General features: G+C 35.9%; 40 protein-coding genes, 4 tRNA genes and 1 pseudogene (2 of these 45 cut by a window edge). 16 read left to right on the top strand and 29 right to left on the bottom strand.

Annotated elements, in window-relative coordinates; translation table 11 throughout:
* The 10 genes and pseudogenes from ACHRV3_RS13795 to ACHRV3_RS13840 form a co-directional block, all read right to left on the bottom strand.
* A pseudogene (locus ACHRV3_RS13795) lies at positions 1–534 on the bottom strand (IS1182 family transposase); it reaches 869 nt to the left of the window's first position.
* A gap of 168 nt (positions 535–702) precedes the next feature.
* Positions 703–2,100 carry a RagB/SusD family nutrient uptake outer membrane protein gene (locus ACHRV3_RS13800; protein WP_395435205.1) on the bottom strand — a complete coding sequence of 466 codons (1,398 nt, stop codon included), beginning with the start codon at positions 2,098–2,100 and terminating at the stop codon, positions 703–705.
* A gap of 10 nt (positions 2,101–2,110) precedes the next feature.
* Positions 2,111–5,107 (bottom strand): SusC/RagA family TonB-linked outer membrane protein, encoded by a 2,997-nt coding sequence (locus ACHRV3_RS13805; RefSeq protein ID WP_395435204.1) that lies wholly within the window; start codon positions 5,105–5,107, stop codon positions 2,111–2,113.
* A gap of 320 nt (positions 5,108–5,427) precedes the next feature.
* On the bottom strand, positions 5,428–7,077 hold the full coding sequence (locus ACHRV3_RS13810; RefSeq protein WP_395435203.1) for an arylsulfatase: 1,650 nt from the start codon (positions 7,075–7,077) through the stop codon (positions 5,428–5,430).
* Between the two features lie 30 nt (positions 7,078–7,107).
* On the bottom strand, positions 7,108–8,370 hold the full coding sequence (locus ACHRV3_RS13815) for a YeiH family protein (protein WP_395435202.1): 1,263 nt from the start codon (positions 8,368–8,370) through the stop codon (positions 7,108–7,110).
* A 103-nt stretch (positions 8,371–8,473) separates the two neighbouring features.
* A complete protein-coding gene (locus ACHRV3_RS13820; RefSeq protein ID WP_395435201.1) occupies positions 8,474–9,196 on the bottom strand; it encodes a thioredoxin domain-containing protein in 723 nt (240 codons plus the stop codon).
* Positions 9,197–9,205: 9 nt separating this feature from the next.
* Positions 9,206–10,306: a sterol desaturase family protein gene (locus ACHRV3_RS13825; protein WP_395435200.1), complete on the bottom strand. Its 1,101-nt coding sequence runs from the start codon at positions 10,304–10,306 to the stop codon at positions 9,206–9,208.
* 205 nt (positions 10,307–10,511) lie between these two features.
* On the bottom strand, positions 10,512–12,434 hold the full coding sequence (locus ACHRV3_RS13830; protein ID WP_395435199.1) for an arylsulfatase: 1,923 nt from the start codon (positions 12,432–12,434) through the stop codon (positions 10,512–10,514).
* 22 nt (positions 12,435–12,456) lie between these two features.
* Entirely contained in the window at positions 12,457–13,929 is a 1,473-nt protein-coding gene (locus ACHRV3_RS13835; protein WP_395435198.1) for a RagB/SusD family nutrient uptake outer membrane protein, read from the bottom strand.
* 16 nt (positions 13,930–13,945) lie between these two features.
* Positions 13,946–17,068: a SusC/RagA family TonB-linked outer membrane protein gene (locus tag ACHRV3_RS13840; protein ID WP_395435197.1), complete on the bottom strand. Its 3,123-nt coding sequence runs from the start codon at positions 17,066–17,068 to the stop codon at positions 13,946–13,948.
* Between the two features lie 941 nt (positions 17,069–18,009).
* Here ACHRV3_RS13840 and ACHRV3_RS13845 point away from each other — a divergent pair.
* Genes ACHRV3_RS13845 through cobA form a run of 3 tightly spaced genes read left to right on the top strand, consistent with a single transcriptional unit; the run spans position 18,010 to position 19,928 of the window.
* Positions 18,010–18,513 (top strand): hypothetical protein, encoded by a 504-nt coding sequence (locus tag ACHRV3_RS13845; protein WP_395435196.1) that lies wholly within the window; start codon positions 18,010–18,012, stop codon positions 18,511–18,513.
* A 45-nt stretch (positions 18,514–18,558) separates the two neighbouring features.
* Positions 18,559–19,131 carry a molybdenum cofactor guanylyltransferase gene (locus ACHRV3_RS13850; RefSeq protein ID WP_395435195.1) on the top strand — a complete coding sequence of 191 codons (573 nt, stop codon included), beginning with the start codon at positions 18,559–18,561 and terminating at the stop codon, positions 19,129–19,131.
* A 5-nt stretch (positions 19,132–19,136) separates the two neighbouring features.
* Complete coding sequence (gene cobA / locus ACHRV3_RS13855; RefSeq protein ID WP_047773506.1) at positions 19,137–19,928, top strand: uroporphyrinogen-III C-methyltransferase; 792 nt, start codon at positions 19,137–19,139, stop codon at positions 19,926–19,928.
* A 439-nt stretch (positions 19,929–20,367) separates the two neighbouring features.
* On the opposite strand, the gene ACHRV3_RS13860 is transcribed toward cobA, so the two are convergent.
* Positions 20,368–20,724 (bottom strand): hypothetical protein, encoded by a 357-nt coding sequence (locus ACHRV3_RS13860; protein WP_395435194.1) that lies wholly within the window; start codon positions 20,722–20,724, stop codon positions 20,368–20,370.
* On the opposite strand from ACHRV3_RS13860, the gene ACHRV3_RS13865 reads away from it, so the two are divergent.
* On the top strand, positions 20,705–21,088 hold the full coding sequence (locus tag ACHRV3_RS13865; RefSeq protein WP_395435193.1) for a hypothetical protein: 384 nt from the start codon (positions 20,705–20,707) through the stop codon (positions 21,086–21,088). The two genes, ACHRV3_RS13860 and ACHRV3_RS13865, sit on opposite strands and share 20 nt — an antisense overlap.
* Before the next feature lie 822 nt (positions 21,089–21,910).
* Here ACHRV3_RS13865 and ACHRV3_RS13870 read toward each other — a convergent pair.
* Positions 21,911–22,495: a DUF4202 domain-containing protein gene (locus ACHRV3_RS13870; RefSeq protein ID WP_047773502.1), complete on the bottom strand. Its 585-nt coding sequence runs from the start codon at positions 22,493–22,495 to the stop codon at positions 21,911–21,913.
* Between the two features lie 429 nt (positions 22,496–22,924).
* Between ACHRV3_RS13870 and ACHRV3_RS13875 the strand changes: the two genes are divergently transcribed.
* A complete protein-coding gene (locus tag ACHRV3_RS13875; protein WP_395435192.1) occupies positions 22,925–25,705 on the top strand; it encodes a chondroitinase family polysaccharide lyase in 2,781 nt (926 codons plus the stop codon).
* 380 nt (positions 25,706–26,085) lie between these two features.
* Here the strand turns inward: ACHRV3_RS13875 and ACHRV3_RS13880 are convergent, their stop codons facing one another.
* The 7 genes from ACHRV3_RS13880 to ACHRV3_RS13910 all read right to left on the bottom strand — a co-directional run bounded on the left by ACHRV3_RS13880 (position 26,086) and on the right by ACHRV3_RS13910 (position 32,843).
* Positions 26,086–27,366 carry a TolC family protein gene (locus ACHRV3_RS13880; protein ID WP_395435191.1) on the bottom strand — a complete coding sequence of 427 codons (1,281 nt, stop codon included), beginning with the start codon at positions 27,364–27,366 and terminating at the stop codon, positions 26,086–26,088.
* A 75-nt stretch (positions 27,367–27,441) separates the two neighbouring features.
* Positions 27,442–28,581, bottom strand: a complete 1,140-nt coding sequence (locus ACHRV3_RS13885) for an ABC transporter permease (protein WP_395435190.1) — start codon at positions 28,579–28,581, stop codon at positions 27,442–27,444.
* Between the two features lie 108 nt (positions 28,582–28,689).
* The gene (locus tag ACHRV3_RS13890) at positions 28,690–29,625 is read right to left on the bottom strand and encodes an HlyD family secretion protein (protein ID WP_395435189.1); all 936 of its coding nucleotides are present in this window, start codon (positions 29,623–29,625) and stop codon (positions 28,690–28,692) included.
* A gap of 14 nt (positions 29,626–29,639) precedes the next feature.
* A complete protein-coding gene (locus ACHRV3_RS13895) occupies positions 29,640–30,362 on the bottom strand; it encodes an ABC transporter ATP-binding protein (protein ID WP_395435188.1) in 723 nt (240 codons plus the stop codon).
* Between the two features lie 102 nt (positions 30,363–30,464).
* Positions 30,465–30,878 carry a DUF2141 domain-containing protein gene (locus ACHRV3_RS13900; protein ID WP_047773769.1) on the bottom strand — a complete coding sequence of 138 codons (414 nt, stop codon included), beginning with the start codon at positions 30,876–30,878 and terminating at the stop codon, positions 30,465–30,467.
* A 46-nt stretch (positions 30,879–30,924) separates the two neighbouring features.
* Positions 30,925–31,842, bottom strand: a complete 918-nt coding sequence (locus ACHRV3_RS13905) for a DUF6268 family outer membrane beta-barrel protein (RefSeq protein ID WP_395435187.1) — start codon at positions 31,840–31,842, stop codon at positions 30,925–30,927.
* A 107-nt stretch (positions 31,843–31,949) separates the two neighbouring features.
* The gene (locus ACHRV3_RS13910; protein WP_395435186.1) at positions 31,950–32,843 is read right to left on the bottom strand and encodes a helix-turn-helix domain-containing protein; all 894 of its coding nucleotides are present in this window, start codon (positions 32,841–32,843) and stop codon (positions 31,950–31,952) included.
* A gap of 371 nt (positions 32,844–33,214) precedes the next feature.
* Here ACHRV3_RS13910 and ACHRV3_RS13915 point away from each other — a divergent pair, with 371 nt between their 5' ends.
* Entirely contained in the window at positions 33,215–33,979 is a 765-nt protein-coding gene (locus ACHRV3_RS13915) for an META domain-containing protein (RefSeq protein ID WP_395435185.1), read from the top strand.
* Between the two features lie 718 nt (positions 33,980–34,697).
* On the opposite strand, the gene ACHRV3_RS13920 is transcribed toward ACHRV3_RS13915, so the two are convergent.
* Positions 34,698–35,978: a DUF2130 domain-containing protein gene (locus ACHRV3_RS13920; protein ID WP_230002537.1), complete on the bottom strand. Its 1,281-nt coding sequence runs from the start codon at positions 35,976–35,978 to the stop codon at positions 34,698–34,700.
* A 470-nt stretch (positions 35,979–36,448) separates the two neighbouring features.
* On the opposite strand from ACHRV3_RS13920, the gene ACHRV3_RS13925 reads away from it, so the two are divergent.
* A complete protein-coding gene (locus tag ACHRV3_RS13925) occupies positions 36,449–37,159 on the top strand; it encodes a class I SAM-dependent methyltransferase (RefSeq protein ID WP_240478058.1) in 711 nt (236 codons plus the stop codon).
* A 273-nt stretch (positions 37,160–37,432) separates the two neighbouring features.
* Positions 37,433–41,110, top strand: a complete 3,678-nt coding sequence (locus ACHRV3_RS13930) for a PKD domain-containing protein (RefSeq protein ID WP_395435184.1) — start codon at positions 37,433–37,435, stop codon at positions 41,108–41,110.
* 151 nt (positions 41,111–41,261) lie between these two features.
* Here the strand turns inward: ACHRV3_RS13930 and ACHRV3_RS13935 are convergent, their stop codons facing one another.
* The 3 genes from ACHRV3_RS13935 to ACHRV3_RS13945 all read right to left on the bottom strand — a co-directional run bounded on the left by ACHRV3_RS13935 (position 41,262) and on the right by ACHRV3_RS13945 (position 43,242).
* The gene (locus ACHRV3_RS13935) at positions 41,262–41,540 is read right to left on the bottom strand and encodes a putative quinol monooxygenase (protein ID WP_395435183.1); all 279 of its coding nucleotides are present in this window, start codon (positions 41,538–41,540) and stop codon (positions 41,262–41,264) included.
* 2 nt (positions 41,541–41,542) lie between these two features.
* Entirely contained in the window at positions 41,543–42,148 is a 606-nt protein-coding gene (locus ACHRV3_RS13940) for an NAD(P)H-dependent oxidoreductase (protein ID WP_395435182.1), read from the bottom strand.
* Positions 42,149–42,255: 107 nt separating this feature from the next.
* A complete protein-coding gene (locus tag ACHRV3_RS13945) occupies positions 42,256–43,242 on the bottom strand; it encodes an aldo/keto reductase (protein WP_395435181.1) in 987 nt (328 codons plus the stop codon).
* 121 nt (positions 43,243–43,363) lie between these two features.
* On the opposite strand from ACHRV3_RS13945, the gene ACHRV3_RS13950 reads away from it, so the two are divergent.
* Entirely contained in the window at positions 43,364–44,209 is an 846-nt protein-coding gene (locus tag ACHRV3_RS13950; protein ID WP_047773479.1) for an AraC family transcriptional regulator, read from the top strand.
* 375 nt (positions 44,210–44,584) lie between these two features.
* On the opposite strand, the gene ACHRV3_RS13955 is transcribed toward ACHRV3_RS13950, so the two are convergent.
* The 4 genes from ACHRV3_RS13955 to ACHRV3_RS13970 all read right to left on the bottom strand — a co-directional run bounded on the left by ACHRV3_RS13955 (position 44,585) and on the right by ACHRV3_RS13970 (position 48,036).
* Entirely contained in the window at positions 44,585–45,055 is a 471-nt protein-coding gene (locus ACHRV3_RS13955) for an RES family NAD+ phosphorylase (protein WP_047773477.1), read from the bottom strand.
* Positions 45,055–45,555, bottom strand: coding sequence for an antitoxin Xre/MbcA/ParS toxin-binding domain-containing protein (locus tag ACHRV3_RS13960; protein WP_047773476.1), 501 nt, complete (start codon positions 45,553–45,555; stop codon positions 45,055–45,057). Before ACHRV3_RS13960 ends, ACHRV3_RS13955 begins: the two co-directional genes overlap by 1 nt.
* Before the next feature lie 468 nt (positions 45,556–46,023).
* Positions 46,024–46,788 carry a C40 family peptidase gene (locus ACHRV3_RS13965; protein ID WP_047773475.1) on the bottom strand — a complete coding sequence of 255 codons (765 nt, stop codon included), beginning with the start codon at positions 46,786–46,788 and terminating at the stop codon, positions 46,024–46,026.
* A 69-nt stretch (positions 46,789–46,857) separates the two neighbouring features.
* Positions 46,858–48,036 carry an acetyl-CoA C-acyltransferase gene (locus ACHRV3_RS13970; protein WP_395435180.1) on the bottom strand — a complete coding sequence of 393 codons (1,179 nt, stop codon included), beginning with the start codon at positions 48,034–48,036 and terminating at the stop codon, positions 46,858–46,860.
* A 241-nt stretch (positions 48,037–48,277) separates the two neighbouring features.
* Between ACHRV3_RS13970 and ACHRV3_RS13975 the strand changes: the two genes are divergently transcribed.
* The 4 genes from ACHRV3_RS13975 to ACHRV3_RS13990 all read left to right on the top strand — a co-directional run bounded on the left by ACHRV3_RS13975 (position 48,278) and on the right by ACHRV3_RS13990 (position 48,707).
* Positions 48,278–48,361, top strand: a tRNA-Ser gene (locus tag ACHRV3_RS13975).
* Between the two features lie 14 nt (positions 48,362–48,375).
* Positions 48,376–48,450 (top strand) — tRNA-Pro (locus ACHRV3_RS13980).
* A 15-nt stretch (positions 48,451–48,465) separates the two neighbouring features.
* Positions 48,466–48,539 (top strand) — tRNA-Arg (locus ACHRV3_RS13985).
* 94 nt (positions 48,540–48,633) lie between these two features.
* Positions 48,634–48,707 (top strand) — tRNA-Arg (locus tag ACHRV3_RS13990).
* A 191-nt stretch (positions 48,708–48,898) separates the two neighbouring features.
* Here the strand turns inward: ACHRV3_RS13990 and ACHRV3_RS13995 are convergent.
* Together ACHRV3_RS13995 and ACHRV3_RS14000 are read right to left on the bottom strand one after the other, a co-directional pair.
* Positions 48,899–49,063, bottom strand: a complete 165-nt coding sequence (locus ACHRV3_RS13995; RefSeq protein ID WP_395435179.1) for a PTS sugar transporter subunit IIBC — start codon at positions 49,061–49,063, stop codon at positions 48,899–48,901.
* A complete protein-coding gene (locus tag ACHRV3_RS14000; protein ID WP_395435178.1) occupies positions 49,050–50,540 on the bottom strand; it encodes a recombinase family protein in 1,491 nt (496 codons plus the stop codon). The genes ACHRV3_RS13995 and ACHRV3_RS14000 overlap by 14 nt, the downstream gene beginning before the upstream one ends.
* Positions 50,541–50,815: 275 nt before the next feature.
* Between ACHRV3_RS14000 and ACHRV3_RS14005 the strand changes: the two genes are divergently transcribed.
* The 3 genes in view from ACHRV3_RS14005 to ACHRV3_RS14015 are tightly spaced (at most 19 nt apart) and all read left to right on the top strand, a layout consistent with a single transcriptional unit that may run on beyond the window.
* The gene (locus tag ACHRV3_RS14005) at positions 50,816–52,051 is read left to right on the top strand and encodes an exonuclease SbcCD subunit D (protein WP_395435177.1); all 1,236 of its coding nucleotides are present in this window, start codon (positions 50,816–50,818) and stop codon (positions 52,049–52,051) included.
* Position 52,052: 1 nt separating this feature from the next.
* A complete protein-coding gene (locus ACHRV3_RS14010; RefSeq protein WP_395435176.1) occupies positions 52,053–55,787 on the top strand; it encodes an AAA family ATPase in 3,735 nt (1,244 codons plus the stop codon).
* Between the two features lie 19 nt (positions 55,788–55,806).
* Positions 55,807–57,671, top strand: the 5' portion of a protein-coding gene (locus ACHRV3_RS14015) for an ATP-dependent nuclease (protein WP_395435175.1). Its footprint extends 154 nt past the window's final position; the window shows 1,865 of its 2,019 coding nt (coding positions 1–1,865); the start codon lies at positions 55,807–55,809; the stop codon falls past the right edge of the window.

The raw sequence follows: 57,671 nt of genomic DNA on the forward strand, positions 1-57,671 counted from the left end.
CGGGTATATCCTCTTTGAATTGTCATCAAATAAATAGACTGTTTTTCGTAGTAGTTTAGAGCGCGCTCTCAATACATCAATTGACAAAAATGGACTGGATCTCGATAAATTATGTTTCGCATCAACTATAATAGACTTGGATATGATGATTCCTTTTTCAACGGCTATAGATACTGTTTTGCCAATGAGTAGATTTAATAAGTCAGTATCCTTCAGACGAAGTTTACGAAATTTAGTTAATGAACTGGAATTAATGACGCTCTCTTCAGTTGTCATTTCTAAGAAATATTTAAAAGACAAATCAAAATGCGAACGTTCTACTACATCAACATCAGAGATACTATAGATTATCTTTAGAAGTAAATACTTAAACATGTGCACTGGGCTTTCTGCTGTGCGGCCGTTATTTATACAGTATTTATTTAGCAACTCATCATAAATGAATGAAAAGTCTATTAGTTCGTTTATTTTTCTTAGCAGATTATCCTTTGGAACGATTAAATCATATAATGAAGAATAGGGACTAAGCTGAATTTGTTACTATTGAATTAACATCTAAAAATACCTTATGATTACACTGAAAAGATAAAAAAAAGGAGTAGAAAACTTTTAGCTTCTACTCCTTTTAATTAACATTTTTTAGAAATACTTTTTCAGTGCCCTCGGTTAAACGAATGGTTTTTATAGTTAAAAGTAATTTAGTTACTGACCATAACCTGGATTCTGAGTAATAAGCTTATTTGCATCCATTTCTGCTATTGGAATAGGGAATACTAGCTCGTTTGCATTATAAGTTAATAATCTCGGTTCTCCTTTACTGTTTTGGCTGGCAATTGATTGTTTTGTTCTTTTAATATCGTGAATTAAAAATCCTTCCATTGCCAATTCTAGTTGGCGTTCGAGTAGAATATCATCTAAAGTTACTGTTGTTAAATTTTCTGCATTGGCTCTTGTTCGGATAATGTTGATATCGTCAAGAGGTGTATTTCCGATTGCTGTTCCCGCCTGAAAATTGGCTTCGGCTCTTATTAAATACATTTCAGCCAGACGAATGATGCCAACATCGGCAAATTGGTCGGTGTACTTTGAAGTTAGTATTCTTCCGTTTGCCGGATTTTCGTAATTAAAGTGTGCTCTATCATCATTAGGATCTGTGAATTTATCTAAATATGGGTCTCTAATAGAAAAATCACCACCGCGCCCTCCTTTATCTTCAGAGGCATAAAAGGTAACAACATCATTTACGCCAGTTTGTTTGGTGATTTGTATAGCAAATATGTCTTCAGTTTTATCGGTGTCATGATTAAAGGCGTCTGCATATTTAACAGATAGGCCATGACCACTATTCTCAATAACATCATGTGCGGCATCTCTAGCTGCCGAATAATTACCTTGCTGTAAGTACACTCGGGCCAATAGTGCTTTTGCGGAATACTTGTCGGCATAAAAATCGTTTTCTTCGGGAAGATTAGTATAGGCGAGATTTAAACCATCAATGATAACTTTATAGACTTCATCAACAGTGCTTCTTTCCTTAGAGAGGTCAACATTGAAATCATAAATAGCTTTTGATCGTATAACCACCCCTAATTGTGTATTGGCTTTGCCACTTTCGTAGGGTTTTGCAAAGAAACGAACCAGGTCAAAATACGCCAAAGATCTTAAAAAATTAGCTTCACCAATCATAGTGGCTCTTCTGTCGGGATCTTTTACTTTGTCGATGTTTTCGATAACCGTATTGGAAGCATTTATGATTTGATAATATCGGGCATAGGTTCCCTGAATAATTACATTATTGGCTAACATTAATTTGTTATACATCTGACTTAATTCCCCAAAAGTTCCTCTCCATCTGAAGTCCGTGGTAGCTGTGATACCAGTTACACCAAGTAAGTCACCATAAAGTAAAACTCTTCCACCATAAGCATTTCCGTTTGCGGCTAGTGCATAGGTTCCAGTCAGCACATTTGTTACTCCGGCCTCAGTGCTTAGGGTAAGAGTAGCATCTTCCCTTTGTTTAGGCTCGATTTCAAGATCATTTTCACAACTTGCAAAAAACAATGTGAAAGCTATAAGTATAATTAATTTATTTGATTTCATTTTGTAAGTTTTAAAAATTAATATTTACTCCTAAAGCCATAGTTCTTGCAGGAGGTGCTGAATAAAAGTCTTCTCCGATTCCCCCATCATCTCTTCTTGCTTCGGGATCAAATCCTTTGTAGTTCGTAAAAGTTAGCAAATTTACAGCTGTAAAATACAATCTCAGACTGCTCATTCCGGTATCCTTGATGGCTTGTTTAGGAAGCGTATACCCTAATGTAAGATTTCTTAAACGTACAAAATCTGATTTGTCTAAATAACGGGTTGATTCCTGTGTACCATTTTGTTTTTGAAATCTAGCCTGAGGTACATCCGTAATATCTCCGGGGTTTTGCCAACGATTTAACTGATCTGCTGTCTGATTATCATAATAATCGGCAGCTGTAGATTGATAAATACCCGCAGTGTTATAAATACTGGCTCCCCATTCTCCTTGAAAAGTAAAGGTAAAATCAAAACCTTTATAGATAATCGTATTGGTCATACCTGACATTAAAGTAGGGAAAGGATTCCCGACAATAACTCTCCTTGCTTGAGAATAGTCGCTTGTTAGATCTTTATTGAGCGTACCATCAGGATTTAGAGTGTTTTTGAAAAAAAGAGCATCTCCATTTTCTGAATTAACACCTGCATATTCCACTAGGAAAAAAGAAGAAATATATTCTCCAACTCTGTTAATAGTATAGGAGCCAACAGCAATAACATCGGCATTGTTATTAGGTAATGATCTTATTTTTGACTGGTTAGTTGTTAAATTAAAACTGGTATTCCATTTAAATTTTTCGTTATCAAAGTTTTTGGTATTCAGTGTAAATTCAAAACCATTACTTCTGATCTGCCCAATATTTTTGTTAACAGAAGCTGCTCCCGAACTTATCGGAAGTGGCGCTTCAAATAATAAACCATCAGTATCTTTTTGATAGTAGTCTACCTCAAGTGTAATCCTGTCCAGGAAACCTGCTTCAAAGCCAAAATCAATTTGGGTAGATTTTTCCCAGGTGAGATTATCATTACCCGCCTGATCAAAAGTTAAACCTGATTTTAAGTTATAAGGATTTGGTCGGTACAATTGGCGTGAAGCAAAATTGCCTATTTCAGCATTTCCTAATTTCCCCCAGCTTCCTTTTACTTTTAAGTAGGTTAAAACGGAATTGTCTTTCAGGAAACTTTCGTTAGAAATAATCCAACCCGCTGAAAGAGCCGGGAAATAACCAAATCGGTTGTTTTTTCCAAATCGGGAAGAACCGTCACGACGAATACTAGCTTTAAAAAGGTATTTATTATTAAATGCATAATTTAATCTTCCGAATTGAGAAACAAAAACATAATCCGTTTCACTACCATGGCCTTCATTTACTTCGGCACCTCCATCGATGGTATTAAAATCATCATTTGGGAAATAAATACTGTTTACATCCTGATATCTTCTGTGGTAATTATTATACTCCATACCGATAACAGCATTAAAACTGTGTTTTTCCGCGAAAGTTTTATCAAAAGTAAAGTAGTTACTCGAAATGTAATTTTCGGTGTTTACAGAAGAGGCAAAAACGGCTCCATCAGTAGCCATGAAAGGTGCATTTTTTCCTTGCCAGTAATCTTCCGTTTGAGATAAAAGATCATAAGAGAAATCAGAATTAAATTTTAAAGACGGTAAAAATTTATATTCTGCAAAAACTTTTCCGGTTAGTCTTCTCACAATGGTTTTCCAAAACGTATTGTCTTTGGCTAAAAGATAATTTGAATACTCTGTATTTGGATTGGCACTACCGTCTTCGAGTCGAGCAGGAGAGATAGGAGACTGTGCTACTGATTGTAATGGACTTGAAAAGGAATTATCGTCCTGAACTCTGTTGATTAACGATCTGGAGAAGCTTAAGTTCATACCCACGGTAAAATTGTCGAAAACTTTATGGGATAGATTTACTCTTGATGTTAATCTTTCTAAATCATTACTGTCAATAATCCCCACCGTATTATTGTAAGCCCCTGAAATGAAATATCTTGTTTTCTGATCGCCTCCCGAAAGTGAAAAATCTGCATCAGTAGTATAGCCGGTCTGAAAAGCAATATCCTGCCAATCTGTGTTTATTTGTCCGTTTCTCCAGTCTGTACCCTGAGATAAAAATTCTAATTCTTCTTCTACAGATTCCAGATCTTGCGCATTTCGTCCTGCCTCCTGTAGTAATTCTACATATTGTTTAGAATTCAGCCATTTTCTTTTATGTGTGGGTTCACTAACCCCTTGCGAAAGGTTGATGCTGAAAGTTCCTTTTCCTTCTTTCCCCTTTTTGGTGGTAATAATTACAACTCCATTGGCGCCACGAGCTCCATAGATAGCCGCAGACGAAGCATCTTTTAAAACATCTATAGACTCGATTTCATTGGTGCTCAAAGTAAGCAACGGGTTCGTTGGTGCACCATTGCTGGACTCATCATCGGTAATTAACGGAATACCGTCTAATACATACAAAGGTTGTGTTCCGGCACTGATACTGGCAGCTCCACGAACTCTGATGTTAATTCCTCCGTCGATTTTACCGTTTGTTTGCGTGATCTGTACACCGGCTAATTTACCTACCAATGCATTTTGTACGTTGGCGACAGGTACCTGCTGGATATCTTTTGCGGTAACTCTGGCAATATTATCTGTTAAATTCTTCTTAGATTGGGTTCCGTATCCTACAACTACAACTGCTTCAAGTTCATTTGAGGCATCCTGAAGGGTTATTTTCATTGATTTTGATGCTTCAATTTCTAACGTTTTCATTCCTACATAAGAAATGATAAGAGTTTGTCCTTCTTTTGCATTGATTGTAAATTCTCCATCAAAACCAGTTTGGGTAACCACTTTGGTTCCTTTTAAAACTACGTTTGCTCCGGGAATCGGTAATCCTGCTTTGTCAAAAATGTGTCCATTTATCTTAACTTCTTGAGCGAGTGTTGCTTGAATGAATAATGCAAATAACAGTGTCGCTAACCTTTTAAAACTTAAATCAATTCTCATGTGGTATTTTATTAAGATTAGTTATCTCAAATATCTTAAATATATGTTAATTAATAGCAATGTTTTATCAATAAAAATAACAAATAATCTAATTATTGTTTGATTTGTAACATTTGAATTGAAATAGTTGTTTTTTGATAAAATAAAGTAGTTTTATCAATTGATAATTGAATTATTTTCTTTTTAACTAAAAGATTAGTTTTTGTTTTGTGTTTAATCGAAAAATGTAAAATATTATAGGTTGTAGTTGAAATTTAAAAGGCGATTGTTTAACACAACCGCCTTTTGTTTATAATTGTTTAAAATATCAAAAAAAACAATTATTTTTTTAGTGCTGCACCACCGGGCATCAGCTCTGTTTTTAGTTTGAATTTGCTGTATTCGACAACTCCTGTCCGGTCAGCCCATTCAAAATAAGCTGCCGAAAGTTGGTTTACAATTCCCGCATTTTGTTGGGCAACATTAGTAGTCTCACCTCTGTCGGTTTCTATGTTGTAAAGTTCCCATTCGTAAGACGGATAGGTAGAAACCAGTTTCCATTTGCCGTCTCTTACGGCTCTGTTTCCTGCTCTTTCCCAGAACAATGGTGTGCCTCTATCGACCTGCGAAACATTATTAAATAAAACAGGTAACAAACTACTCCCAACCAAAGGATTTGTCGTCACACCATTATATGCTTTGGGATATTCAATTCCGGCCAGTTCGTAAAAAGTAGGAGCGAGGTCAATAATGTGTCCTGTTCCTTTATCGATTCTTCCGGCTTTTATTTTTGAAGGATACCAGGCAATAAAAGGAGAACTAAATCCACCTTCGTGCATGTTGTTTTTATATTGTTGTAATGGAGTATTAGACAAATAGGCCCAGTTTTGTTCCTGATAATCAAAAGAACCTGAAGTTCCAATTGGTCCATCGTTTCGGACTAAACCTCGTCCTAAAGGATTGTAAGTGTTGAAACCGCCTTGGGCTCCATTATCAGAAATGAAAATAATCAAAGTGTTTTTGTCTTTTTTCAACGCTTTAATCTTCTCCAGAACTTTGCCCACATTCTTATCCATATTGTCTACCATTGCGGCATATACTTCCATTTTGGCTTTCCAGAATTGTTTTTCGTCGTAAGTTAGTTTGTTCCATTCCGGAACTTCGGGATCTCTTGGTGCTACGGTCTGATCTGCGGGTAAAATACCGTTTTCTTTTAGTTTTTGAATTCTTCGGTCTCTTAACACATCCCAGCCTTCATCAAATTTGCCTCTGTATTTGGCAATATCAACGGGTTTTGCCTGCAAGGGCCAATGTGGAGCCGTAAACGCCAGATACAAAAAGAAAGGTTTGTTTTCTTTGTTTTGTTCGTCCAAGAAAGTAACCGCATTATTCCCAATCTCATCCGTAAAATAATAAGAATCATCTTTTGGATGTAATTCTTCGTTATTTCGAAGCAATTTCACCGGATAAGGTTTTTTTCCGAAAGGCAGCGGCTTGGTGTCAAAGTAGCTGGCAGCACCTTTTAAGATACCGTAAAATTTATCAAATCCTCTCTGGTTAGGCCATTGTGCCTGATCTTCAGAACCGACATGCCATTTTCCGGATAAGAGGGTACTGTAACCTCCGGAACGAAAAACCTCTCCAAGCGTGAGAGACTCTTTGTTTAAATACCCTTGATAGGCGGGCAATCCTAAATTCACATCAAAAAAACCTACACCGGCTTTGTGCTGGTATTGTCCTGTTAATAACGAAGCTCTGGTTGGCGCACAAATCGAGTTGTTGTAAAACTCACGCAGTCTTGTTCCTTCTTTTGCCAGTTTATCAAGATTTGGCGTTTTTATTTCCGAACCATAATTTCCCAGGTCAGAATACCCCATATCATCGACCATGATCAGGATTATATTGGGTTTTGAAGCTGCTGTTTTACTTTGCGCCTGAACTAAAACTACCGATAGAAACAATAGTGGTAGTAGGGTTGCTATTTTTTTCATGCTGTTTTTGTTTAAAATTGGAATCTAAATTTACTTATTGAAAAGCAAAAATGCAATTAGGAGTGTAATGATAATATTGAATAATTGTGCAATTAGAAAAGCGTACAGCGGTTTTTTACTGGTATTGCTTAATAAATCTTTGAAATTGGTCTCCAAACCGATGCTGGTAAAAGCCAAAGCAAACCAAATCCCTTGTAGATTTTTCAAACTGTCTTTTACCTCGTTTCGAATTTCCGGAGCAATCAGGAAGGAAAAAAGGAGGGAGGCACCAATAAAACCAATTACGAATTTTGGGAAACGTTGCCAAATTACGCCTAAAGTTGGTTTAGAAATTTCGGTATCAGATTGTGTATTGTCGTTATACGTCCAATAAACTGAAATGGCAAAAGCGGCTAATCCTAACAATACATTTTGCGAAAACTTTACAATCGTACTGATTTTTAAAGCAGTTTCGCCAACCAGTGTGCCGGAAGCGGCAACAGCCCCCGAAGTATCAATGCTTCCGCCTAACCAAGCTCCGGTTACTTCTTCCGGAAAGTCGAAATATTTGGCAATAATCGGCATAAAAATCATCATTGGTACGGCCGTTACCAGTACAATCGAGATGACATAGGACAGTTTTTTGGCATCTCCTTTTATTGCACCCGAAGTCGCAATGGCAGCAGAAACGCCACAAATAGAAACCGCACTCGAAATCATCAGGGCAAGTTCGTCATCTATTTTTAGTTTTTTGCAAAGCCAAAAAGCAAAGTACCAAACCGACAATACCACCAGTAATGCCTGAAATAATCCTAATGATCCCGCTTTAAGAATATCGGAAAAAATAACACTGGTGCCCAATAAAACCAAACCTATTTTCACAAAGACTTCTGTCGAAAGTGCGGCACGAAACCAGTCGGGAAGTTTGAAGAAATTACCAATGGACAAACCGAGAATCAGACTAAAAATAACGGCTTCTAAATTGAATCCTTTCAAAACAGAATTTCCGGCAATAATTAAAGCAATGACGGTCAGTAAATAGACTAAAGGAAAAACAATTAAGAAGTTTTTGACCGATTTCCCAACGAGAAAAACACCTATGGTTCCTATAGAAATGAAATATAAAAACTGCAATAGAAGAATTTGAAGATTGCCGGAATCAAAAACATCGTTTTGTAAATCGGTCAGATTCGACCATTTGAAAACGGGTACTGAAGGAAGAAAAATAAATAGGGAGATCCCAATTATTAAAAATCCTAAAATGACGACGGTCCAGTCTTCGTGAATTGTGAATTGTTTTGTTTTAACTGACATGTAAAGATTTTATTTGAAAATTGAAAACCAATAATAGGAGATGAGGTCGCTATAATGGTTTTCATTGAATACGGTTTAAACGGCTGTTCTAATTGAAATTGGGTTAGTTTAAATTGTTTGCCAAAGCCAAATCAACTTCCTTTTTCAAATCAGCAGAGCCTTCTTTTTTAAAGGTTATTTTCCCGTTTTTATATAAGATCAGAGTAGGGAAAACTTGTATTGTTTTTAAATCAGCAATTACCTTCGGGCTGTCTTCGAGTTCAATTTCTACAATTTTTAAATTTTCGCCATATTGGGCTTTCAGAGTTTCCAGAACCGGTTTGACTTTTTTGCAGGCACCGCAATATTTGGATCCGATATCAACTAAAACGAAATTATTCTCTGTAATGATTTGTTTATATTCGGCTAGAGATAATTTGCTTTTTGAATTGCTGTAAAAAGGTTTTCCAGCACCAATCCAACTGGCAATTCCACCTTCTAAACTATAGGCTTCCTTAAAGCCATTTTTTAGTAATTCGTCTGCAAGAGCCACACTTCTTCCGGCTCCGATGGAATAAATGAATACCGGTTTTGATGGATCTAAATGGGCCACATATTTGGCGTAATTTTCGGATTGAAGGTTTAAGTTGACGGCACCTTCGATATGATTTAAAGCAAATTCTTCCGGGCCTCTCGCATCTATTAGCTGTGGATTCTTTTGGCTTTTAATTTTAGAATAAAAAACGTCTAACGGAACGATTGTCTGACTCCGATTCTGAGAAAAACCAGCAATTGTAAGTAAAAATACAATTGCTGTTATACGGTGTTTTATTGTTTTATTTTTCATGGTCTTTTTTTAAGATTCAACATGCTCATAATAAGCAGGGCCCGCCGGTGCTGGGACATTAGAAGGAATATTAACATTGCTGTTGTGGCTCACTCTTTGTGTTAACGGAGCTGCGAAAACGCCATCGGACAAAGCACTTCCTTCTTTTTTAGATTTGAAAATAGGCCAAAGAAACTGGGCGTACCATTCTTCTTGTTTGTACGATTTCATTCCGTAAGACTTCGGAAATTTGCGAGTGATCAAACCTGTTCCGAAGATGATGTCCCAAAGAAAAAACATATTGCCAAAGTTGCCTTTAAAATGACCAACACCGTCTCCGCTTGTATCCGCATGATGTGCGTGATGTGTGGCGGGAGTCGAGATAAAACGTTCTAAAACCCAGGCAATCGGATGCAATATTCTGTATTTGTAAAAAGGTTTATCCCAGGCAATACTGGAATGTGCGCCCAATGTGATAAAACTTTTTATAACTGTAACAAACAAAGCCGGTAATCCTAAACCTAAAAACGTTAAGGTCGCGGTCAAATAAATTTGTGAAAAGAAAACGGTATAAATAAAATTCTGTCTTGATGCCATCGCCATTCCCATGTAGGGAGCCGAATGGTGTGTTCTGTGAAAACGCCATAAAAAAGGTACCTGATGATGCAAACGATGGTACCAGTATTGTGTTAAATCATCGGCTACGGCAATCAGGAAAAAGCCACCCCAAAACGGAACCCAGGAAAGCGTGTTTGCCAAATTGGGAATTAGAAAAGGCAAAGCGGTTAAACTGAAAAAGGCAATTACAGGAGGTAAAAGCAATTTTGGAGCTAAAAAACAAATGATGTCTACTTTGCGTTCTTGTCCTGTCCATTGATCGTCATACAGACCCGCAGCGAATTCGATAACGCCCAGAATGAGCATGAAAACGATTAGACCCCAACTGCGGATGTTGGCAAAGACCGGCTTTGCAAATTCTAAAAAGGAAGGCAGCGTAAGGTGTGATTCTGCTATGATACCATTGTTTAGTTTGAAATATAAATAAATGGCCACTACGGGCAAGCTGTATATAAAAAGACTGATTCCAAAGTCTCTTGCTAAGTTTTTTTGTGGATTGTGAATGACTCCCATGATTTTTTATTTTAAAAGTTGATTTACTAATGCTAAACCTCCAGCCAAAATGACCAGTGGTACTAAAAATACAATTGCCCCAACGACAATCTTTTTTCCAATAATTTCATAGTCTACTCTTTTCATACTGATTTAATTTTAAATGATTCAAATAGAATCAGGTCTTTTAGGTTTGTCAAAAAGACCTGAATTTTAGTTTAATGAATTAATGTGATCCTCCTGCGGGCTGGGTGGCTTTCTTAATAAGTTCTTGAATGTTTTTGTCTTTATCCGGTCCTGAATTGTGGATTCTTCTGCTGAAAACATCCTGCCAGTCAATTAGCGGATAAACATTGTTTTCTTTTGCCTGCTCATCAAACAGTTTTTTAAGTTCGGCCAATTTTTCAGGGTATTTTTTAGCAAGGTTGACACGCTCATTAAAATCTTCGTTTAAGTTGTACAATTCCCAAACATCGGTATCAAAATTGCTTTTTACAGGAGGTTCATTTTTGCCTAAGCTATTTTTTAAGGCAAAAGAATCCGGAAGATGAGCAGCGGCAGCTTTCCAACCGTCTTTGTAAATGGCTCTGTTTCCAAAAATATAGTAGTACTGTACTTTGTGTAAGGATTCTGCTTTCGGATCATTTAAAGAAGCATATAAAGAAGAACCTTGTATTTTATCCTGCTTGATTTCTTTGATATATTCCGGAGCTTTAACTCCAATAATATCTAATGTAGTCGGAAGTATATCAGTAACATGGCTGTATTGGTTTCTGATTCCACCTTTGTCTTTAATTCCTTTTGGATAGAAGATAATCAATGGATTACGGGTTCCTCCTTCGGATTGTGCATCTTGTTTCCAGTTTTTAAAAGGCACGTTTGTTGCCTGAGCCCAGCCTAATGGATAGTTGGTATTGAGCCCTTTTGCCGTACCAATTTCCCCGATATGATCTAAGTTGGCCTGAAGATTTTTTTCGTCAGAAACACCCTGAGCAAAAAGATTTTGATTGATGGTTCCTTGTAAAGTCCCTTCTTTACTGGCTCCGTTATCTCCAATGGAAACAATAATTAAGGTGTTGTCTAATTGATTGGTTTCTTTCAGGTGATTTACAACTCTTCCTATTTCGTGATCGGTGTACGTAAGATATCCGGCATAAACTTCCATGAATCGGGCGTATACTTTCTTTTCGTTCGGACTTAGTTTTTTCCAATCTGTAATAAGCGGATTGCGTTCCGGAAGTACAGCATTGGCAGGGACTACTCCTAATTTCTTCTGATTGGCTAATACTTTTTCGCGATAAGCATCCCAGCCTTCATCAAATTTACCTTTGTATTGATCGGTCCAAGATTCTGCAACCTGATGAGGTGCGTGAACGGCTCCGGGCGCATAGTACAAGAAAAATGGTTTTCCCGGAGCTGCTTTTTGTTGTTTGGTAATATAGCTGATGGCTTTATCTGTGATCTGATCCGTTAAATGTCTTCCGTCCGGAGTTACGTGTGCCTGATCTTCTACCAAATCCGGTTTATACTGATCGGTTTGGGAACCTAAGAAACCAAAAAAGTGATCAAATCCTTTACCGGTTGGCCATCTGTCAAACGGACCGGCATCTGTAGCCTCTTCGTCAGGAGTAACACCATATTTACCAACGGCAAAAGTGTTGTAGCCGTTAGCCTGTAAAATCTCGGCAATTGTTCCTTTGTCAGCAGGAATTCTTCCGTCCCAACCAGGGAAACCGGCAGACAAAACGGTGTGTGAAAATCCGCTAACATGTACTCTTCCTGAATTTCTTCCGGTTAATAAAGCAGCACGTGTCGGAGCACAAATTGCGGTGGTGTGAAAATTGGTGTATCGCAGACCATTGTTGGCCAGATTATCAAAAGTTGGTGTTTGTATTAGACCTCCAAAAGCACTTGCAGCTCCAAATCCAACGTCATCAAGTAAGATCCATACCACGTTTGGTGCTCCTTTTGGCGCCGTTACAGGCTCAGGCCAGTATTCTTTGGAGTCGACTAAAGTTTTTCCGATAGTTCCTTTAAATTCGGTGTCAGGATTTAATTGTGCAAATCCGAATTGTGCGGCTAGTAAAGCCGTAATCAAAAGTCCTTTTTGCGGACTTTTGATTGTACTGTTGTTTTTAACTTTTTTCATTGGTGTTGTTTATTTGGGTTAATTAATATCCTGTGTTTTGTGGTAATCCAACCGGGTCGATACTTCTTTCGCTTTGCGGAATTGGGTATAAATTGTTTCTCTCAGAAACCGAGTTTTTGGCAGTAACTTTTTTTACTTCGGTAACCAGAGTTCCCCAGCGTACTAAATCGTACCATCTTTGGCCTTCCTGAACGAATTCTTTTTTGCGTTCTTCCTGAAGAGCTGCTCTGAAAGTAGCTTGTGTTAATCCGGAATAATCGATCGTAGCATCAGGAGTGAATATTGGTTTTCCGTAAGCTCTTCTTTTTACCTGATTTAAATATTCGTAGGCTTCTGTTGTGGGGCCACTTTTTTCGTTAATTGCTTCTGCATAAGACAATAGGATATCAGCATAACGAATCAATGGAAAATTAATAGCCACATTACCGGGAGAAGCCAGATTGGTAAGGTCCAGGTACTTTTTGAAAATCGGTTTTGGAAAAGTATATAACGATCCTGTCGCCGGATTGAACAATTGTTTGGCATAACTCACATCTCTTCGGGTATCCTGAGGAGCATAGATGTCATAAAATAAGGCTACATCTGAAATAATATCTGCAGGTTCTGTTGCGGTAAATCCGGTAAAAGAAGTTCCTTGAAAGGTACTGCCGCTAGAACCGTTTCCTGCCTGATTAGGTTCAAATTGAACAGAGAAAATATGTTCTTTTCCATTTTTTTTGGCTTTGTTGAATACGTCTGCAAAATTTTCAAAAAGAGCATATCCGTATCCCCCGTTAATTACTTCCTGAGATTTTAAAATGGTTTTATCCCAGTCTTTTCGGGTAATGTATACTTTTACCAACAATGATTTTGCAGCTCCCGATGTAGCACGACCGGCATCATTTGCGGGATAAACTGCAGGCAAACTTTCCGCTGCTGTTAAATCAGAGATGATTTGAGCGTAAACTTCCTCTACTGTTGCTCTTTTTGATTTTAAACTTTCAACATTAATAGAAGTGGGTTCATGTAAAACAATTGGAACGCCTCCCCAAAGACGAACCGCTTGAAAATACAATAAGGCTCTTATGAATTTGGCTTCATTAATCAATCGGCTTTTGATTACTTCCGAGCCAGAAACTTTTGGAATATTGTCAATCGCTACGTTGGCTCTGTTGATTCCGGCATAAATCTGACGCCAAGCTACCTGAACACGATCTGTAGTAGCATCATGTGTCAAACTGCTCAGTGCTCTTACTTGCGGATTCGTTGCAGAAACTCCCGCAGCGGCATAATCAGAAGCCATGTCGGTAAGGAAATATAGATTTCTGCCAAATAAACTTTGTTCACCGGGATCATTATTTAAAGAAGCATAAACGGCTGTTACGCTTGCCACTGCATCATCTTGTGTTACAAAGTATTTATCTTCCGTAACAAATGAGATTGGTGTTAGCTCGAGATCGGTGCACGATACCAGCAGACTTGCACCTAATAGAATTGTGTATAGTATTTTTTTCATCGTTTTATTTTTTTACTTAGAAAGTTACGTTCAGACCGGAAATGAATGTTTTGGAATTTGGATAGGCGCCAAAGTCAATACCGGGATATAAATTGTTTTGCTCGTAGGAGCTTACTTCAGGGTCATAGCCTTTGTATTTGGTCCAGGTTATCAGGTTTTCTGCGGAAACATAAAATTTTACACTGTTGGCTCTTAATTTTTTAGCAACGCTTTTAGGTAAGGTGTAACCTAAAGTGATTAGTTTTAGTCGTAAAAAAGAAGCATCTTCAACATAACGTTCTGAAACTATTGCCAGAGGAGAACTCGATGCTCTTGGGATCTCATTACTCGGATTTGCTGGTGTCCAACGATCATTTAGGACTGTTGACGCATTCGTTCCAAGTGTAGAGATTTCCAGTTGTTGGTTCAGGGCATTAAAAACTTTTCCGCCATAAGAACCCTGAAAATTAACTTGCAAATCAAAATCCTTATACGATAGGGTGTTACTGATACTTCCCACAAATTTGGGTTGTGAGCTTCCAAGATCTCCTTTGTCCGCGGCTGAGATTATTCCGTCTCCGTTGGTATCTACATATTTTCGGTCTCCAACTTTGGTATTGGCCAGACTGTTTATTTTAGGTTGGGTATTGATTTCGTCCTGAGTCTGAAAAATACCGTTGGTTCTGTATCCCCAGAAAGTCCCCAGAGGTTTTCCGACTTTCACAATTACGGGTTGTTGCTGTAATAAAGAGCCATTTGGAACGATAGGGAAAAATTGAGTAACTCCGTTTCCTATTGCAACGACTTTGTTTTTATTGGCTGAAAACACAAAATTGGAGTTCCAGGAAAAGTTTTCGGTTTTTAAGTTCTCGGTGATCAAACCAATCTCGATACCTTTATTTTCAACCCCTCCAATGTTTTGAAGTACAGTTGCATATCCAGAAGTAAGCGGCACGGGTACATTGATCAGTAAATCATTGGTTTTTTTGTAATAAACATCAAAAACAAAATTTATTTTTCGGTCTAATAAGGACAGGTCTAAACCAATGTTATACTGATTTGTTTTTTCCCATTTCAAATCGGGATTGGCCAATCGGGTAGGGGCAAGTCCGGTGTTGATGGTGCCTCCAAAAGAATAATTTACTGACCCCATAGAAGCCAGAGAAAGATAATTTCCAATTTCCTGATTTCCTGTTGTTCCGGCGCTAAGTCTAAGTTTTGCTTCCGTAACTCCTTTTAAGTTTTTAGCGAAATCTTCTTCTGTAATATTCCACGAGAATCCTGCTGACGGGAAATACCCCCAAAGTGATTCCGAACCAAATCTGGATGATCCGTCGGCACGGGCGGACAAAGTAAAATTATAACGGTCTTTATAAGAATAATTGACTCTTGTTAACCATGATTTCAAAACACTTTCAAAAGCATCGCTATACGGTTTTGTCGGAACACCATCTTGCAGGGCATTATAGAGATTATGATCATTCACGAAAGTGTTGGCACCTGCTGTTACCACTTCACCTTTGGTATATTGCAGTGTGTATCCGGCCAAAGCTGAAAATTTGTGGTTCTCTCCAAAACGGGTATTGTAATTCAGTGTGTTTTCATTTAATACAGAACTTACCAGTCGGTTACCAACTGAAGCCAATCCTTTGGTAGAAGCTCCGGTTGTGGTGTAAGAAGGAGCGTAATAATTTTGTTTGGTATTGATCACATCACCACTTACCGAAACTTTAGCAATTAATTCTTTGGTAATTTTATATTCCCCAAACAAGCTGCTCAGAATTCTATTGATTTTGGTTTCATTAACCGTATTTTTCAAATCATTGATCGGATTGGAAATATATCCGTTTGTTGAGGTCGCGTAGGGGTTTTTGGTGACATTGTAACTTCCGTCAGGATTTTTGATCGGAACTACGGGAGCAATTAACAATGCACTAACCAGTGGACTTGGTTCTCGTCCTGAATTGGAGGAGCCGATTCCATTTGAGGATGAATTCGTGTAATTGATGTTCACTCCAAACTTAAAAACTTGAGAATAGTTTCTTTCGTAATTGGCTCTTAAGGAAATTCTTTTAAAATCTGTCCCGATTACAACACCTTGCTGATCAAAAAAACTTGCTGAAATAGCATATCTCGAACGGTCATCACCCCCTGAAAAAGTCAATTGATGGTTTTGAATTGGAGCTGCGGTTCTAAAAGCAGCAGATTGCCAGTCGTAATTTCCGGAAGTTTTAAAATCTTCAATTTGTGCGGCTGTAAAAGAAGGCGCCTGTCCGATACTGGCCTGAACATCATTACGCAAACTGGCCCATTGGGAAGCGTTCATCAGATTTAGTTTTTTAGATACGGATTGTACCCCAAAATAACCTTGATAAGAGATTCTGTCTACTCCTTTTGTACCCTTTTTTGTTGTAATAAGTATTACTCCATTAGCTCCTCTTGAACCGTAAATGGCGGTTGCAGAAGCGTCTTTTAGGACTTCAATAGATTCGATATCACCAGGATTAATCGTCGATAATACGTTAACTCCTGCTCCGGCCAGAGCGACTCCGGCTGTACCGTTACTATTGTCATTGTAAACCAGGATGCCATCGATGACGTATAGTGGTTCGTTACCGGCAGTGATAGAATTTCCACCCCTGATGCGTACGCTGGAAGAAGCACCCGGACGTCCGGAGCTTTGTGTTACCACTACACCCGGAACAGCTCCTCGCAATAAATTGTCTGCTGATGAGGTAACCTGAGCAAGATTGGCTTTTGGAATTGAGGCTACAGCACCTGTAATGTCTTTTCTTTTTTGAGAACCATATCCGACAACTACTAATTCGTCTAATTCCTGGCGCTCTTCTTTAAGGTTTATAATTACCGGATTTCCTTCGACAACTATTTCTGTTTTTTTATATCCGATGTAACTTACGATTAAAGTATATGGAAATTTTTGGCCGGTTTGAAAAAAGAATTTTCCTTCTGTATCTGTTATAACTCCGTGTGTTGTTCCCTTAATGGTTACAGAAGCTCCGATAATAGGTTGATTAGTAATGTCATCTACGACAGTTCCGTCTAACTTTGATTGTATGAGTGGTGTGGTGTTTTGGGCATTAATTCCTGCCGATAAAAGCAAGATAGAAAGCAATGAGTATATCTTTAATATTTTTTTCATTTCTTTGTATTGGTTTTAAGTAATTAACAAGGAGCCTTGAAAGTTGATTTTTCAACTTTCTGTTTGTTTCCTTTATTTCACGATAATGTTGTTCTTAAGCCTCGCCATTTCTGTTGCCGCAGAAATGGCTTTTTTTTTTAGTTACAGCAACAGCCTTGCATTTTTTTCATTTTAGTTTTTTTAGTTATTAATTTTTTTGGATTGTAGGTATCGTTTCAATAATCAGTTTAGTGCAAAGCAATGCAGCAAACAGATTTTTGTAATTTCAGTAAATATTTTTGTGATGATTTTTTTAAAGATTCGTTTTTTAAATCAGATTGATTTTTGTGATTAAAGAATAATCAGCGCGAACGAATTAATGGCGAAGTTTAGCAACAAAAGCACATATAACAAAAAATGTTAGATGTATATTTTTTAAGTAAAATGGAATACGAAATGCTTTCAGTTGTTTTCAAAATATAGTGCTTTTGGTTTTAAATATGATTTTAAACTCTACTAATTCTATAGACAAAGTTAATTTTAATATAATAATATCCAAAAAAAAGTTTAATTATTTTTTTTGAATGTTAAAATGAGGGTGGTTTTTTAGTTTGTTGAAGGTATTTAAAGTGTTGGTTTTTATAGGAGTGGAGTTTGTTTTTTCATTTTTTTAATGCGTGATATTATTTTTTAATGACAGCTTAAAATGTAGTATTTTGTACTTTGTTTTTCATTTTTTAATTCTTTAAATGATCTTAAAAAAAGACGAAAAACGGGAGGCAGGACGGAAGTATAGCTTAAAAAAATAACTTTACTTCCAAACTACATTCAATTTAAATGGTGATTTTGAATAAATTAGACTAATTTTATAGACATTAAAATACGACTGATTTTTTTACACGATCTATTGCAAAGGCATCTCTGTTTTTTAGCTGTATTTAGCATAGTATATATTTATAATAATGATAAAAGTTAATAAAGCTTTAACCGATGGGAACACAACCAGTTCAAAATCACCCCTGCAAAAAATTTCTGTAGCTAAGGCATTTGATTGTGTTTTGGGAGAAGCCCTATATGCACCGATTGCAATACCATCATTTAGATTGTCAACAGCAGAAGGCTATGCTTTTATTCGCAGTGAGAAACACCAATACGATCTGATTTGCGATGTGCCGATTGCGGATCGTCTTAGTTTAAATGTAAAAAATAATGAAGCCGTATTTGTTACGTTAGGCACTTTTATACCAAACAACGCAGATACAATTGTTACGGAAGAGTATGTTATGGCCAATGATAAATCGATTTTGATTACCATAATGCCGGAACAATTTGCTGGTGTTTCTTCTAAGTTGCAACCGATCGCTAAAGGGGATCTTGTTTTTGAATCGGATATTTTGATTACACAGGAGGTAATTGGTTTTTTGATTTCGTTAGGAATTACGGAGATCAATGTTCATCAAAAGTAAAAAATAAGTGTTTTTGAGTAACGTCTAACCTATAAATTCTTTGTTATGAAAGCGTTAACGGTATTTATTCTTTGTGGAGGAAAAAGCTCTGACCTGCAATCTGATAGGGGATTGGTTTTATTTCAGGGAAAACCTTTTATTGAGCATATCATTCAGGCGGTTTTACCTCTTACACAAAAAATAAAATTGGTTACTACTACGAGCGAATACGATTATTTAGCCTATAAAAAAATACCGGACATTATTACCGACAAAGGACCATTAGGAGGTATTTACACCGCATTGATGCATTCTAAAACCGAATTTAACCTGATCCTGAGTTGTGACATTCCATTGATTTCTACTGAATTATTATCGGAGTTAATTTCAAAACATACCGATGAAGCTGGAGTTACTGTTTTTGCATCTGCCAGTAAAATTCATTCGCTAATCGGAATTTATTCTAAAAAAATGCTGCCAATTATAAAAGAAGCAATCGATTCAGACCAATTGAAAGTGACGGATTTATTAGCAAAAATTCCGCATCAGGTGATTACGATTGAAGAAAGTGAAAACTTTCATCTCAGCAATAGTAGTTCGGCTGACGAATTAAACGACTTTAATATCAACATAAGTTAACTGAAATGCAAAAAGTAAAAACGCCAAAATTAACGGTTGTAGGAGCAGGTCCCGGTGATGTTGAATTGATTACATTGAAAGCAATAAAAGTTTTAGAAAGTGCTGATGTAGTCCTCTATGATGCCCTGGTCAACGAAGAATTGTTGCAGTATGCAAAAAATGCGGAAATTATTTTTGTTGGCAAACGCTCCGGTTGTCATGCCTATACACAAGATCAGATTAATGAATTGATTGTTGTAATGGCCAACCGTCATGGACATGTGGTACGTTTAAAAGGGGGTGATCCTTTTATTTTTGGAAGAGGAAGTGAAGAAATTGAATATGTAGAAAAATGGGGCTTAGAAACCGATATTGTTCCCGGAATTTCATCTGCTTTAGGAGTTCCTGCTTCGGCTGGAATCAGTTTAACACAACGTAGGATAGCAGATAGTTTTTGGGTGATTACCGGAACGACTTCGAATCATGAACTCTCTAAAGACATTCATTTGGCCTCAAAATCGGCGGCGACAGTAGTGATTTTAATGGGAATGCATAAATTAGAAGAAATCATTGCTATTTATAAAGAAAACAGAACAGATGATTTGCCCATCGCCATTATCCAAAACGGAACGAAAGCTACAGAACGAAAAGTAATAGGAACCGTAAGTTCAATAACACAATTGGTTGCTGCGCACGAAATTGCAGCACCGGCAATTATCGTGATTGGAGAAGTGGTTAAAAACAACTCCAAACTGATTTCTTATTTTAAAGAACATTTTGATGATGAGTTTATATTACAGAACTTGGATTTGGAGTAGGGAATCTTGTTAATTTGGTTTTTAACCGCAAGGTTCGCTAAGAGATAAAAGTTTTTGGCAATCTGAGTCTTTAAAATTACTTCAAAATAAGTTTAGTGCATATTCCATAAAACCTCTATTTACTTTGTGCAAATCTTAGCAAACATTTCCTTTACCATTAAAATAAAGTACAAGGTTCACAAAGATTTTCTTTTTCACGCAGATTTAGCATATTAGGCTGATCTATTTGCCTCTTAAAAAAATCTGCTAAATCTGCGTGAAAAAAAAATAGGTGTAAAATTAAAAATAAGCCATACTGTTATAATTAAACTTTGCGTTCCTTGCGTAAACCCTTTGCGTTCCTTGCGGTTAAAAAAAGTAAACACAAAGAAAACTAAGCTTAATTTTAAAAATCATAAAAAAGGGTTCAACTATTAAAAGTCAAACCCATTCGGTAGTATTATTTCTTTTTAGATTTTGATTTTTTTGCTTTCTTTTTAGCAATTTTTTTGGCTTTAACTTTTAGTTTCGCTTTTTTCGCTTTTTCTTTCTTTTTCGCTTTAGCTTTTTGTTTTGCCTTTTTAGCCTTTTCTTTCTTTTTGTCGTTTTTAGCTTTTTCTTTTTTCTTGGCTAGTTTCTTTTTGGCTTTCTCTTTTTCCTTGTCTTTCATCTTTTTCTTTTTATCTTTTGATTTATCCTTTTTAACTGTTTCTTCATTCTTTACAGTGACAGTCTTCTTGGATTTATTATCGTCTTCTGCACTTGTCAAAACTGTAGCTTTCACAACCACTTTAGGATTGATAATTTTTTCTGCCAAAGCTCTTGGTGTAGTAGTTTTGGTCGGTGATGTAGTCGCCGCTTTTTTTGCCAATGCTCTTGGAGTAGTGGTTTTGGTCGGTGATGTAGTTGCCGCTTTTTTTACCAAAGCTCTTGGAGTAGTAGTTTTAGTCGGTGATGTAGTAGCAGTTTTTTTTGCCAGAGCTCTTGGTACAGTAGTTTTAGCCGGTGGTGGAGTAGTGGTAGCGGGTTTCTTAGCTACCGGTTTTTTTGCAGCTGTTGTCGCAGAAGGAGTTTCTGCTTTCTTTACTTCTGTAACTGTTGGAGCATTATCTGTTTTAGGCAAATCAGTACTTTGTGCGATAGTTTCGTCTGTTTCTTTTTCCATATGGTATTTACTTTAATAGTTGAATCTTGTGAAATTACGACCGATAAAAAATTAACAATGTTTCTAAATCGTTAATTCTTAGTTAAGTAAATATAAGCAATAAAAATATACGCTAATGTTAAGTTTTATTTAAATGAAAGAAAAATAGGGTTATTTTAATATTCAAAACCCCAAAAATAGAAATGATAGAAGTGCTTTTGTAAGGAAAAGAAAAATTCCAATATTTTTAAATTTCAAATTCCAACTTTTTACGGATCAGGTGCAAAAGTTGAGGATTAAGTAAAAGTGTACTTAAACCATATAAGTGATGTAAGTTCATTTTACGCTACTTGCCGAAAAAAGAGCAAATTCAAAAGTTGTGGAAAAAATAAAAATTTCGTTAAGTCTCTGTTTAAATTTCATTAGAAAGAATTTTGAATCCGTTTTAATCCGTGTCTTCGTGATAACGAATCTGTTCAATCCGTGTCTGAATTTAAATTGTAACATGTGTGTATAACCATTCTGTAGAATTGGACGCGGATTATCCGGATTTGCAATAGAAAAACGCTGATAAAAACGGATTTTTTATAGTGAGAAAGCAATAGGATCGATTAAGACGGAGTGCTTTTATTTATTACTTCTTTTTGCCCACTCGCCAACTTTTGCACTTGATCCCTTTTTACGAGCTCTTGATTTCTTTTTAAACTTTGCGGCTTTGCGAGATTTAACTTCTCCCCAACTTTTGTACTTGATCCATAGGTAACCTTATGGCTGTAAATACTAAATTTATTGTACAGCCTTTGGGAAGCGTTGTTTAAAGGCTTCATTTAGATGAAAAATGCTAAAAAGAATGCTGTATTTACAACCCGAGCGAAGCTTTTATAAGTTCCAGATTAGCTGCGGTATAGTTTATTTTTAAAGCTTCCTGATGTCCTTTATCAGACATTTTATCCCAGGTTTTTTTGATGATATTTTTGAGTTTTTCCTCATCGTGTTTGTGCACAAAAGGATCAAGGTAGAATTCTAAAAATACAAGGCAAATGACATCTTCCAATAGTTGTGTTTCAAGATCTTTTTTAAGTAGTTTTTTTTCAATTAAAAAAGACACACGGTCAATAAAGGTACTTTCGTAACCTGCTTTTTCTAAGATTGCTGCCGTAGTTACAGCATGGAATTTTTTCAGTTCTTCTCTCCATCTTAAATAACCAACACGATCCATAGGATACGATTCCCGGGCAACCTTCCATCGGCAGATATGCTGTGCTTTTGAGGCAATTTGAACCTCTTCTGAAGCTTCAGGACAGAACTGCATCAGCCTTTTATACATGCGATCCGAATATAATAATTCTTTCGGATATTCGATGTTCTGATCGGTTTCAATGTTGGGATCTTGTGCGTTTTCAGCATCGATCCACTCGCTGGCTTTTTGGAAAGGTGTATTCATTTTAGTCATAGAAATAGACTTCAAATATAGGCAATTAATCTCTAAAGTAAAGGAATGCTTGAAAGTTACCGCCAGGAGATTTTGGTGAACTTGATAGCATTTAAAAACAATTCAAAAAAAACAAAAGCAGCTAAATGCCAATCACTTTCGCTTTTGATACGATCGAAACATGCCGGTAAAGTTCTTCAAAAAGAAAAAACTGCTATTTTGTAAAAAAAATCGCATAACGAATCACTGACAGAAAAAATAGTTGTATTTTTCCAAAATAATTCCAAAGACAAAATTTAGTTACCTATCTAGTGGTTAAACACTTTATGTAGGCAACTAAGTTTTGTCTTTTTTTTTATTCTCAGGTAGTAATGGAGTTTCGATTTCGGTTCGTCATAAAGAATAAAATGTAATGTTTAATCATTCAAATAATAATCAAACATGTGTAAAAAATCTAGTATAGTGGCATGGCTAGTTGTCTTAGTGTTCAATTTGTCCTATGCACAAACCAGTGAGATAAATAAAATTAGAAAAAAATATCAGGATTGGCTGACGGACGAAAATGTTGATTATACCAAAACAGAGGTAAATGAAAGGTACAATCGGTTTTTGAAAAACGGAATCGCCGCCAAAAATTTATCCTCTTATGATTTTGCCAATCCCGGCCCGGTATGGGATTTTACCAAAAGTAAAGACCAAAGTGCTTATCAGGTATTGGTTGAGCAAAAACTAATCCGTTTGGTATTTCTTTACCAGCTAAAAGGGGCAGTAAATATTCCTAATCCGGATTACCACAGTACTGCACTTAGAGAGATGATCTTATCTCTTTTTAGCTATATGAAAGCAAAAGGTATTAGCAGTACTACTGATTTTAATTATCGGACAGCTCCTGCAACTGAAGAAGTACTTATTAATAGTAGTATCTGTTTGCGCTCATCGGCATATGCTACTGCCATTTTTCTGATGAAAGAAGAGTTAGTTGCCGCCGGTGAGTTTGCTCATCACATGGGAGCACTGAACGCTCTTACCGCTTTTATAGCTCCCGACTATTTGGATTTTAAGTTTACCAATCCCGGATTCAATACAGATGTCATTCGTTCTTCTTTTCAACAGCGGCTTTGTTATGTACTTGCACAAGACGATTCTGATATAACAAAGCTTGCTAATATGGATTTTCTAAAAAGGTTTATTGACAATGCACTAAAAATCAGCAATGGATGGAACGATTGCATTAAACCTGATTTTATCACCTACCATCACAGAGGAGCCTACTCTAATACCTATGGATCAAATGCTTTACAACAGTCTTCTATTCTGAATATGATGCTGAAGAATACGGCCTATGAATTAAATACAGAAACGCAAAGTAATTTAAAAAATGCCATTCTAAACTATAGTAAATTTAGTAAGGATTTTGAAGTTCCTTCGGGGCTTGCCGGAAGATTCCCAACCAACACGACTGCAGTTAATGATTTGAGAGCAGCGATGGCCTTTTTATATGTAACAGATCCAATAACTAATTTGGATGCCGGAAAGGAGTTTGTTCGATTGTGGAATCTTTCTGCTACCGCCAATACTGCCTTGCTCAGACAAAGCGAATTGTCGATCACATTGGTTAATACGCTTGGCGGAGTGAGGGATATTTTACAAACTTTAAATTCCGGAATTACCCCTTCTTCAGAAATAACGGAAGGACAATTTAATTTTCCATATGCAGGTTTGAGTGTGCATAAATATAACGGTTATCAGGCAAGCGTAAAAGGAACAAGTAAGCACATTTGGCATTTCGAAAATTCAGCAACCGAAAATGTTTTCGGGCGGTATACTTCTGCCGGAGCTTTGGAATTATTAACCTCGGGAAATCCGGTAAGTCGCAGTTCAAATGGTTATGTAGAAAACGGTTGGGACTGGTCACATGTACCGGGAACTTCAGTCGCTTATCTTCCATTAAGTGTACTTGGAAACGGGATTTCGAGAGAAATGAACGGTAAGTCGTTTTTAACGCATGCTTCTTTGGATGATAATGGTGTTTTTGGAATGGATTATAAAGATATAAACTCTGCTGGAGGCATGACAGCTTTAAAATCTAATTTCTTTTTTAAAGACATAATACTTTGTCTGGGATCTGATATCAAAGACACAAATGGAACTTATCCCATTCATACCACTTTATTTCAAACAGCACTTGCAGATATCAACACTACGACTTATGTAAACAATATAACAGCTACAGGTATAAATTTCACACATACACAAACAGCCGGTTCTCTATGGGCTACTGACGCTGTGGGAAATGGATACGTACTACCTGAAAATTCAAACAATACTGCTGAGATAACGATTAACAGAACCACACAAAATTCACGAAATAATAGCAACACTTTGGATACCAATGGAAATTTTACCACGGCATTTATCAATCATGGTATTGCGCCTGTCGACGGAAAATTTCAATACGCCATCGTGATGCAGGGCGGTCCAACTAAAACAAAACAACTTGCGGATAATTTTTCGTCTTATTTTACGATTTACCAGCAGAACAATCAGGCGCATATTGCCGAATACAAACCGGATGCTATATTTGGTTATGTTATTTTTGATCCTGCCAGTATATTGAATTATGATGTAGTAGTTAGTGTAAACAAGCCGGCAATTGTAATGACTCAAACAATTGACAACGGAAAAAAATTAAAAGTAAGTCTTACCAATCCAAATTTAGGTTTATTAGGCGCAAATGAAACTTACAATTTGAGCCAGATTAGCAGTCAGAATTCAATTCTTAACAGCGTTCCGCAAGCCGATTTGGTTACGCTTACATTAGTAGGTAACTGGGATTTAGCATCCCCTTCAAATAAGGTTACTATCGCGGAAAATGGCGTTAATACTGATGTTACCTTTACCACAATCAACGGATTGACCATTCAAACGGAATTAGTACAAGGCACATTGGGAATTAATACTCCAAATAAGGAAACATCCAATGAATTTAAAGTAACTGTTACGCCCAACCCTTCAAAAACGGAATTTAAAGTACATCTAACAGGAGATTCTACAGACCCCGTTTTTGTAAATGTATATGATATTTTAGGAAGAAAGCTAAACACGCTAAAGTCTAACAATACACAAACTATAGTAATAGGTGCTAATCTGCTTCCAGGTGTATATCTTGCAGAAATAAGTCAAGGTAAGAATGTGAAAAAAGTTAAATTAATAAAACAGTAATTAATTCAAGTTGCTGGTTAGAAAAGTATAAAAGGAAGTATCAAAAATGAGGAACTAAATATGGAAGTCAAAAAAGGCGAAAATGCTATTTTTTGCTTGTAGAGTAGTGGCGGGTAAAATACCATTACTTCGCCACTACTTTCTAAAATCAATAGTATCAAGCTGAAAAATACAGCTACAGAAATTGATATCTATAAAAAAACAAACCCGGGTGAAATACAAACAGAGAAATAGTAGTTTTCTAATCTGTTTCTGAATATCTGTTTTTTTGCAATTAAACAGAACTGGGCTCACGACGGAATTATAGAAACAGACAAATAGATAATTGCTTAAAGAACAATGTTTTTCTTTATGAAATTTGTTATTAATTCTCTTCAATCTTACAGGACTAATTTTCCTGCTGCTTTTTTCCAATCAAGCCAAGATACGATCAATTGTTTTTTAAGTTGATTATGAAACAGTTCCAGATTTTGCAATTGAATCTCTTTGTCATTTAGTTCATAAAACGATATTTGATCAAACTTATACCGTTCTTGGTAGATCATCACAATCTCAGAAGTGAGTTTACTATTTTCACGCACTGTTTTTAGCTGTTCCAGGATATTAGTGTAAACAGTAACAGCATTTAAGGCATTGTATTTACTTTTATTCAGATTTTCTGTAATTTTATCATTATTCTGTTTTTGCTGAAACTTTAGCTGATCTATTCTTTTTGCCGTGTTCTCTCCGAATAAAACAGGTAACTTCAGTGACATGCCGATATAGCTATTTCCATACCAGCTATTTTGCTGAAAAGGATTCATGTTTTCTGTAAATTGATCGGCTCCTAAATAACCGTTAATCGTAATCAATGGACTATATTTCGTTCTTTCCAGTTTTTTTTTATTCTCCAATACTTGATTTTGTGTTTTTAAAATTTCAATTGGAGGCAATGCTTCAATTAGACTTTCATCCAGATCAGTACTACTTTCATCCATGTTGTATTTTTCTAATGTTACAGAAGAAGCAATAGAAGATTCGTGTCCAATAACATACAAGAAATATTGTTTTAAAACCAATATGTTATTTGCTGCATTGCGATATTTTTGAACGGCATTATTGTGCGTTACTTTAGCGTCGTTTACGGCAACTTTTAAAACTCTTTTGTTTTTGTATTTTTGGTTAATAGTCTCCAAGCTCAATGCTGTCCGGGCAGTATCACCAACAGCTTCATTTTCTTGTTCTTCAGCTACCAATATGTTTAAATATACTTTTGAGACTTCATAAGTCAGTTCCAGCTTTGCTTCTTTTTCATTTAAAGCGGCTAGTTTCTCCTGCAGTTTAGATTCAATTATTAATTTTGAAATTGAGATATCCAACAGAGGTTGTTGTAGCAAAACACCTGCGTTTTGAGAATAATTAGCGCCTAGTTTTATTGGAATCATGCCATCTGACGATACACGGGAATTAAAAGCTTCGGCCGGTAAAACACTTGTGGCAATAATTGGATTGTATTGATAATTATAATTCAAGGCTACTCTGGGCAAATATTTTGCATTTAATTCTTTTGTCTTTAATTGATTGATTTTATGTTCTGTTTCCAACGAAGCCAATAACTTTCTGTTCTTTTGTGCCGCTTCAATTGCTTTATCCAAGGTCCATGTCGGGTTTTGTGCATTCATTTTAAAAAAGCATAAGAACAGAAGACATCTTATAAAACAGATAGGCATTGAATTATTTTTCATTATAACAATTTTTTAACCCCTAAATACAGAGGCAGGTTCTACATTTTTTATTCTTCTAATAGCAAACACGGCCCCGAAGAGCGAAATAGAGAAGGTGATGGTTAGAATGGAGAAAAGTATTATTGGACTAAAATCTATCAATATTCCCGTTTGGTACATTCCGTTTTTAAAACCCAGTAAGAAAACAAGGGCAACCATAAATCCAACAACAGCAAATAAAGTGGCTTGTGTAAGGATCAATTTTCTAATGTATGAATCAGTAGCACCAATTGCTTTTAAAGTTCCATAATCCTTAATTCTGTCAAGTGCCGATGAATACATCGTTAAGCCAATGATAAAAAAACCTGCTATAATGGCAAATCCCACCAAAGATCCTGTACTGGCACCTAACCCTGTAGAAGCCAAAACACTCTTTATCGTTGATGAACTCAAGGACGACGTACGCCATGCTCTTACTCCGTAAATAGAACGATTGATTTCATCTACGATCTGATCTACATCTTCCCCTTTTTTTACATTTACCATTAATGCACTTATATCAGTCGAAGAAATACCGCTATAAAACCTTGCCCTGTCTATTGTAGTGTACATCAAATAACCGCCCCAACCTCTTATTCCTTTTGTTTGTAAAGTGATAACGGCTCTTTTTCCATTGATTTCAAAATAGGTTCCAACATTTGACGACCCTCCGAAATTACTTCGGTCAAAATAATCTGCAGACACACCCGCTTCCTGCAATAAATCCGGAAGTTTTCCTTGTATAATCTTGGTACTATCCGGACCTGCCTTAAAATAAGGGAATTCACTCCCTATAATATTTACAACAGCACTGGTTCCATCAGGAAATTTTGCCTTACCGTTTGTTACAACGATTGGAAATGCTTCTTTTACACCAGCCAAACTCTTGATCTCTTTCTCTTTTCGGACATCAATCAAACTAAGCTGATTGGCATCTGTCGTCTTATTATCAACAACCCAAATATCTGCGGTTGTATTTTTTACCAACACGCTCATTAATCCTGTCAAAAAATTAAATGTTCCAATTTGTTGTCCGATGAGGAAAGTACTGATTACTATTCCAACTACTACTCCTATGCTTTTTGTTTTATCGAAACGGATAAACTTCCAGGCTGTTTTGATACTAGATTTCATACTTAGCGTATTATTTGTTTCTATTAAAATATGGAACTCGTGTATCCATATTGATATTTACGACCAGACAGAAGTGGTACTCTTGCCATACTTGTTTGTGATTCGTAATTAATTGGATGTTTGAATAACACATTCAATTCGGGAATTAATTAGGTACTTCGTTTGGTTTTTCAATAGGATTTTTATTTCCCGGACTCTTCTGTCTTCCTGATCTCCTGCTTTTTCAGAAAAAATGGATTTACGTTTAAGTGCCGAAGAAGCAAAAATTACAATACCCGAGCCAATCGTTTTATTGGAGCCGATTTGGCGAATAATGGCTTTTTGACCTTTTTTAATCTTGTCAGCAAACAATTCATCAATTTCACACGTAGCAACCAATTTACTTTTCGGAATAAAATCTGCAAAAGACTGATTTGGTGATAATGCAGCTCCTACCGTTGCATTCATTGTCATAATTTGTCCATCGTCCAGCGCTTTTATCAAATACTGTTGCAACTCCTTGTTTGATACTTCCAGTTCTTGTTTAATTTCTTGAAGTTTTGAGTTTGCAATCAGAATCTTGCTTTGCAGTTGTTCTAAATTGGTTTGGAAAATTTTAGTTTCTGTTTCAAGATTATCGACGTTTTGTCTTGTTTCAGCACCTTTTTCTTGCAGGTTTTTCAAACGTTCCAATTCAATTTGTTTGTTAGCAACATTTATTTTGTGCTCTTTTAAATTCAATTGTGCCATGTTTATCTCAACTCTTTGTGTCTCCATACGACTTTTAATCTGCGCTTTTTTTGCATCCTGAACAGAATGCTCTAATTCGATAATTAAATCATCTTTGACAATGACATCATTTTCTTTTTTATGGATAGCCACAACAACACCACCAACTTCTGTTGCCAATGAAGATAATTTCTCATCCGGTTCAATGCGTCCGAGTCCTACAATAGCTGATGAAGCAATTTCCTGGGCAAAAGCTTTCTCATCGGGTTTTGCTCCTTCTTTTTTATTGCAGCTACAGAATAGTATGGCTATTAGATAAATTAAAGTATATTTCATTCTTTATATTTTGATTAATGATTCTTTATAAATGTTGTGTTTTCGGTCTCAGTTGCAATTCCGTTATCTACATAAATAATTCTGTCTGCGAACTCCCTAAGTCGCATGTCATGTGTAACTACAATTACACTTTTTCCGTTTTGAGCAAGTGCTTTTAATTCATTCATTACCAGACCGACACTTTTAACATCTAATGCAGCCGTTGGTTCATCGCAAAGCACAATTGGCGGATTGGTTACCAATGCTCGTGCAATAGAAACTCTTTGTTGCTGGCCTCCGCTTAGCATTTTGGGTAGGTTTTTCATTCGATCTTTCATGCCTACTAATTCAAGCGCTTTTTCTGCTTTTTTTCTGGCCTCAGTCTCACTCATATTCATAAGTTGCAACGGCATCATTACGTTTTCTAAAGAGTTAAGTGGCGCTAAGAGATTAAAACTTTGAAACACGAATCCAATTTTATTCAACCTCAAAGCCGATAATTCCTTAGCCGAAAGTGTATTTATGTGTTGACCATCTATAAAAACATCTCCTTTTGTTGGGTAAATAACACAGCCTAATAGCGATAATAGTGTAGTTTTTCCTGAACCGGACGGACCGATTATTAAGGTAAGTTCCCGGGTTTTAAACTGAATCGTTGTTGGTTTTAAAGCTGTAATCAAGGTGTCACCGGTTTGATACTCCTTGCAAGCACCTTTTACCTCTGCAATAACCTTTTTTTTAGAAGTGATCTCTTCCATAATTTTATGTCATGATTTAAGTTTGCTTAAGATAATTGTACTGTTGGAAATGCTTGTCATTTCATAAAAGACAGGCTTTTTTTAAGCTAAGATTTCAAATTCCTAATAAAGATTTATTTTAATTGTAGCGTCATTATTTAAAATATAAACAGCGCAATCTCGAAATGTTGGTGCCCCACCGTCCGGTAGAAAATTAGTACTGTTTCCGACAGGCTCTTTGGGCATTCCCAGCCAATTGCTGTTTAATTTTCCATTAGTATCCAAATCCTGAAAAACAGTAATGGCATAAGTCCCTCTTGGTAAATCGATTTGAAATTTCATAGTCTCCTGATTCACTTTTTGGACTTTGGTAAAGCAGGCTCTTTTAAGAAAATTTTCCTTTTTATCGTAGACATTCAGTACAACAGTCCCTTTTCCTTTTTGAACATTGTATACATCAACATTCGTTTTTACCTGTTGTGCATTTGTAAAGTACGATACTCCCAATAACAGGATACTTAGAATAGATTTTTTCATTTTCTCTTTTAATTTTATAGTTTTTAGTGTGATTCTATTTGCGTAATTATTTCCCAAAACGATAGCTCAGCATCATTTTTACATAGGGCATTTCTTTTGCTTTATAATTACTAATGGTGTCATTCTGAGCATTAAATAGTGTGTATTTGTTGGCAAAACCTAAACCTCCTTGCAATTGCAACCAAAAACCATCAAAAAGACGCTGATTAATTTGCAGACCGCCATGAATAGCCGAAAACTGAGCATAATCGATCTCTTCTCCTTGATAATTCTTGTAGTTTTGTAAATTGTGAAGTGTCCAGTCAATCGATCCTGCCAGACCAACTTGCGTATTATCGCCCAGATTTCTGAAAATATTGACTCTTGGCCAGTATATTTGAGCAAACCACTTACCATTATTGCTCTTATAATCCAGAGATATAGCGGGCGTTATTAAAAATTTGCCAAAAGCATACATGACATGAGGGCCAATCCCGATTTCTAGATTTGATTTTTCTCCAAACTTTCTTGAGACTCCAAAAATGCCATCGAATACCATATCATTCATCGAAAACGAGTTTTTAAAATCAGAAGCAATTGTGGGGATAAAAACGCCAAAAGCAGCCCATCTTTCTCCAAAAGGATGTCGTACAACTAGGGTAGGTTTGATTTCTTGTATTTTCGTGATGTAATTCGGACTAATTTCAATATTCCTATCAAATGTAAAGTCTAAAATCCGATAGTTAATTATCCCAAGAATTCGCGTTTTTCCAAGTTTAAAAGAAGGGATGGGCAACCAGAAATCGTAAGTAGTATAGTTGAATTTATTTCCATAGTACGGATCTACAGCCGACAAATTCTTAAAGCTACTTTTTCCATTTACAGTGATGCCAACCCCGGCGCCATCTGTTATTAATTGAGAATAAAATTTATTTGGAAGACAAATAAACAAGGTCAGTAAAACCAATGACAGTACTTTTTTCAAAATAACATTTATTAAATTTAAACACACAAGCTGTATCAGCTCTCTAAGATTTTCTTAAAGCAAAGGTGCAGTTAAAACAATAATTGTTACTAGGATTTAGTTTGCCGTTACTCGGACAAATCGTGCGTAAGCGAATTTCGGTACTGAGAAGGAGTTGTACCGGTTATTTTTTTGAAAAGTCGTCCAAAGTAAGAAGGATCCTCGTAATTCAATGCAAAAGCAATTTCTGAAATATCTTTAGTCAAATCTTGTAGAAGGATCTGGCTTTGCAGGATACTAACATTGTTAATCCATTCCTTTGGAGCTATTCCGGTGGTTTGCTTAATGCACCTATTGAGATAATTTACAGAGATTTTTAATTTATCGGCATAAAAGGTTACCGATTTATTCTCCGTATGATATTTATAAACCAGCTCTTTAAAGGAAAAAGTGATCTCATTACCACGGTGCACCGTTTTATTGAGTTCTTTATTTGAAAAAATAATTTTCTGGAAAGCTGCCTGCATGAGTGAATAACAAATTTCGATATTGGAATTTTCATCGCGAAATTCCTGACTTAACAAGCAAAACAAAGAATTAAGCCATACACTTGTTTCTTCAGGCAATTTAAGAACTGAATTAGTGGCAAAAATCTGTATCAACTCTTGTTTCGACAAAATATGATTGAGGACACTCTCTTCAAATAAAATAAAATGTCCCGTTATAATCTGGTCAATTTCTTTCATTGCGGTAATATGTCCTTGTTTGACAAACAAAACATCATTTTCAGTTATTGTTATCACCTCATTATCTACTTGCTGTTTTGCATTGCCTTTGGTAACATGTACAATAAAATTATAATCGGGTCTGAAAAGTGGGGTTGGAATCTGGAGGTACTCTGTTGTAGTATTTAAATCATAGATCTGCAAAGGAGTTTTTAAGAAATCAAAGTCCTGAGAAGCATCAGACATAAATTGTCTTGGGAATTCTTCTGATGAAATAATTTTAATATTCTTACCCATACCAAAAACTTAGCTGTTGAGCTACAAACTTAAGAAACGGTTCTGTTACATCTGTAGAATAAAGCCAATTAAAATTATTCGATTCGTAAATAGTAAAGATTTATTCTAAGCGGTTGCAAAACCTTATTTGGAAGAATTAATTCAACCTAAAATTACTCCAAGTGTCGTTCTTGGGAAAAGCTTTTTAATAGCACGGATTGTTGTTTTTATTCTTTTTCTCATTTTTAATTTTACTTCTGTAAAGTTTTCTGTATTAATCCCGTTTTTCTTAAATTTAACCAAATTAGACCTAAAAAAATCTTAAAAAAAAGATGCGACTGATTTTTGGCTCGATTTTTTCAAGTGTGAGGTCATAATAAAAATTAAATGATATGAAAAAAGTACTTTTACTATGTGTATTAATGTCCGTGATGTTAAGTTGTAAGTCGGTGGCGGTTAAAAATTCAAACACAAAAGAAACAACTTCTACAACAAGTTCCGAAGAAGAAGAGGGTTCTGTTTATTTTAAAGCTACTGGAAATGAACCATTTTGGGGATTGAAAATAGGAAAGGAGAAAATTGTCTTTACGTCGCTGATTGAAGGAATGGAAACCATCAGTTTTGACGCTGTAGAGCCGATCAGAGCTATGGATGCTAATGTGAAGATGTATAAAGTAAAAAACGGAAAAATTACGGCAACAATTACTACACAACAATTTGATTGCCAGGATTCAATGTCAGGAGAGGTTTCGCCTTACACCGTTAAGATTGAAATTAACGGTAAAACCTTAAACGGTTGTGGTAAATACATTACCGATTACCGTTTGTACGATATCTGGGTGTTAGAAGAGTTAAATGGTAAAAAAGTGACACTTTCAGACTTCCAAAAAGAACTGCCAAGAATTGAGATTAATTCAACTGAGAATAAATTTATGGGTTTTGGAGGTTGTAATTCTATAGGTGGAACTATCTTTTTTGAAAAAGGAGTATTGAGATTTTCTAACGTCGCTTCGACTTTGATGGCTTGCGCGCCGGGGAATAAAGAGGCTGAATTTGTGAAAGCATTACAAAGCACTAACACGTATTCGATTGGAGATCTTAGACTGAGACTTTCTAATCCTGACGGAACCTTGTTGGTTTTTAGAAAAGTAGATTAAATACGTTTTTTTTAATAAATATAAATTTTGCCATTCTGATTTTCGGGTTAGAATGGCAAAATTCGTTTTGGGTATAAAAGGAAGTGGGTAAATAGTATGCAGACTGTATAATTAAGGATCAAGTCCGAAAGCTATAGGGAAGTAAAAATCTCGCAGAGTCGCAAAATCGCAAAGTTTTAATGAAAAAACAGAAAAAAACTTTGCGGCTTGGCGTCTTTGCGAGATCGTCAAAGCGAGAAGTTGGAAAATTAGGTACTTATAAAGCTGTGGCGAAAAAGTATAAGATCTGTTACTTCTAACAAAAGAAATTTCTAAAAATTATTCCATAACTTTTTAACTTGATTCGAAATTACAGAACTACAAGATATTTGTCCCTCCACAACAATATGTCTTGACCCATAATTAATTTAAGTTGCTAGTTGTTTTAGGTTTGAAATTAGACCGCCTATACCTCATTTCTGAATTATAATAATGTAAGTTTCCAGTAAAAATTAAAATTTTTTCAAGGTATCAATTTGAATAGCCTCCTGCTTTAGCTGGAGGATTACAAGTAGTTCAAGATTTAATGGCTTTAGCCGAATTATGCTCTGGTTCTTTCGGCTAAAGCCAATGATTCACCTCTCAATCATATACCTCCAGCTGAAGCAGGAGGCAAATCAACCCTTTTGTGCTTTCGTCAAATAGGGGCAACTAATTATTTACTAGCAACTTGAATTACTTATTCTAGTTCTTTTGTTTTTTCTTCTTCATCGTCTTGGATAAAATCAAGCTCTAAAGCTCGTACCGTTTGTACCGCATTTCCGGCAATACCACGAATTGAGCCGTACATGCCTAAAGTATTGTGAACCACTTTTTCGATCTGCTTTTCGCGTTGTTTCCAAATACGTTGCATCGCTCTTTTCTCTGAATCTAGATCACTTTGCATTTGGGTAAAGCCTTCTACAATTCCTTCTACTTGTAAGCGAAATTCGTTGCTTGTTAGAAAATCATACAACATCGACATTTTGTCTCCTTTGTTTTCCTGTGCCTGAACAGCTTGACTAACTTGTATTAAAGATTGGCGTAAAACAGCACTTAAACCTTTAAATTCCTCGTAGGTGCAAATCCAGATTCCGTCACGCATGCCCATTCGATCCATTCCCGAAGGCATAACTTCCGTAACCAAAACCCCGATATTGGCTTTTTTGGTTCTAATGTCGTTTTTAAACTTCTCAATCCAAGCGGGCTGAAAGGCTTTGGTTCTTTTGCTTTCGTAATAAATAGAGCCACAATTTTGTAATTCGCGTGTGTTTACAATCTGCAAACAATCGGCTCCGTTAGCACCTTTTTTTACTTCGTCGATAGTGTCTAACGGGAAATTATTAGCCAGCCATTCTTCGATTGCCAGTTCCATAACCTCGCCTTGCAATTGCATAGAACCTTGTTCCTGCTTGCGTTTCATTTCTTCGATCAGCTTTTTTTGATCGTCGGATTGTTTTTGGTATTCTTTTATTTTTAATTCGTTTTTTTCTTCTTCCTGTTTTCTGATTTTATCTCTTTCTAAAAGCAAAGTGGCGTTAAGCTGTTTCTGTGCTTCGGCTTCGATTGCTTCTTTCATTTCGAGTTTTTCCCGTTGAAGTTTGGCAATTTCGCCTTCCATCTTATTAAGTTCACGGAGTTTTTCTGATTTCTCGGAAAGCTCTTTTTCCATGGCAAGCAAACGATCTTTGTTCTCCTCGTCGAGTTTGGTTTTTAGCTTTTCAGTGATTTCCTTTTCGGCCGTTTTTTTCTCGCGTTCCAGACGTTCTGCGAAAAGTTCATTTTCCTGCTTCTTTTTAGCCTCAAATTCTAATTTGGCTTTCTCGAATTGCTCGTTTTTAAGCTCCAATTCTTTGGTTTGAGCAGTGGCTTTTTGCTGATATTCTTTGCGAATACTGTCTTCTAACTGGTGTTTTAGAATGTCATTGACATCGATAGTTGTTCCGCAGTTTGGACACTGAATTGAAGATTGCTCGGCCATTTTTATTGATTTTATTGAGGTAATGTAATTTTCTGCTAAGGTATTTAAAAGTTAAGGCTTTTTTGCCACGAATTTCTCGAATTTGCACAAATTTTATAAAGGGAAAAATAGAGTTTCGGGTGGAATCTTATTTTAATTGGCGATCCGCTTGACGTAAATTTTAATTCGAGAAAATTCGAGAAATTCGTGGCAACTTTTTTTTAAAAAGTTCAGAAAAAACAACTGTTGGGTTTCGTAATTTCTAAAGTATCTTCTTTTAAAGCAAGTATCAAAGTGTTAGTTTTGTTTTAAGTGAGAAGTAAGATGTGAGAAGTAAGATGTGAGAAGTAAGATGTGAGAAGTAAGATGTGAGAAGTAATAAAGAGTAAAGAATAAAGAATAAAGAGTAAAGAATAAAGAATAAAGAATAAAGAATACATCCGCTTAATCTGCGAAAAAAAAAGCTATATAAACCTGAATACTAAAAAACGATGATGAATAAATCAACCACAGCAGAAATTAGAGAACGTTTTGATAATGATGTCGAACGATTTTCCAATTTAGACACGGGACAAGTCGCAACAATCGATGCTACAATCTCTTTAGAATTAATTACGGAAGCTTCAAAACGAATTGTTCCCAACGCCAAAAATGTTTTGGATATTGGTTGTGGAGCAGGAAATTATACCTTAATGATGCTTTCTAAAATCCCAAATCTGAATGCAACTTTAGTCGATTTAAGTCAACCGATGCTGGATAAAGCTTTAGAAAGAGTATCAAAAGAAACGAACGGTAAAGTCGAAATTTTGCATGGGGATATCCGTGAAGTGGCTTTACCGGAAGAACAATTTGATATTATTTTGGCCGGAGCAGTTCTGCACCATTTGCGTGATGATCAGGACTGGGAAACAACATTTTCGAAATTATTCAGGCTATTGAAACCGGGTGGTTGTTTGATGATCTCGGATCTGATTACACAAGATACCGCTTTGTTAAACGAATATACCTGGGAACGTTACGGTGATTATCTGGAAGGAATAGGAGGAGCCGAATACCGTCAAAAGGTTTTAGATTATGTAGAAAAAGAAGATTCTCCAAGGTCAATGAATTATCAATTGGATTTGATGAAAGAAGTTGGCTTTAGCAAAGTAGAAATTTTGCACAAGAATATGTGTTTCGGTGCTTTTGGAGGAATTAAGTAATATGTTTGTTTTTTAAGATAAGCTACTGTAAAAGGTAGCTTTTTTTATGATTTTAGTTTTTAAAATTCAATAAATAAGTTAAAACTAGGTAATATACAATTGTTTTGCAATAACATAATATCTATTAAATGCATTTCAATTAAATATTTTTATGAAAAAAAATATCAAGTAAAAGAGATTAAAAAACGAAGTCATTTTGAAGCTTATTTTTTAATCGATTTTATGATAGTACTGTATGTGAAAGTACAACTAACCTAAAAAAAAACTATTATTTTGAAAAAAAACTACTTTTTTGCTGCAGTTTTTCTGTGTCAGTTCCTCATTTCCTTTGGGCAGAATCCAATAGGATGCGGAACCAAATTATCCCAACAGGAAGAAGCTGCTTTTCTAAAATCTTTATCAAAAATTAAAACATGGAAAAAATCGAACACCCGGAAAACCGTTGCTACACCTTATATTATTCCGGTGGTGTTTCATATTCTTGCAGACGGAACTAACATCAATAATGTTTTTACCAAAGAGCAAATGAAGTGCAGAATTGATGATGCATTGCTTACGGTAAACAAAGATTTCAATGGTCTGTTTCCGGAATACGCTACGACCGATCCTCGTTTTGATGCAATCAAAAGCAAATTAAATATTCAGTTTGTTCTGGCTACCGTTGATCCGGAAGGAAATCCTTTGGAAATTCCCGGCTTGGACTGGCATCCAGAAGCACATGTAGTAGATGGCTACGATGCTAAAATTTATGATTACATCTGGTACGGTAAAAACAGTAAGTATTATTTGGATGTTTTGGTTGTTGATGAGCCCAATACCGGACAGGGATCTGTTGGTTCGGGACACGCCTTTTTGCCTATTCAGGATGCGATCCCTCGTGTTGCTTACAATCACAGATATATTGGGAGTACATGTGGCTCAAATGCGAGTGCGACTTTTGCAAAGGTAATGACGCACGAGTTTGGTCATTATTTTGGATTAAAACATACTTTTCAGGATGATTGTGATGCCGTTAATGATGGAATGGCCGACACGCCACCAACGAAAGTGGCCGAAGGTTGTGCCCGAAATGTATTAAATAGCTGTGGCGTTTACCCCAATGCCGAAAACCATATGGATTACAATACAGATTGCCAGAATATGTATACCAGAGACCAGACCAATGCCATGACGTATTGGTTAGATGACAAAACTGTGGCTAAATATCCACGTGGTTTGTTGTGGCAGGAAAGTAATCTTAGCTCGGTTGGAGTTATTGAAACGGCACCAATCGCTAATTTCAATAGCAATACAACGGCTATTTGTTCAGGAAAAACAATCGCGTTTAAAGATCGTTCTTTGGGATTACCAACTTCGAGAGTATGGACTTTTGAAGGTGGTATCCCTGCAACCTCTACAGATTTAAATCCGGTTGTTCAATACCATACAGCAGGAAAATTCGAAGTGACCTTGCAGGTAACGAATGCTCTTGGAATGAATACCAAACAAGTGCTGAATTATATTGAGGTAGATCAAAAATCGGGTGCGAATTTAGTCGAAAATTTCACTAGTGTTTTTCCTCCTTTAGGTTGGGAAATTACAAATCCGGACAATGGTTTAGCTTGGGAAAAACGAAAAGATGTAGGGTACAATGATAGTTCGTGTATGATTATGAACAATGCAGATAATGCAGTAGTAGGAGCTTTGGACTATATCAGATTGCCTTATCTTAATTTTACAGCCGGACAAAACAGTCAGTTATTTTTTGATTTGGCTTATACCAAATTTGATGATGCAAGTCCTGATGTTTTAAAAGTAGAAGTTTCAACAGATTGCGGACTTACTTGGAATGAGGTGTATTCGAAAACACATACGCTTTTAGAAACCACGCAGGTTCCTACTGCTTTGGCGAATAATTGGGTACCGACTTCTGACGCTAATTGGCGAAAAGAAATTGTAGATCTTAGTGCCTATCAGGGGAATAGTAATGTTTCTATTCGTTTTGTAAATGTGTCGGGTTACGGCACAAGGATTTGGATAGACAATGTAAATGTTGCTATTATTCAAACGGCTACTCCGGTTTCTGATTTTGCTTCCAATGTCAGAGGGACGCGTTGTACTAGTGTTGCAGCTCCTTTTTTAGATGTTTCAACCGGAAATCCAACGTCATGGGAATGGTCTTTTCCGGGGGGTACGCCTGCGAGCTCTATCGAAAAAAATCCGATTGTGACTTACAATTCACCGGGTTCGTATGGAGTGACACTTTCAACCAAAAATGGAAACGGTACAGGAACAACAGTAACTAAAAATAATTTTATAACGGTTGTAGATCCTGACAGAATTTCTTTTACTGAAGGTTTTGAAAATTCTTTTCCACCCGCAGAATGGGAAATTAGTAATCCCGATCATAAATTGACTTGGGAAAAACGAGCCAATGTTGGACATAATTCTTCCTCTTGTATGGTAATGAACAATGCGGACAATGCGAAAGTGGGTGAGATCGATGAGATTATCCTGAAACCTGCTGATTTATCTGTTGGCATAACTGATTTTTCCTTTGATGTTGCCTATGCTAAATTTGATGCAGCAAGTCCGGATGTTCTTGAAATTCTGGCTTCAAAAGATTGCGGTCTTACATGGGAAAGCGTTTATGTAAAAACACATACTGAACTGGAAACCTTTGTCAGCGCAGATCCCAATAATTGGGTTCCGGTTTCAGATTCGGATTGGAGAACAGAAAGGGTATTATTGTCGAATTTTAAAGGGGTAGCGAACGTTTTGTTCAAGTTTAAAAGTACTTCGGGATACGGTTCAAGAATATGGATTGATAATGTGAAATTCACTTTTGACAGTAAAGAAACACCCTTTTCTGAATTTGTAGTGGAGAGTCAAAAACAGTGTAGCGATTTACCAATAGCCTTTAGAGACAATTCAACAGGAGAGCCTACTTCATGGTCCTGGTCGTTTCCGGGTGGTACGCCGGCGACTTCTACAAGTAAAACGCCTGCTATAGTTTATGATAATCCGGGAACTTATACGGTAACTTTGACTGCTTCTAATTCGTACGGGGCAGGATCGGTTATGGCAAAAACGGATGTAGTTATAATTAATGGCAAAAACAGTCTTCCTTTTTCAGAAAATTTCGAAGCAAGTTTTCCTATTCAGGATTGGGAAATCATTAATCCCGACAAAGACGTTATTACATGGGAAAAACGTTCGGATGCCGGCAAAGGAGATTTGTCTTGTCTGGTGATCAACAATGCTGATAATCCAACTGGTTTGATAGACGAGTTGATTCTTAAAGCAATGGATTTTTCTTCTTCTGCAACTCCGTTTTTATCCTTTGATCTGGCTTATACGCAGTACTTAAATGCTTTTGATCCTGCACCTGCACCGGATAAAATAGATATCGAAGTATCTTCGGATTGTGGGGTAACCTGGACGAATGTGTATGCTAAAAATCAATTGCAGTTGCAAACCGTTTCGCCACCAATTCAGGACGATCCTGCAACAACGGCTGCAAATGAAACCAACGATTGGATTGCAACCAAAGATTCGGATTGGAGAACAGAAAAAATTGATTTAAGTATAGTGAAAAATCAAAAGAGTGTGTTGGTAAAAATCAAAAACACTTCAGGTTATGGAACCAGAATTTGGTTTGATAATTTAAAAATAAATAACGGATCTAATTTAGCAGTAACAAAACCAAAAGGAGCGAACAATTTGTCAGGAGTACAGGTATATCCTAATCCATCCAGCAATGTTTTTCATGTGATCACACCGGTTTCAGCAGATAATTATACCGTGACAGTTCATGATATTGGCGGAAGAATGATTTACAAAGAAACCTTCTCCGGAGAGAATACTACTGATAAAGCCATTAATTTGTCGGGAAAAACAAAAGGAGTATATTTTCTTAATGTAACTTCTTCAACAAAAAAAGGATATACGCAGAAGATCATTAAACAATAGATTTGAATTTTATAGAAGAAGGCTGTCTCAGGACGGCCTTTTTTATGTTTGTCTAATAGGTTGGGACTATTGATTCTATGGCTACTTATTGATCTATAAGATAAACCTACAAGGTTTTGAAAACCTTGCAGGAGTAATGTTCTTTACTATTTTATAAAAGCTGTGCCGTCTTGTAAACCTGAACCGGGGAGGCTAATAAGGATTCACTTTTAGCAATAAAATCCAACAGATAAGATTGATTGTTGTGTAAATCAAGTCCGGCTTGGTCTTTCCATTCTTCCCAAATAATAAACACATTTTCAGCGGTATGCAGGTCATAACGAATACAAGCCGCTTCTTTTCTGGTTTCGGTGACCAGATGGATAATTCTACTTTGAATTTCTGTTAGGTGCTCTTTTTTACTCTTTATGATAGCTGTAATCGAGATCATGGTTATAAAGTTTTGAAAGTTTCTTCTAAATGGTTGGTATAGTCTTGTTTAAAGATAGTAATATTTTCTGGTGTTGCACCTTTTTCAACATCATGAAAGTGAAAACTGTCTATTTTTTCCATTCCGGCAAACGTATTCATTTTGTGAAAACCAAACATTACACCATCATCAACAGAGGTTTCTTCGAAGAATTCTCCCGGTAATGTAAAAGCTGTTTTTGGAGCATTCCAGCTCGTGGTCAACATGTATTTACGACCGTGTAAAAGTCCGCCCGTTCCATAATTAATGTCCGGATTTACGCGACTTCTCCCGTCACTTTTATAGATTCCGTTGTTATGCCCCTGAGTAAAAACATCGTCAATGTATTTTTTAAAAAGATTAGGTAATTGAAACCACCAGATTGGGGTGTGATAAATAATTAAATCTGCCCAAACGAATTTTTCTACTTCATGCTGCAGGTTAATTTCGTCTTCGATATGAGTTGTTTTTATTTCGTAATTATTATTTTGGGAAAGGTATTCAATGGTCCAATCCTGAACAGTTTGATTGAATTTTCCGCCTGAATGTGCAAATTTTTGCCCGCCGTTTATTATAAATATTTTTTTCATAGTGTGAATGTTCTTAGTGAATCTGTGGTGTAGTTTTTAATACAGGCTTGTTTTTTATGTGAAACTAATCCTGTGTTTCTACGTATGGTGTAATTTTGTGTTTGTTGTTATTTTATTTTTGAAATGGCCTGATTGATAAAATCCAATTCCAAAGCAGTAAGATCGAAATCCATTGCTTTTGCGTTTGAAATCGCCTGTTCTGCATTTCTTGCTCCGGCCAGAACAATAGCAATTCCTTTTTGTAAAGTGGTCCAACGTAAAACCAATTGCGCTAAATTGACTTCTTTTGCGTGTGCTAATGAACTCAATTCTTCGATTAAGGTTTTGACTTGCTGAAGATCAAACTGACCAAAATAACCATTTCTGTGATCGTTTTCTTTTAGTTTGGCGTCGGTAAAATATTTCCCGGTCAATAAACCTCTTTCCATTGGACTGTAGGCGATGATTCCGATATTTTCTGCAACGGTAAGCGGAATTAAATCGGCTTCTATTTTGCGATTCAGCATGCTGTACGAAACCTGATTTGAAGCTAACGAAATTGTTTTCTGAGCTTCTTTCAGTTGTGAAACATCGTAATTGCAAACTCCGGCAGCTCTTATTTTTCCTTGTTTGATTAACAAGTCCATGGCTTCCATTGTTTCCTGAATTGGAGTAGTGGAGTCCTGCCAATGGATCTGCAGTAAATCAATATAATCGGTTTTTAGTCTTTTTAGACTTTCTTCGACTTCTTTGATTATATTTTCTTTGGAGGCGAATTTGTAAACCGGTAGTTTTTTTCCATTGTCATCTGCATCAAAGAAAAAATCTCCTTTACCTTTATTGCTTCCGTCCCATACCAGTCCAAATTTGGTTAACAATTGCACTTTTGATCGGTTTTGTGATTGTAGTGCTTCACCAATCATTTCTTCGCTTAAACCAAATCCGTAGAAAGGAGCAGTGTCTATTGTGGTCACTCCATTGTCGATGGAAGCATGGATAGAATCGATTGAATCTTTCTTTTCATTTCCGCCCCACATGTTGCCTCCAATGGCAAATGCACCATAAGTTATTGCTGATAATTCGAGTTCAGTATTGCCTAGTTTTCTATATTCCATAATCGTGGTATTTTGTGCTTTAAAAATTATTAGGCAAAATTATACTGTTTTTTCGACTTATAATTTGTATATATTTGTGTTTTTTAGGTATATTTGCAAACTGAATTAAATTTACTGTACAATGAAAAAAGAAAATTTATACGAACCATTTACTGTTTCATTTGAAACGCTGGACGAATATCCGGATGTTGGGGACCGTCATAATTTTTTTGAATTGGTGTATGTTTTAGATGGAACCGGCTCGCAATGCATTAACAAAACTATTTTTGAATATGATGGTGGACATTTGTTTCTGTTGACACCTGAGGACTGTCATAATTTTACGATTAAGACGACAACAAAGTTTTTCTTTTTGAGATTCAACGATATTTATTTAAAGAATTCGAGTTTACAGAGCGAGAACATTCAGCGATTGGAATATATTCTTCAAAACGCCAATCATCAGCCGGGTTGTATTTTAAAAAACGAGTCAGATGCGTGTTTGGTAAAAGTAATGATAGAAGCGATTTGCAGAGAACATCAGGATAAAGACGTTTACAATCAGGAGTTGATTCAGCAATTGATAAATACGCTGATTATTATTGTAGCGAGAAATATTGCCAAATACCTTCCCGAGCAGGTAAATATTGGTTGTGAAGCCAAAGCAATGGATATCCTGCAATATATTCAGAATAACATTTATTATCCCGAGAAAATAAAAGCCGAGTCAATCAGTGCGCATTTCGGAATTTCAAATACCTATTTAGGCCGTTATTTCAAAAAACATGCTAACGAAACGATGCAGCAATACATCAGCAATTATAAAACGAAATTGATTGAACACCGCTTGCAGTTCAGTGAAAAACGAATCAATGAAATCGCCTATGAATTTGGTTTTACAGATGAAAGCCATTTTAATAAATTCTTCAAAAAACATAGAGGAAATAGCCCTTCGGAATACAGAAAAACGATTCGTATCAGTGCTTAAAGAAGTTTTTGATCCCAGATTTAAGAAAGAGTTGTTAGTTTAGAAACATAAGAATTAGGGAGTTTTTTTTGACACGAATTACACGAATTTACACTAATTTTTTTGTGTGTTCTTGAAATTGGCTAAATCATTTTAATCCTTTAATCAATGGTAAAAAATCGCTGCCAAGAATTTTAAAGACTATTTCGTGAAAATTAGTGTAATTCGTGTCCAGATTTCCCCTGTATTGTTGTTGATTAGGATGATTCGCTTTAACCATCAGTAAAAATCACCCGCAAAAAGCGTAAGATTAATTCGTGAAAATTAGTGTAATTCGTGTTGGTTTTTTCTTTGTATTGCTATTGAATAAATTAAATCTAATCTATGGCAAAAAAATTACTTGCTTTTAAATCGGGAATCAAAAGCCATTCTGGTAGTGCTTAAAACTTTGATTTTTAGTGTGTCGCTATGATTAGGGTTTATTAAGTAGTTATACTCCATAGGTACAATACTGCTAGGTACTTTTAAAACTGCAGCTTCATCATAATTTATAAAATCATCCCCTATGATTTGGGTTACCGAAATAGGAGGTTTAGAGTCCCAGTTCACAGGTAAGTCTTCTATGTGTACTTCTTGAATTGTAATTTCGTCCGGTATTTCGATTTCTACATAAAAACGATCAGTAGGTAAGTCCTCGCTTAAATCTAAATGAACAGAGACTTCGAGTGTTGCTAAAGCCCTGCTTTCGGCAGTATAAACCATTTTTGTGTTTAGACTGTTCCAGCGATACCCTTCGCACATTGAGGCTCCGATTCCTTTTAAAGTTGCGTCCAGGTATTTTTCCCGCTCAATTCTGAATACTACCATCAGGCTAAATTTCCAAATTCTAATCGGTTTAGGCTGAATTTCACCTCGTTAATTCCGGTTACGGTATCGAGCATGTTTTCAGGAACATTTCCGCCAATGGACAGGTTGGGTTTTTTTAGCCAACGTTGAAATTTCTCCTCTTCGTTGTTGAAAACCTCGAGGCCGTAATCTATTAATTCGTTTATCAGAATGACTAATTCGCTATCTCTGCTGTCCAGAAGAAGGTGTTCGCTTTTCTTTTTATTGTAAGTAGTTTGAGGAATTCCCACAATCGTCAAAACCGATTTTACGGGATTGTTTAATCTTCTGCTGATGACTTCAATTGAATCATACGGAATGCCGGATCTTATAACAGCAACGCGCTCAAGTTTGTTGCTCCAGCTGTATTCTTTACCGTCAGAGTTTAAAGTAGATCTTTTTATTGAGATTACTTTTCCCGAGGCATTTTGAATACTTCTTTTAGTATCGAAAGGTTCTGTTTTTTGCTTTACATTTTTCATGGCGCAACTAATTTGCTGTAAATATACAACAATTTTGTTGTTCTTGCGATTATGATTGTTGTAAAATGTTGTTTGTCAATTGTGAAAAGAGTAAATTGGTTTTTGATTGGCCTATAGTTTACCCGAATATTTCTTAATTTTTACTCGTGTAAAGGATGGAGTATGGGGCTAATTTTCACATAAAATAGAGGTCTTTTTACCACATATTTTAAGAGAGTGCGTTTGTGACTTTGACAAAGAGTTGCTAACGTTTGTGGGATGTTAGTGAAATAAAATAGCACGCAGATTTTGCGGATTTTGCGGATTTTCGCTGAAGACAATAAAAAAAGCAGTTTGAGTATAGCAAACAGGCTAAGTGAATCTGCGTAAAAACAAAAGGATTAAAATAATTAAAAAATCTGAGGAAATCCTTTTAATCAGTGGCAAAAAGAATGTGGTAATTGGTGAAATTCGTGGCAAAAGAAAAAATTATATAATCTTCTTAATGACCCTAAGTTTATGCGTGTGTTTGTTGGTTTCCGGATTGTAAATCCCTAAATGGTCTAAGCGATCAATACGTACTTTTCCACTGGCGTGAATGATGTAATTGTTCTCCATAATGATGCCTACATGAGTGATATTTCCCTCATCATTATCGAAAAATGCCAGATCACCGACTTCACTTTCTTCAATAAAACTCAAAGGTTCGCCATCAAGAGCTTGTTGTGAAGCATCGCGATGTATTTTGTATCCATTAAGTTTGTATACCATTTGTGTAAATCCCGAGCAATCAATGCCAAACGGAGTTTTTCCACCCCAAAGATAAGGAGCGTTGAGGTACATAAAAGCAGTACTTATTAAAGCGCTTTTGGGTTTTATACCACTTGTTTTGGTGCCTTCAAAATCAAAATTACTCGTATTGATTTCACTGTTATTCAAAAAAGACAAAGATGCCCCAAGCGGAATTGGTAGCAATAAATTGGTATCGGGAGTAGTAATATAATCAATCAGATCGGCATTTAGAATAATGGCTTCATTACTTAATTGATTGAAATTAGCTTCAGAAATAACCTGATACTGTTTTGAATCGACCCAGCCTTCGTAGTCATCAAATTGAATTCTTATTCGGGCCCATTGATTTTGACGTTCTAATATTTCGAGGTGCTCACCAAATAAAAGTTGTGTGACGATTTCACTTCTGTCACTTGGTTCAGATCGAACGGGTACTATAGCTAGATTGCAAATTCCGAACATTTAAGGTCTTTTATAAGTTGAAAATTAGGAGTTATTTTGGTTGCAAATAACTCCTAATGTAATATGTTTTTAAGCTCTTTCGATAACAATAGCCGAAGCACCACCACCACCGTTGCAAATTGCTGCAGCTCCGGTTTTAGCGTTATTTTGTTCTAAGACATTCAATAAAGTTACAATAATTCGGGCTCCTGAACAACCTAGTGGATGTCCTAATGAAACAGCACCACCATTTACGTTTACTTTATCGTTATCAAGTCCAAGGATTTGTGAGTTGGCTAAACCAACAACAGCAAAAGCTTCATTGAATTCGAAATAATCAACATCGCCAATTGCGATTCCAGCTTTGTCTAACGCCTTCGGTAATGCTTTTGCAGGGCTTGTAGTGAACCATTTTGGCTCCTGAGCCGCATCTGCATATCCTTTTATGAAAGCAAGTGGTTTTAATCCAAGTGCGATTGCTTTTTCTTCCGACATTAAAACTAATGCAGCAGCTCCGTCATTGATCGTTGAAGCATTGGCAGCAGTAACAGTTCCGTCTTTAGTAAAAACAGCGCTTAGAGAAGGTATTTTGTCCAATTTTACATTGGTATATTCTTCGTCCTTAGAAATGATAACCGGTTCTCCGCGTCTTTGTGGTACTTCTACGGGCACAATTTCAGCATCAAATTTTCCGGCATCCCAGGCTTTTGCACTTCTTTCGTAAGATTGAATGGCATAATTGTCCTGATCTTCACGTGTGATTTTGTATTCTGATGCACATAAGTCAGCGCAAACTCCCATTGCGTTGTTATCGTAAGCATCAGTCAAACCATCTTTTTGCATTCCGTCCAGCATTGTGGCAGGACCAAATTTGTTTCCGTTACGCATTTGCACGTAATGTGGAATCAAACTCATGTTTTCCATTCCTCCGGCAACTACGATTTCGGCATCACCACAAGCAATTGCCTGAGCAGCGAACATAACGGCCTTCATTCCCGAAGCACAAACTTTGTTTATAGTTGTACAAGCAACGTTTTCAGATAAACCGGCAAAAAGTGCAGCCTGACGTGCTGGCGCTTGTCCAACTCCGGCTTGTACTACATTGCCCATGAAAACTTCATCAACTAATTTTGGGTCCAGGTTAATTTTTTGAAGAGCTCCTTTTATAGCGGCAGCCCCTAGTTTTGGTGCGGGTACGGTCGATAAACCTCCCATGAAACTTCCGATAGGTGTTCTAACGGCAGAAACGATAACAACTCTTTTGTTCATTTTCTGTGTGATATTAGTTAATCAAGCAAATTTAATCTTTATTTATACAAATTCAAATTTTGAGTGAATTGGATTGAATTTTAAATTTAAGATGAAATTTTTGTTAATTCTATTCATTTGATTGTTAAGTGTTTTGAAAAAAAGATCGAAAAAAAACAAAAAAAAGCGTCGAAATACTTGTGAGATATCTAATGTTGTCATACCTTTGCCACCGCAAAACAGGACACGTTTCCTTGAGCTTGGAGAGGTGCCAGAGCGGTAATGGAGCAGATTGCTAATCTGTCGACGGGTAACCGTCGCCAGGGTTCGAGTCCCTGTCTCTCCGCTTAAATTTTGCCTCGGGGTGTAGCGTAGCCCGGTTATCGCGCCTGCTTTGGGAGCAGGAGGCCGCAGGTTCGAATCCTGCCACCCCGACTACAATTAGATAATGGACGCATAGCTCAGCTGGATAGAGCACCTGCCTTCTAAGCAGGCGGTCGAAGGTTCGAATCCTTCTGCGTTCACATTCAAAACCACTCGACAGAGTGGTTTTTTTGTTAATATCGTTGCAGATCAAGCAACTTCCTTCTAAACAGAAGGTTAGAAAATTGAAATTATGGACGCATAGCTCAGCTGGATAGAGCACCTGCCTTCTAAGCAGGCGGTCGAAGGTTCGAATCCTTCTGCGTTCACTTAAGGAGACAGTTATGCAATAGTTGTCTCCTTTTTTACGTACATAAAATCTTATTTATCAGGTATTTATAGTCTGATATTTTACGGTTCGATTTTTTTCATGGGGAATCCTTAGTCTGTTTGAAATAAACAGTCTAAAAGCAGCTTTATTAGAGATTTAATCGGAGCTGAACAATGGTTCGAAGTCCCGTTAAGGATATAGTGTTTTTTTCTCTCTTGGTTTATCGTAATTTTTTGATACTAAATATAGTAATTCCAAAATAATTTTAGCTTCCTTCTCATTTACCTGAATGCCGTTCTTGGAAAGAATAATAACGGCGTTTTCTACTGAAACATTCTTCTCAATGAAATTCATTTTTTTTATTGGTTTTTCGGTTACTTTTTTTTGATAGTATTTTTAAAAATGCTTGATTTAAATCTAAAGAAAGAGTTCCTGTTTTAAAATCAATATCAGTCGGTGGAATAAGATTTACAAGATGTCTTTTATCTGAGGCATCAAATTCAGAAAATCTTTGAAAGATTTCTACTAACGCTTTCTCTTCTATTTGATTTTTTTTATCAATGGCTTTTAATTTAGCAGCAATATCAATTACTTCCTTTTTAAGATTTTGGGTGCTGACTTGATTCTCTTTTTTTAATTCATTGTAATCATCAATTTTTAATATTCCGGCTATAAATAATTTTCTGCCTCGGGAAAGAGTTAATTCCTCGTCATTTATTTTCCTTTCTAATCCTTTTTGAGCGTATAGATAGCTTGCTTTTTGTGTCTTTATATTTTGGTCTTCCAAAATGTTCTTAAATAATTCAATTGTATTATTTGAGAGTATCAACTGTTGAAGCTTGTTTTGATAACAATCATTAAGAAAACTTGCATCTATTCTTGTTCTGCAGCCATCACGGCAATGATAATATGGATATTTTTTTGATCTTCCTTTTGAAATACTTCCGACAAGTTTTCGATTACAAACAGGACAGGTTAAAGAACCTCTAAGGAAAAATAATGATTGTAAATCATCTCTTTTAGCAGTAGTTTTTCTTTTTGTATTAATAATAGACTGAACCTGGTGAAACAAAGACTCAGTTATCAATGGCTCGTGTAATCCTTTTATCATTTGCTTTTCACTAGAATTTAGTTTGACTGGTATAAGCCCACAATAAACTGGATTATGCAAAATCCTGAAAAAGTGTGATCTTGAACATAGTAATCCTTTATTATTAGCTATCTTCCTGATTTCGGATATTTTATGATCGTTCTGTGCAACATGATAAAAAGCCCATTTTATAATTTCGGCTTCAGGCTCTTTAGGAGCGATAGCTTTTTTACCATTCATTAATGTTAAATTGATAAATCCTAATGGCGCTTTACCAAGATATCTCCCCGTCAACTTAGCTCGTTGCATGCCATTTGCCGTGTTTTGAGCTCTCCGAGTATTTTCTGCTTCTGGGACTGCTAAATATACAGCCAGCATAACTGTACTTTCCGGAACAGACAAATCAATTGGCTGGTCAATAGCCTTTGCTGTTGTTTTATATTTCCGAAGCTTGCCAATCATTTCGTAAGCATATTCAACATTACGGCTGAATCTATCCCATTTGATAAATAATATGTTTTTATCTTCTCCTGATGACTTCTTTTTAATTTCTGAAAATAATTGGTTCCATTCCGGTCTATTGAAATTCTTTGCGGAGAAATCTTCTCGATAAATTCCTTTGACTTTGATATTAAAGTATTTACAATACTTTAATAATCTTTCCTCCTGCTCCGGCAAGGAGTAGCCTTTTCTTTTTTGTTCGTCAGTACTTACTCTGACATATAAATAAGCAGTTTCCATAACAAAAATTATTATAATTTATTTTAAATACTTCTAAAAGGGGTGTCTTCATACCTCAATTACTTACATAAATTTACGAAAGAAATAATCTTTTAGATAAATCAACAGGGGAGTATTAATTATTAAGAAACAGGTATAAATACTTGGTGGTTGATTTTTGTCAATTGATATATTTGAGAGATTATGGTTTTCCATAAAAAAGATTCATACTAAAGAATGATATTTGAATTATCTTATATGTAATAATGAAAATGTATATTGATTAAAAGTAAAATATGAAGATTCTACATACCGCAGATTGGCATATTGGCCAATTGTTTCACGAATATGACCGCACTTACGAACATCAACAGTTTTTAAGCTGGCTAATTGCTACCTTACAAACAGAAGAAATTGATGTTTTACTTGTCAGTGGAGATATTTTTGATATTTCAAATCCATCTGCCTCATCAATAAAAATGTTTTATTCTTTTCTAAAGAATGCGACTAAAATAAATCCTGATATACAAATAGTAATTACAGCAGGTAATCACGATTCGGCATCTCGTTTAGAGGCTCCAAAACCCTTATTGGAATCATCTAATGTACATATTATAGGCGTAGTTGAAAAAGATGTAGATGGTAATATAGATTACGAAAAGCTGCTTTTACCTATTTATGATGATTCTAAAAAGGTAAAAGTATGGTGTCTTGCGATTCCCTTTTTGCGCATGGGTGACTATCCAACATTATTAAATTGTGCAAATCCTTACACTGAAGGCGTAACTGCATTATATAAAGAGGCATTTGAGTATGTTAATTTAAAAAAGCAAGATGGACAAACCATAATTGCTATGGGGCATTTGCATACACATCACGCAGAAGTAAGTGATTTAGACAAAACAGAAAGACTGATTATGGGAGGTGTAGAATGTATTCCAGCTAGTGCATTTCATCAAGATATAAAATATGTAGCACTTGGTCATATTCATAAAGCACAGAGAATAGGTGGACAAGATCATATTAGATATTCGGGAAGCCCATTACCAATGTCTTTTTCTGAACTAAATTATAAACATCAGGTTATTGTTTTTAAACTAGACAAGGAAATTAGCGAATTAAAATCGATAGAAATTCCGTTATCTGTTCCACTTCAAAGAATTCCACAAACTGCTCAGCCGTTGCATGAAGTCATAGGATTATTAGAGAATTTATCAGAACTGGATGACATAAAAGAACCTTTTCCATATCTGGAAGTTCGTATATTACTGGAAGGGCCTGAACCTGCTTTACGACACAAAATAGAAACCGCACTAATGGGTAAAAAAGTAAGGTTAGCCAAAATTGATGTGAAATATCCAGCATCAACGCAGCAAGTATCTGAATTTATTACGCCAGAAAAATTGAATGAATTACAGCCTATAGATATATTTGGTAAGGTGTACCAACACCGCTACAACAGTGAAATCCCAGATATGATCCTGCAACTTTTTCAGCAAGTGACGCAGGAAATTAACCAAACGGCCGAATAACATGAAAATATTAGCTATACGCATAAAAAATCTAGCCTCTTTAGAAGGTAATACAGAGATCGATTTTACAGCCGAACCATTGTGTTCTGCAGGAATTTTTGCTATCACTGGAGCTACGGGAGCAGGTAAATCAACTATATTAGATGCAATATGTCTTGCTTTATATGGAAAAACACCCCGCTACCTTCAGGCAAAAGAAATAGGGATTGAAATTCATGATGTCCAAGGAAGTAAATTGAACCAAAGTGATGTTCGGGGTATTTTAAGAGACGGAACTTCTGAAGGATTTGCCGAAGTAGATTTTAGAGGTATTGATGAGCAAAATTATCGGGCTATTTGGAGTGTAAGACGTGCTCGAAATAAGGTCGAGGGTAGTATGCAATCAGATTCTATAACATTGACAAATATCAGCTCGAATACTGTCATTCCAGGTAAAAAACAAGAGATCTTGAATGAGATTGCACGTTTGGTAGGTTTAAATTTTGAACAATTTACCAGATCGGTATTGCTGGCACAAGGTGATTTTACCGCTTTTATGAAAGCTAATAAAGATGAAAAATCTTCTTTACTCGAAAAACTCACAGGAACCCATATCTATTCTGAAATTTCAAAAAAAATATTTGAAAAATTCAGAGTAGAAGAACAGCAACTTCGGGATCTTAATTTGCGAAAAGAGGGTGTTATTATTCTAACTGACGAAGAACAAAAGAGTTTAGTGGAGGAACAAAGCATTTTGGAGATTCAAATTAAACGTTTAGAAAAAGATATAGAAATTCTGGCAACAGAAATTGTATGGCAGGAACAGCTTTTTCAGTTACAAACCAATTATCAGAATGCTCGAACTACATTACAAACTGCAAATGAAGAAAAAATAAATACTTTTCCACGCAGACAAAAATTGCTTGTTACTGAGGCGATTCAACAAACTAGGAGCTGGGTAGATGCCTTGAAACACTCACAAAATCAACATGAAGCAAAAACAGCTAACTTAATTACTTTAAAGGAGACTATAAAATCACTTGAAGAAAAAAAAGAAAAGTTGAATGATGAGATTTTAGCTTCGGGCACTGCATTGACTGCAAATAATAAAACTTTGAATGATGCGCTGCCAATTTTAGAACAAGCCAAAAAACTGGATACGATAATTGCTGAAAAAAGTGAACAACTGCAAAAAGCAAAACAAGATGTAGATGATGCTACAGCAGCTATAAATCAACATCAAAAGGTTCTCACGGATAAACAAACTGAGTTTTCTGGGGTTTCTGCTCATATTAATGTCATAACGGATTGGAAGAATGAAAATAAGGAGGGTAGACCAATTGCTGAAAATAAAGAAATTATTTTGTCCAAATTGCAAGATGCTCAAAAGCTATTGGAAATTTTTCAATCTTCGACTACAGTACTGAATCAATTGCAAGATCACATCAAGATAGATGAAACTAAAAAAAATGAAGTCGAATCTAATTTGGAAAAAAAAGCTTTCGAATGGGAAAATTTGACCAAAATCTATGCTGTTAAAGCAAAAGAATTGCTGTTAATTCCTATTGAAACTATACAGTTGGATAAGATTGCGATAGATAATACTGTTGAAAATACTATAAAAGCACAAGCTCATTGGTCATTGTTTTATGGTGCTTTAACATACTTAGATATTTTAAAAAATAAACAAATTAAAGATCGGTCTGATTATCCGATAAATCAGCAGACCTTAGAACAACTTTCACAACAATTAATAGTAGAAAATGCGGAAAAAGAAACCGCATCTCAAATATTGCAGCAAGCTATTCTGGCATCCGCCGAAAATATAGAATCGCTTAGAAATGGATTGATTGATGATGAACCTTGTCCAGTATGTGGTAGTAAAACTCACCCTTATACTGAACATAATCCGCATCTGGAAAATGTATTGAAGGTGTTAACAGATACTTATGATGAAAAAGAGCGTATTTACTTAAACAGTTTCAGAAAACATAATGCTTTGGAACAAGCATTTCAAATCTTGCATCAAACTATTCAGAATCAAGAAGAAGAGATTAAGATAAAACTGTCAGACCTGGAAAAGAACAAGCAGATCTGGGAGCAATTTGATATTGCTAAAGATACCCTAACACTTTCTGATGAAAAAAAGGCTCAATGGATAGAGGGAAAATTACAAGAACTTAAAACAAAACAGACTGATTTACTTTCAAAAATACAAGTTCATGCCAGCCAAAAGCAACAACTGGAGGTAGATAAAAATAAAAACGATGCTTTAAAAGAAATTGTTGAAACACTTGGTAATGAAGTTAAAGATCTGAATAGCAAATTATTAATTTATCAGGAAAAACTAAGCAGCAAAACTAGAGAACGTGACAAAGCAATTTCCGATCTTGTTTTAGTAGAAGAGTTACTTTCACCATACTTCACAAGCTCAGACTGGATGGATAAATGGAAAGCTACACCAATTAATTTTACTAATGATATTGTGGGTTTTTCACAAACCTGGAAACAATACATAGAAGAACTGGAGCAATACATTGGTCAAAAAAGTGTGCTTGAAGCGACTTTGAAAGAACTGGAAAGCCAATCTCAAAATCTTACAGCAGAGCTTACTAAAAAGACCGTAACGTATACGACACAGTATCAAATCTATCAGGTTATTACTAAAGATCGTGCTAATATTTTTGGTGGAAGACCTGCAGAGCAATTGGAATTAGAGTTGAAACAATCTGTAGAAAAGGCACAACAAAAGCTCGATCAGTTTAAAGAAATCCTGCAACAGCTGAGTATTGATTTAACAAAAGCCAATACCCAAAAAGAAGAATTAGAAAATACGATAAATACATTGCAGATTGATGCAACAGCAACAGCACAAAAAATAGAAAACTGGCTTAGTGATTACAATCACAAGAACGATCAATTGCTAAGTACAGAAACACTTTATGAGCTGCTAGCACTACAAAACAGTTGGATAGAAGCCGAACGCAATGCATTGCAATTCATTGAGGAAGAAGTAACGAAAGCAACTTCTATCCTCGATGAAAGGAAACAATTACTAGATGTTCATCAACAAACGGCATTATCAGAGCGCTCATTAGATGAATTGAATGAGTTGATTGCTATTAAAAAACCTGAGGCTGAACAACAAAAGCAGAGAAAGGGCGAGATTGGTTTTAAATTACAACAAGATGAAACCAACAAAGCCCAGATAAGCGCTTTACTCACAAACATTGGGAAACAAGCTGATATAACAGAAAACTGGAGTAAATTAAACGAAATTATAGGTTCTGCTGATGGTAAAAAATTTCGACAGATCGCGCAAGAATATACACTTGACGTTCTGCTTGGCTATGCCAATATTCATTTGCAGGAACTCACGAGCAGATACAAAATTGAACGTATTCCGGCTACACTTGGCTTACAGGTAGTGGATCAGGATATGGGAGATGAAGTTCGTACGGTCTATTCGCTTTCTGGAGGAGAATCTTTCTTGGTATCACTTGCTCTTGCGTTAGGTCTCGCTTCGTTATCCTCAAGCCGTATGAAAGTAGAATCTCTATTTATCGATGAAGGTTTTGGTTCATTAGATCCTACTACGCTCAATATCGCGATGGATGCTCTAGAACGATTACACAATCAAGGGCGTAAGGTTGGCGTGATCTCCCATGTTCAGGAAATGACGGAAAGAATTCCTGTACAGATCAAGGTGAGTAAGCAGCAGAGTGGGAAGAGTATAGTTGAAGTAGGTGGTAATTAAAAGTAAAAAGATAAAAAAAATGAAAATAAGTGCTCTAAAAATTAAAGGATTTAGGTCATTTGGACCGGAAGAAGTAATTATTCCAATTGATGAAAAACTAGTCGGTTTCATTGGTCTCAATAGTGCAGGTAAGACTACCTCTCTTGAAGCATTGAGAAAGTTATTTGGACAATCTTTAATAGACAAGGAAATTTTTCGTCAAGATTTTCATGTAGGCAAAGAAGAAAAACTAGATGAAATTACAGAAAGAACATTATCAATTGAAGTCAGAATAGATTTTGATGAAGAAGAAAAAGATGGAATTCCACATTTTTTCAGTGATATGGTAGTAGATGAAGAAGATGGCAATCCCTATCTTCGTTTACGAGTAGAAGCGAATTGGAAAAAATCTGATTATGAACCTGAAGGAGAAATTGATAATAAAGTTTATGTCATAAAAGTAGCAGAGGGAACTGCTGAAGAAGAGGGGAGCAAACAAATATTTCCAAATCATTTTAGACGTTTGATTCAGATAATTTATGTGCCTGCTATACGTAGACCAGCAGAACAGTTGAAGTATGTATCGGGAAGTATATTATTTAGGGTATTGAAAAAAATAAAATGGGATGATTCTTTTAAAGCAGAATTTGATGGAAAAATCGAAGAAATAAATAATGCATTCAAAAGTTTGTCGGAGTTTAGTACTGTTCAAAACTCTATTACAGAATTCTGGCAACAATTTCATAAAGACGAGCGCTATAAAGATACAACTCTTGGTTTTGGAGGGAGTGATTTCGATTCTATTTTAAAAAAATTAGAAATATCGTTCAGCCCTAGTGGGACGCACAAAGCTTATAAAATTGATGAGCTAGGAGAAGGCTATCGCTCATTGTTTTATTTAACCCTAGTATGTGCGCTCTTAGAGATAGAAGAAAAATTAGCTGAAAATGATGATGAAGAAAATATTGGTATAAATCGTCCATTGCTTACAATACTTGCAATAGAAGAACCTGAGAATCATATCGCTCCTCAATTGCTAGGTAGAGTTATAAAAATACTAAAGACAATTGCAAGTAAGGATAATTCACAGGTTTTTATTTCTTCACATACACCTGCAATTGTAAAAAGATTAAATCCTGAAAGCATTCTCCATTTTAGAATAACCAATAAATATGAAACAGAAGTAAATAAAATATTACTCCCGGAAAAAACAGACGAGGCATATAAATATGTAAAAGAAGCTGTACATAATTATCCTGAATTGTATTTTGCGAGACTTGTTGTAATTGGTGAAGGAGATAGCGAAGAAGTCATATTTAACCGACTTATGGAGGTGATGGAAGTAGATTTTGATGATAATATCATCAATTTTGCGCCTCTTGGACATCGATTCGTGCATCATATTTGGAGATTATTAGAAACATTACATATTCCTTATGTAACACTTCTAGATTTAGACCAAGAACGGGAAGGCGGAGGTTGGGGAAGGATTAAATATGCTGCTAAACAATTGATTAAAATAGGCATTAAAAAAGAGGAACTATTAAAATTGTCAGATGATAGTATACTTTCTGATAAAGCACTAAATGATATGCATACTTGGAGTTTATTAGAAAAAGATTCTATTAAAAACCTGAATGGCTGGGTCGATTATTTAAAAAAATATAATATTTTCTATTCTAATCCACTTGATTTAGATTTCTTAATGCTTACTCATTATCAAGAATTTTATAAAAAAGCAATTCCGAAAAATGGTGGGCCTCAAATTCCTGATGAAACAAAAGAAGCAAAAAAATTTAATGAAAAAGTAACTACATCTATCCAAGCAACACTAAAATCAGAAAAATCAACGGGTGATACATACTCTGAAGATGAAAAAAAATTAATGATTTGGTACAATTATCA

The sequence above is a fragment of the Flavobacterium sp. FlaQc-49 genome (assembly GCF_044005985.1).
Lineage (GTDB): Bacteria > Bacteroidota > Bacteroidia > Flavobacteriales > Flavobacteriaceae > Flavobacterium > Flavobacterium cupriresistens.

Excerpts from the sequence above, each read along its gene's own strand:
- ACHRV3_RS13845 (WP_395435196.1), top strand. The coding sequence starts at position 18,010 with ATGATAAAAGTTAATAAAGCTTTAACCGATGGGAACACAACCAGTTCA.
- ACHRV3_RS13915 (WP_395435185.1), top strand. The coding sequence starts at position 33,215 with ATGAAAAAAGTACTTTTACTATGTGTATTAATGTCCGTGATGTTAAGT.
- ACHRV3_RS13940 (WP_395435182.1), bottom strand. The coding sequence starts at position 42,148 with ATGAAAAAAATATTTATAATAAACGGCGGGCAAAAATTTGCACATTCA.
- ACHRV3_RS13880 (WP_395435191.1), bottom strand. The coding sequence starts at position 27,366 with ATGAATGCACAAAACCCGACATGGACCTTGGATAAAGCAATTGAAGCG.
- ACHRV3_RS13965 (WP_047773475.1), bottom strand. The coding sequence starts at position 46,788 with ATGTTCGGAATTTGCAATCTAGCTATAGTACCCGTTCGATCTGAACCA.
- ACHRV3_RS14010 (WP_395435176.1), top strand. The coding sequence starts at position 52,053 with ATGAAAATATTAGCTATACGCATAAAAAATCTAGCCTCTTTAGAAGGT.
- ACHRV3_RS13870 (WP_047773502.1), bottom strand. The coding sequence starts at position 22,495 with ATGAATACACCTTTCCAAAAAGCCAGCGAGTGGATCGATGCTGAAAAC.
- ACHRV3_RS13805 (WP_395435204.1), bottom strand. The coding sequence starts at position 5,107 with ATGAGAATTGATTTAAGTTTTAAAAGGTTAGCGACACTGTTATTTGCA.
- ACHRV3_RS13840 (WP_395435197.1), bottom strand. The coding sequence starts at position 17,068 with ATGAAAAAAATATTAAAGATATACTCATTGCTTTCTATCTTGCTTTTA.
- ACHRV3_RS13910 (WP_395435186.1), bottom strand. The coding sequence starts at position 32,843 with ATGGGTAAGAATATTAAAATTATTTCATCAGAAGAATTCCCAAGACAA.
- ACHRV3_RS13810 (WP_395435203.1), bottom strand. The coding sequence starts at position 7,077 with ATGAAAAAAATAGCAACCCTACTACCACTATTGTTTCTATCGGTAGTT.
- ACHRV3_RS13970 (WP_395435180.1), bottom strand. The coding sequence starts at position 48,036 with ATGAACAAAAGAGTTGTTATCGTTTCTGCCGTTAGAACACCTATCGGA.
- ACHRV3_RS13945 (WP_395435181.1), bottom strand. The coding sequence starts at position 43,242 with ATGGAATATAGAAAACTAGGCAATACTGAACTCGAATTATCAGCAATA.
- ACHRV3_RS14005 (WP_395435177.1), top strand. The coding sequence starts at position 50,816 with ATGAAGATTCTACATACCGCAGATTGGCATATTGGCCAATTGTTTCAC.
- ACHRV3_RS13830 (WP_395435199.1), bottom strand. The coding sequence starts at position 12,434 with ATGAAAAAAGTTAAAAACAACAGTACAATCAAAAGTCCGCAAAAAGGA.
- ACHRV3_RS13885 (WP_395435190.1), bottom strand. The coding sequence starts at position 28,581 with ATGAAATCTAGTATCAAAACAGCCTGGAAGTTTATCCGTTTCGATAAA.
- ACHRV3_RS13850 (WP_395435195.1), top strand. The coding sequence starts at position 18,559 with ATGAAAGCGTTAACGGTATTTATTCTTTGTGGAGGAAAAAGCTCTGAC.
- ACHRV3_RS13935 (WP_395435183.1), bottom strand. The coding sequence starts at position 41,540 with ATGATCTCGATTACAGCTATCATAAAGAGTAAAAAAGAGCACCTAACA.
- ACHRV3_RS14000 (WP_395435178.1), bottom strand. The coding sequence starts at position 50,540 with ATGGAAACTGCTTATTTATATGTCAGAGTAAGTACTGACGAACAAAAA.
- ACHRV3_RS13920 (WP_230002537.1), bottom strand. The coding sequence starts at position 35,978 with ATGGCCGAGCAATCTTCAATTCAGTGTCCAAACTGCGGAACAACTATC.
- ACHRV3_RS13875 (WP_395435192.1), top strand. The coding sequence starts at position 22,925 with ATGTGTAAAAAATCTAGTATAGTGGCATGGCTAGTTGTCTTAGTGTTC.
- ACHRV3_RS13895 (WP_395435188.1), bottom strand. The coding sequence starts at position 30,362 with ATGGAAGAGATCACTTCTAAAAAAAAGGTTATTGCAGAGGTAAAAGGT.
- ACHRV3_RS13835 (WP_395435198.1), bottom strand. The coding sequence starts at position 13,929 with ATGAAAAAAATACTATACACAATTCTATTAGGTGCAAGTCTGCTGGTA.
- ACHRV3_RS13950 (WP_047773479.1), top strand. The coding sequence starts at position 43,364 with ATGAAAAAAGAAAATTTATACGAACCATTTACTGTTTCATTTGAAACG.
- ACHRV3_RS13815 (WP_395435202.1), bottom strand. The coding sequence starts at position 8,370 with ATGTCAGTTAAAACAAAACAATTCACAATTCACGAAGACTGGACCGTC.
- ACHRV3_RS13960 (WP_047773476.1), bottom strand. The coding sequence starts at position 45,555 with ATGAAAAATGTAAAGCAAAAAACAGAACCTTTCGATACTAAAAGAAGT.
- ACHRV3_RS13955 (WP_047773477.1), bottom strand. The coding sequence starts at position 45,055 with ATGGTAGTATTCAGAATTGAGCGGGAAAAATACCTGGACGCAACTTTA.
- ACHRV3_RS13825 (WP_395435200.1), bottom strand. The coding sequence starts at position 10,306 with ATGGGAGTCATTCACAATCCACAAAAAAACTTAGCAAGAGACTTTGGA.
- ACHRV3_RS13900 (WP_047773769.1), bottom strand. The coding sequence starts at position 30,878 with ATGAAAAAATCTATTCTAAGTATCCTGTTATTGGGAGTATCGTACTTT.
- ACHRV3_RS13995 (WP_395435179.1), bottom strand. The coding sequence starts at position 49,063 with ATGAATTTCATTGAGAAGAATGTTTCAGTAGAAAACGCCGTTATTATT.
- cobA (WP_047773506.1), top strand. The coding sequence starts at position 19,137 with ATGCAAAAAGTAAAAACGCCAAAATTAACGGTTGTAGGAGCAGGTCCC.
- ACHRV3_RS13890 (WP_395435189.1), bottom strand. The coding sequence starts at position 29,625 with ATGAAATATACTTTAATTTATCTAATAGCCATACTATTCTGTAGCTGC.
- ACHRV3_RS13800 (WP_395435205.1), bottom strand. The coding sequence starts at position 2,100 with ATGAAATCAAATAAATTAATTATACTTATAGCTTTCACATTGTTTTTT.
- ACHRV3_RS13820 (WP_395435201.1), bottom strand. The coding sequence starts at position 9,196 with ATGAAAAATAAAACAATAAAACACCGTATAACAGCAATTGTATTTTTA.
- ACHRV3_RS13925 (WP_240478058.1), top strand. The coding sequence starts at position 36,449 with ATGATGAATAAATCAACCACAGCAGAAATTAGAGAACGTTTTGATAAT.